Raw genomic sequence first — 54,325 nt, forward strand, 5'->3', positions numbered from 1 at the left:
CCGCATCCACGAGCGTGAGACCGCCGACGACGACGGCGACGGCGTGCCGGACATCTATCAGCCTTGACCGGTTCCACCCGGTACGCGTGCGTAGACTGTCGGAATGCTTGAACAGGTCCGCGGCCCAGCTGATCTGGCGCACCTGTCGCAGCCTCAGCTGACCGAACTTGCCGCCGAGATCAGGGAATTCCTGGTGCACAAGGTGGCCGCCACCGGCGGGCATCTCGGGCCCAACCTGGGCGTCGTCGAGCTGACGCTTGCCCTGCACCGCGTCTTCGACTCGCCGCACGATCCGATCATCTTCGACACCGGCCATCAGGCCTATGTGCACAAGATGCTGACCGGCCGGTGCCCCGACTTCGACACCCTGCGAATGAAAGGCGGCCTGTCCGGCTATCCGTCGCGCGCCGAGAGCGAACACGACTGGGTCGAGTCCAGCCACGCCAGCACCGCGTTGTCCTACGCCGACGGCTTGGCCAAGGCCTTCGAACTCTCCGGCTACCGCAACCGGCACGTCGTCGCCGTCGTCGGTGACGGTGCGCTCACCGGCGGCATGTGCTGGGAGGCGCTCAACAACATCGCCGCCGCCAACCGGCCCATCGTCATCGTCGTGAACGACAACGGCCGCAGCTACGCGCCGACCATCGGCGGCCTGGCCGACCACTTCGCCGCCCTGCGCCTACAGCCCGGCTACGAGAAGGCGCTCGAGCGCGGCAAGCACGCCCTGCGCGGGGTACCCGTCGTCGGCGAGTTCTGTTACCAGTGCGTGCACAGCATCAAGGCCGGCATCAAGGACGCGCTGGCACCGCAGGCGCTGTTCACCGATCTGGGCCTCAAGTACGTCGGGCCCATCGACGGCCATGACGAGCACGCTGTCGAGGCGGCGCTGCGGCATGCCCGCGGGTTCAACGCCCCGGTGATCGTCCACGTCGTCACCCGCAAGGGCATGGGTTATTCGCATGCGGAGAACGACGAAGCCGAGCAGATGCACTCGACCGGCATCATCGACCCGCACACCGGGCGGTCCACCGCTGAGTCGGTGCTCGGTTGGACGTCGGTGTTCTCCGAAGAGCTCATCAAGCAGGCCACGAAGCGGCGCGACATCGTCGCGATCACCGCTGCCATGCCGGGCCCGACGGGTCTGTCCGCGTTCCGACAGCGCTTCCCAGATCGGTTCTTCGACGTCGGTATCGCTGAGCAGCACGCGATGACGTCGGCTGCGGGTCTGGCCATGGGCGGCACGCACCCCGTGGTTGCCATCTACTCGACGTTCCTGAACCGGGCGTTCGACCAGATCATGATGGACGTGGCGCTGCACAAGCTGCCCGTCACCGTGGTGCTCGACCGTGCCGGCGTCACCGGCAACGACGGCGCCAGCCACAACGGTGTCTGGGACATGTCGATGCTCGGCATCGTGCCCGGCATCAAGGTCGCGGCACCGCGCGATGCTGCCCGGCTACGCGAGGAACTCGGTGAGGCGCTGGCCGTCACCGACGGGCCGACGGCCGTCCGGTTCCCGAAAGGCGCTGTCGGCGACGACATCCCGGCGGTCCGCCGCCAGCACGGCGTCGACATCCTGACCGAGCCCGCCGACGGCCTGTCCGACGACGTGCTGGTGGTCGCGGTCGGCGCATTCGCGCGGATGGCGCTCGTGGTGGCCGACCGGCTGCGGAAGCAGGGCATCGGTGTGACAGTTGTCGATCCCCGCTGGGTGCTGCCGGTCCCGGCGACCATCGCCGACCTGGCCCGAGCGCATAAACTCGTTGTCACGCTTGAGGACAACGGTGTTGCCGGTGGCATCGGATCCGCGGTGTCGGCGTCGCTGCGCCGCGCCGAGATCGACGTCCCGTGCCGCGATGTCGGTGTGCCGCAGGAGTTCCAGGAGCACGCCACCCGCAGTGAGGTGTTGATGTCGCTCGGGCTGACTGATCAGGACATCGCCCGCCAGGTCACCGGCTGGGTCGCCGCACTCGGCAGCTCGGTCGAGATCACTTCCCAATAGCCAAACCTCCCGCGAGCGTGCGTGTCTGCACCGCAATTGCGGTGTGTCGCGGGCATTTTCGTCGCGCTCGCGGGCGGTGAGTGATGCGTATTCGCCCGGCAGTCCCAATACCGCGTTGTGGATTCCGGTCGACGACGTGGCGGCCTTCCGGGCCGAGCCGATCGCCAAGCAGCACGGCTACTCGCGCCCTGGTATCGAGCAAGACGGGCCGGGTGGTCCGACGATGACGATCATCGACCCGTCGGGGAACCACCTGCGGTTCGCGCAGCCGGGGGATGGCTGAGGTAGCGCTACTCCTTGCCGTCTCTCGTCGGCGAGTCGTTGCCATGCGGCGGTGCGCCCGGTTCAGCGGCCTTGTCCTTGATCTCCGCATAGGCCGCGGCGAGAGCGGTGATCTGGTCCACCGACGACGAAGCGGACGACGGCGTCGCATCGACTCCGTACAGCTTGGCAGCCAGGCGAGCACGGACGTCGTCACGCTTCCTGGCGAGCGCCTCCCGCGCGCGGTCATCGCGCAGCGACTGGTCGATCTGCTCGGCCTTCACGGCACACGTCTGTAGGGTGTTGACCCGCTCTCGAGACCGAGACTCGAGGTCCCGAACCTTCGTCCGGGCATCGTCCAGCATCGCCAGATCGTCCGAGTCGGGAGCGGCTAGGTCGCTGAGCTCCTTGATCAGTTCGTCGAGTTCTCGTGTGGCTCGGCAGTTTTCGCGGATGGTTGCCAGCTCGCCGGTGAAATCCAGGTCCTGCGGATCGCCGAGCCAGCCTCCTGTCGCGGCTTCCGAGCGCGTGATCCGATCGATGGCGGCCTGCGCGCCGTCGAGCATGGCGACGCCGTCGGCTCCAAATTCCTCGAAGAGCCGGGCGCGTTCGATTTCTTGGGGTGACAGTCCGCGTATCGGCGTGGAGTTGGTGCGGCTGCTGATGACGACGTGAGTGATCAGCAGCCCGATGGCACAGATGCCCAGAGCAGGCACCAGGGCGATGCCCTCCGTCGCGATCCCGACCGAGATCACCACAACAGCTGACACCAGCCAGGCCTTGGTCATCACGGAGATGGGGCTGCGGTGAGAGGGGCGGCCCGCTTTCCGATCCGCCTCGGACGTGAAGGCCGCCCCGAATGCGGCGCCTCCGACCACCATGACGACGGCGAGGATGACCGTCACGACCACGAGCGGTAGGAGGAGCCGAATCATCCCGATGTCCTTCACTGGTTTGTGCGTCAATGGTAGTTCGGCGGGCTGACATGCCTGGTCGGCGCTGCGGAGAGCATCACGACGTCGGCGCGCATAGGCTCACCCCATGCACGACGAACTCGAGGCCTGGAAGTCCGCCGGCCAGTATTTCGACTACCTCGGATTCGATATCTTCTATCGTCTCGGCGGCCTGGAGCTCGGCAGCGGTCCGGTACTGCTGCTCATCCACGGCTACCCGTTCAATTCCTGGGACTGGTCGCTGATCTGGCCGACGCTCGCCGAGAAGTTCACCCTGATCGCGCCGGACATGATCGGCATGGGGTTCTCCGCCAAACCGTCGGCATACCAGTACTCGGTGCACGACCACGCTGACATGCACGAGGCGCTGCTGGCGCATCTCGGGGTCGGTTCCATCCACATCCTGGCCCACGACCTGGGGGACTCGGTCGGGCAGGAGCTCTTGGCCCGCAACCAGTTCGGGGATCAGGCGTATGGCACGCAGAACATCGAGTCGATCACCTGGCTCAATGGCGGGCTGTTCAACGAGGCCTACACGCCGCGGCTGCTGCAGAAGGCGATGTCGCGAACCCCTCTGGGCGACATCATGAGTCAGTTTCAGGGCACCCCGTTGTCGAGGCGGCTGGCCGACCCGACCATCAATGAGATGTTCGGGGTCAACACCAAGCCGTCGAAGGAGCTGATGGACAAGTTCCACCAAATCCTGGACTACAACGACGGCAAGAAGGTGATGCACCAGGTCGGCCGCTTCATCAACGACCGCTACACGCACCGCAACCGGTGGGTGCGCGCGATGCGGGAGACGACGATCCCGATGCGGCTCATCGACGGCCCGTCCGACCCGAATTCCGGAGCCCACATGGCGGCCAGGTACCGCGAGGTCATCCCGAATCCGGATGTGGTGATGCTGGCCGACGACATCGCGCACTGGCCGCAGATCGAGGCGCCCGACGCGGTGCTCGAGCATTTCCTGGAGTTCGTCACGCCCTACCTGTGGCGACCGTTCGGGGCTCGCTGATCCCGTACCCCGGGCGCTGACCACTCGGCCTTTTGCGCCCACAACGCAGAATCAGCTGGTTCACTTGCCGTCATGCGATGCAGCAGGCTGGCAGTGGTGCTCGGCACCATACTCGTCGCCGGCTGCGATGCGGGCGTGCCGACCGTCACCTCGATCGTGTTCGACGGGGAGCCGCACCCCATCACCGGCGAGGTTGTCTGTACCACGCAGCCCACCAGGGCAGGCCTCGTCATCCTGGCGCAGGGCAAGTCTGGTCAGCTCGTGCGGATCCACCTGACGCAGGTCGGCCGCATCGTCGTGCAGAAGGTGGGACTGCGGTACGACGACCACGTGACAGGCTTCGTCGCCGACCCGCAAGAGATCACCGGAATCAAAGTCGACGACGCCTACACCGTCAGCGGGCGGATGCCGCCGAATCCGGGTGAGTCCCAATGGCATACGTTCAAGATTCAGACCACGTGCCCCGGCTATCGGGACGCGCTGCCGCACGACACGGTGCCGGAGATCGGCAGCCCGTGAACGCTCGCCAGCCGCGAGCGTGCGCAAAGTGCACGCGACACACCGCGAAACCCCGCGCAGACACGCACGCTCGCGGTGGTTAGGACAAGGCGGCGGTCAGCACCGGGCCGCAGAGCTCCCGCTGCCAGGGCCGGGCGCCGGCCGCGGCCAGGAATTCGTCGACCGCAGCAGCGACATCAGGAACGGGTTGCCAGTCCCAACACAGCCGGCGCACGGTCTCCGGCGTCAGCAGGTTCTCCGTTGGTACCGAAACCTGTTCCGACAGTTCGGAAAGGCCGGCGCGGCACTTTTCCAGTCGCTCGAACGCCTCGGGCTTGCGGCGCGCCCACCGGGCGGGCGGCGGCAACCCGTTGTTCGGCTCGGATGCCGGCGGGTCGGCCTCCCGGGCCCGGGCCAGCGCGTCGAGCCAGACCTGCGCACTGCGCTTCTGCCGCGAACCGCCGAAAATCGGGAGCGCCGTGAGCTTTTCGATGGTGTCGGGATTGGCGACGGCAGCGGAGACGATCGCCGAGTCGGGCAGGATGCGGCCGGGCGCGATGTCTCGCCGCTGCGCGATCAGATCGCGCGTCTGCCACAGTTCCCGCACGGCGGCCAGCGCCTGGCCGTTGCGCACCTTGTGGATGCCCGACGTCCGGCGCCAGCGGTCACGCCGGGTCGGGCTGGGCTCGACGGTCCGCATGTACTCGAATTCCTGTGCGGCCCAATCAGTTTTGCCTTGCGACTCCAGCTCGGCGGCCACTGCGGCGCGCAACTCCAGCAGCACCTCGACGTCCAGCGCCGCGTAGTTCAGCCAGTCCGCGGGAAGCGGGCGCTTGGACCAGTCGGCGGCGCCGTGTCCCTTCTTCAGGCCAAGGCCCAGGAGACGCTGCACCATGGCCGCCAGGTTCACCCGGTCATAACCGGCCAGTCGACCGCCCAACTCGGTGTCGTACAACGACGGCGGCGTCATCCCGAGTTCGGCCAGGCACGGCAGGTCCTGGTCGGCCGCGTGCAGGATCCACTCGTCGGTGTTCACGACCTCGGCCACCGGAGCCAGCGCCGTCAGCGGGTCGATGCCGTGGCTGACGGGGTCGATCAGCACCGTGCCCGCACCCGCGCGGCGAATCTGGATCAGGTAGGCCCGGTTGGAGTAGCGGAAGCCGGATGCCCGCTCGGCGTCGATCGCGAACGCGCCGTGGCCGGACGCCAAGAGCGCACCGGCACGGGCGATGTCGCTCGCGTAGATGGCGACGGCGGGGACGCCATCGGCGGGCGCCAGCAGGGGAGTGACGTCGGGATCATCGTCAGACGTCCCGACCGAATCAGTGTCAGTCATGCGGTCACGCGCGAGTGCGCGAACCCAGATCGGTAACGCCGGCAGGCGGCAGTCCGGCAGCGTGTTCGAGCACCTCGCAGAAGGCCTGCACGTGCGGCCCCAGCTCGAGCGACGTCGCGGTCCACGACGCCCGCAGCTCCAGCTGGTGGGCCCGGGGCGGGCCGGAGATGTCGCCGTAGCGCACCGACGTCGTCGCGGTGACGGTGCCGCCCAACGCGGTGACGCCGTCGGCGTGCGACTCGAGCGCATCGACCAGCCAGCTCCACGCCACCTCGGGCAGCAGTGGGTCGACGGCCTCGGTCGAGTCCAGGTCGGCCTGGATGTAGGCGACGAGACGCATGGTGCCGTCCCAGGCTTCAGCACCTTCGGGATCGTGCAGCAGGATCAGACGTCCGAAGGCGTCGCCCTCCGAGCTCTCCGGGACAACGGAGGGGTCAGGGTGACGCACCTCTGCGCCCAGCGCATAGCTGAAGGGGGCCAGTCGCTGCGGCGGACGGATCGGGCCGAGTTCGATCTCCTGGCGCACGGTGGCGGCGTTCATTGCCGCAACAGCAGTGCGGAACTGGGCCGGCTCGGCGGAGGTCACATTCTGGGACGCTAGCCCGATCCGGCCGGTCGCGTAAGCAGGCGCGCCGATAGCCCGACATTTGGGAGCCCGGCAGGGTATAAGCGACCGCTGGAGGACATGGCAGCATTAGCGGTGATGAGCACCCGTCGTGAACTGCCGCAATCGCCCTATCTGGCTGCCGCCAACGGCCGCACTCCGGACCGGACCCCGGTGTGGATGATGCGGCAGGCCGGCCGGTCCCTGCCCGAGTACCGCGCGCTGCGCGCCACCCACACCATGCTCTCGGCGTGTTTCAACCCGGAGCTGGTCTGCGAGATCACCATGCAGCCGGTGCGCCGTCACGGCGTCGACGCCGCCATCTTGTTTTCGGACATCGTGGTGCCGCTGAAGGCTGCGGGCATCGATCTGGACATCGTGCCCGACGTCGGGCCGGTGATCGCCCACCGGATCCGTACCCCGGATGACGTCGAGGGCATCAAGCCGCTCGAGCCCCATCAGGTGGCGCCGGTGGCAGAGGCGATCGGCCTGCTGACCAAGGAGTTGGGTGATGTGCCGCTGATCGGTTTCGCCGGCGCGCCGTTCACGCTGGCCTCCTATCTGGTGGAGGGCGGTCCGAGCCGCAACCACGAGAAGACCAAGGCCATGATGCTCGGCGAATCGGCGACGTGGCATGACCTCATGGAGAAGCTGACCGACCTCACCATCGTGTTCCTGCGCGCGCAGCTGGCAGCCGGAGTTGACGCGATCCAGCTGTTCGACTCCTGGGCCGGCACCCTGTCGCTCGCCGACTACCGCGATTACGTGCTGCCGCACAGCTCCCGCATCTTCGCCTCGCTGAAGGACGAAGGCGTCCCGATGACGCACTTCGGCGTCGGCACCGCCGAGCTGCTCGGTGCCATGGGCGAGGCCGGCGCGACGGTCGTCGGCGTCGACTGGCGCACCAACCTCGTCGACGCCGCGGGCCGGGTCGGTCCGGGTAAGGCGCTGCAGGGCAATCTCGATCCGGTCGTGCTGCTGGCCGGCTGGCGGGTGGTCGACGACGCCGTCCGCCAGGTCGTCGCCGACGGGCGCCGGGCCGTCGCCGCCGGTGCGGCCGGGCACATCTTCAACTTGGGTCACGGTGTGCTGCCGGCCACCGATCCCGGTGTGGTCACCGAAGCGGTGGCACTGGCCCACTCGCTGTGAGTCGGTCGATGGGTAAGACGTATTGCGTTGTCGGCGGCGGCATTTCGGGTCTCGTCGCGGCGTACCGGCTGCGCCAGGCCGACCCGTCGGCACGCATCACCGTCTTCGATCCGGCGGACCGACTGGGCGGTGTGCTCCGCACCGAACGGCTCGCCGGACAGAGCCTGGACGTGGGCGCCGAAGCCTTTGTGGCTCGCCGGCCCGAGGTCACGGCACTGCTGAAAGAACTGGGGCTGCGGCAGATCGGCACCACCGGGGTGCGGCCGCTGATCTGTAGCGGTGGGCGACTTCATCCGATGCCCGACGGCACGGTGCAGGGCATTCCGGGGCCGGGCGCCAACCTGCGTGGCCTGGTCGACGATGCGACGCTGGCTCAGATCGCGAGCGAGCCGACGCGACCGCTGCACTGGCAGCTCGACGCCGACCCGACCGTCGCGCAACTGGTCGGTGACCGCTTCGGCACCCAAGTGGTGACGCGGTCGGTCGACCCCCTGCTGGCCGGCGTCTACGCCGGTTCGGCCAAGACCATCGGGATCCGCTCAGCCATCCCGGCACTGGCCGCCGCGCTGGATCGCGGCGCCCCGAGCCTGACTGCCGCGGTCGCCTCGGTGCTGGCTGCGGCGCCACAGACAGGCACGCCGAGCCCGTCGGTGTTCGGCGCCGTTGACGGCGGTTACGCAGTCCTGGTCGACGAACTGGTCCGGCGTAGCGGAGCGCAGTGGGTGCAGGTCGGCATCGAGGCCCTGGCCCCGGAGCGGGGTGAGCGGAGCGACGGGAGAAACCTGGGTCGGGCATGGCAGTTGCGTGACGACGAGGGCAAGCTCTGGTCGGCCGACGCGGTGGTGCTGGCCCTTCCGGCGCCACGGGTGGCCACGCTGCTCGCCGACATCGCACCGGGCAGCGCTGCCATGGCCCGGCTGATCCCGGTGGCGTCTGCGGCCGTGGTGGCCCTGGCGCTGCCGGGCGGGACTCCGCTGCCGCAGCAGTCCGGGGTCCTGATGGCGGCGGGAGAAGCCTTGCACGCCAAGGCGATCACCCTGACTTCCAGGAAATGGGGACGCGGCGGCAACGTGGAGCTGCTGCGGCTGTCCTTCGGCCGGTTCGGTGACGACCTGGCCCGCAACGTCGGCGACGACCGCTTGCTGGCCTGGTCTCTGGAGGACCTACGGACGCTGTTCGGCATCACCGCCGAGCCGGTGGACTATCTGGTCCAGCGCTGGATCGACGCCATGCCCCAGTACGGTCCGGGCCACCTCGAACTGGTCGAGGAGCTGCGGGCCGGCCTGCCCTCGGGGCTGGCTGTCGCCGGCGGCTATCTGGACGGCATCGGGGTGCCGGCATGCGTTGCGGCGGCAACCCGGGCGGCCGAGGACGTGGTGCGTGCTGGTCGTAGCCGATAGGGCACGATAGGGGTACAGCGCACGCGAGGAGCAGAAGAAAACAATGGCCAAGCTCGACTACGACGCCCTCAATGCGATGACCAGGTACATGATGATCTCGGTCTTCGCCGTCCAGCCGGATGAGCTGCCTGCGGACGAGAAGTCGCGGGCCGCCATCGCCGCCGATACCGCCGCCTACCTCAAGAAGCGCGAGGACGCGGGCGTCGTGGTCCGCGGGCTCTATGACGTCGCCGGCTTCCGGGCCGACGCCGACTTCATGATGTGGACCCACGCCGAACGCATCGAGGACCTGCAGGCCACCTACACCGGTTTCCGCCGCACCGCCCTCGGCGCTGCCACCGAACCGGTGTGGAGCGTCGTCGCGCTGCACCGCCCGGCCGAGTTCAACAAGAGCCACCTGCCGGCGTTCATCGCGGGCGAGGACCCCGGTGACTACATCTGCGTCTACCCCTTCGTGCGGTCGCTGGACTGGTACCTGCTGCCCGACGAGGACCGCCGCCGGATGCTCGTCGAGCATGGCATGGCTGGGCGTGAATACCCCGATGTGCGCGCCAACACCGTGCCGGCCTTCGCACTGGGCGACTACGAGTGGATCCTGGCCTTCGAAGGTCCGGATCTGGCCCGCATCGTCGAACTGATGTGGAAGCTGCGCTACACCGACGCCCGCCGGCATGTCCGCGAGGAGACGCCGTTCTTCACCGGCCCGCGCGTCGGCATCGAGCAGCTGGTCGCCAACCTGCCGTAAACCCCTTCGGCCATTGACTCATACGGTGTCGGGGGCCTTGCCGTCGACGGCTCCGGTCATGATTCGCTTGTGTAATTCCGTTGTGAGTACGTGGATCTGACGGGTCAGATCGGTGTTGGTCTTGAGCTCGAGTTCCTGCGTGGTGAAGTCGTGATCAGCCTTGTTCTGTTGGAACTCGGCCTGACGGTTCTGCCCGATCATCACGAATGTCGACAAGAAGATCGCCTCCAGCGAGACCACCAGGGTCAGCGTGGGCCACGGGCTGCGTTCGAGGACCAACATCCACACCGCGAACAGCGCGGCGTGGATGTAGACGAAGCTCATCGACCCCGCGAAGGCCGTGATGCGATCGGCTACCCGCAGCTGGAGGCTCTGGTTGCGCTTGATCGCCTGCTGGATCACGACCGGGTGATGAGTGGTGTTGCCATTCTTGAGCCGACGCGGGATCAGCCGGGCGAGTTCGTCGTTCATATGCGCTCCCGAGATCGGTTGTGGCTTCATTGTGGCGCCGGAACGGGTGCGGCGCATCATCGCCACCTTCCAGCACACTGGCCCTGACTAACCGACCGCGGTGCCGAACAACAGGCCCAGTACGTAGGTCACGGCGGCGGCGCCGTAGCCGATCATCAACTGGCGCAGCGCACGTCGCAGCGGCGGTCCGCCGGAGAGCAGGCCGACGACCATGCCCGTCGACAGCAACGCCAAGCCGACCAGGACCGCCGAGACCACCACAGCCGTGATGCCCGTGAGCCCGAACAGGTAGGGCAGCACCGGGATCAGCGCGCCGGACGCGAAGAACAGGAAGCTGGACACCGCGGCCCGCAGTCCGGTGCCAACGGCTTCGTGCTTCTCGGTCGACACCTCGCCGAGCGGTGAGTCGGCCAGTGCACCCGCCCGCAGGTTCGCGAACACTCCCGCGGCCCGGGCTGCGGCCTCCTGCGGGCTCATCCCGCGGGCCCGGTACACCAGTTCCAGTTCGTTGGCGTCGACATCGAGGGCTTGCACCGCGGTACCTGCCGTGGCGCTGGGCAACGAGGCCTCCAGCAGTTCGAGCTGGGAGTTGACCGACACGTACTCGCCGGCGCCCATGGACAATGCTCCCGCGATCAACCCCGCCAGCCCGGTGGCCAGGATCGTCGCGCTCGAAACCCCGGTCGCGCCGACGCCCAGCACCAGCGCCAGGTTGCTGACCAATCCGTCGTTGGCGCCGAACACCGCAGCGCGGAAACTGCCGGACAGTTGGTCGCGGCCGCGGCTGGCGAGGGCGCGCACGACCTCCATGTGGATGCGTTCGTCGGCTGCCATCGTGGCGGTCGCATCGGCGTCGTTGTCATACTCCGAGCGCGCTTCGGCTCGCTGCGCCAGGGCCAGCGTGAACACCGATCCGAGGTGACGGGCGAGAAAGCCCAGCAGCCGAGTCCGGACATCGGGGCGGCGTGGCTTGCCGACCTGGTCGCCGAGCAGCGTCAACCAGTGCTTCTCGTGGCGACCCTCGGCGGTTGCCAGTTCCAGCAGGATGTCGCGTTCGGCGCCCTCACGGCGCTGCGCCAGATCCCGGTAGACGGCGGCCTCGGCGCGTTCGTTGGCCAGATGCTGTCGCCACCGCCGCAATTGCGCATCGGTGGGGTCTGCAACCACGTCTCAGCTCTCGGCCGGAACCAGGCGAAGCGAGATCGAGTTGATGCAGTAGCGCTGGTCGGTCGGGGTGGGGTAGCCCTCGCCCTCGAAGACGTGTCCGAGGTGGCTGTGGCAGTTGGCGCACAGCACCTCGACACGCCGCATCCCGAGGCTGGTGTCGGCCCGCAGGATCACCGCGTCCGAGTCGGCCGGGTCGAAGAACGACGGCCAGCCGCAATGGGATTCGAATTTCTCGGTGCTCCGGAACAGCTCGGCGCCGCAGGCCCGGCATTGGTAGATGCCCTCGGTCTTGGTGTCGGTGTACTCGCCGACGAAGGGCCGTTCCGTCCCGGCCTCACGCAGCACGTGGAACTCCTCCGCCGAGAGCTTCTCGCGCCACTGGGCGTCGGTGAGTTGAACCTTGGGCTTGGCTTCATCCGAAGGGATGCTCATGCGCTCACGCTACCCGCGGTCGGCGCCGAGGGCTCGGACTTGGGCTCGTCCTTGGCCAACCACAACGGGTCGATGCCCTGATCCAGCCGGCCGTCCTTCTTGGCATCGAGGTAGCGGAAGTACAGCACGGAGAACACCACGATGAGCATCAGCGACCAGCCGTAGGTGATCTTGATGTACTCGAGGAACCGGCCGGTCGTCGGCCAGCGCCACATCAGGTAGCGGTCCATGGTGAGGAAGCCGTACACCGCGAGCCAGGCCGGCCAGCTCCGGATGGTCGAGCGCGGCAGCACCACCGTCATGAGGAACGGGAACAGCATCATCGAGTAGTAGCCCTGCGCCAGGGACAACACCAGCCACGAGGTGATCAGCAACACGCCCGCGGACGTCAGCATCCAGAACAGCTGATCGCGTTCGCGGTAGTACCGGTACAGCAGCCACAGGCTGCCGGCGGCCAGCAGCACGAAGGCGACGCGCAGCGCCATGATCAGCCACATCGGCAGGCCGTAGTAGATGCCGTTGCCCAGGAGCGAGCTGTTGAAGTAGTCGCGGGTCTGGAAGATGTACGGCACCGTGTTGCGGACAAAGCCCATCGGATCGGCCGACAGCGGCCAGGCCACCGCGTTGAAGATGAGCGGCACCGCGAAGGCGGCCACCAGGGCTCGCCACTGGCGGTTCAGCAGCGGCAGGAGCAGCAGCGGCAGGAGCAGCGGCTTGAGCACCAGGGTCAGGCCGATGGCGGCGCCGGCCAGCCATTCGTGGTTCTTCTTGCCGTCTAGCAGCCAGGTGAAGAACAACACCTCGGCCAGCAGGATGCAGCCGTTCACGTTGGTGAAAACCAAAGTGTTGGTGACCGATTCGGTGCAGTACATGGCCAGCAGGAGGGCCGGCAACGCCACCGACGTGAGCGAGAACTTGAACAGCCGTACCAGAAGACAGGCGGCGACGATGATCGCGACCGAGTTGAACGCGACGAACCACATCCGGGACGCGAACTCCGGCAGGAAGCCGAACGGCGACAGCAGCAGCGTGCCGCCGGGCGGGTACAGGTAGTGCGGATCGACGTAGTTGAAGTGCTCGTTGTAGATCGCCCAGTGCCGCCGGAAGTTGGACACCGCGCGGTACACCGGACCGAAGTCGTCGGTGATGTAGCCGTTCGTCGTCAGCACGTAGCTGCGGTGGATGATCGACACGATCGCGATGGGCCACAGTGCATTGCGAACGACGTCCGCGGTGCGCGGTGGGCCGCTGCGGGGACCGAAGACGCTCAGAAGCGATAGAGGGCGCGTCACCACCGAACCCTATAACGGGGTGCCCGACGGCTTAGCCAAGGGCGCGCGCCGATCAAGCGGCGAGGGACGAGCTGCGCTGAGAAGCGCGCCAAATCGGGTAAGGGCGCGCGCTGAGAAGCGCGCCAAATCGGACTCAGGCCGGGCAGAACGTGTCGGTGTCCGGCAGCTTGCCGGTGTTCACGTACGCCTGCACCGGCGGCAGGGCGCACGCCGTGTAGATGACGGTGCCGTGGCCGGTGCCCTGCCACATGACGCGGCGGCTGTTGGTGCCCGCGTTGATCGCCATGGCTGCCACCGCGGCAATGCCGTCGCCGCCGATGATCGCGTCGTTGTGGGTGCCCAGCAACAGGATCGGCACCTTCAGCTCCTTGGGCGGTGCGGGTGCGGGGCTGCTGGGCCAGCTCAGACATGGCGCCAGGCTGAGCGCGCCGACGGCGCCGAACTGCGGGTATTTCTTGGGCCAGGCCACGAGCAGCTCGCGGACGCGGTCCGGAGTGGGGCGGTTGACCGAGTCGTCGCACCGGTTGACGAACTGGCCGTCGGTCTGGCGCGTCGCCTCGGCGGTCGCACTCAGCGCGTTGAGTGCGGTCGGGTCGCCGCCGCGGGCCGCGGCCAGCGCACCGGCGAGGAACTGGGTGTTGGCCAGCCCGTCGCCGCGCGGATAGCCGAGTGCGGTGGTGATCGCCTCGACCAGGCCGGCCGTCGAGGCGCCGCCGGCGCCGCGCCCGGCACGCGCCTCGGCGAGCATGCCGTCGATGGCGCCCTTGGGATCCGGGCCCAGCGGGCAGTTGTTGGCCACGCATTGCGCGGCGAACGCATCGAGCGCAGCCTGCTGGCCCTTGATCCGCTGCTCGGCCGCGGCTTCGGCGGAGACGCCCAGCGGCAAGGGGGAGTCCAGCACCAGCCGGGCGATCTTGGTCGGGTGCGACGCCGCGTACGCCAGCGCGACCTGGGCGCCGTTGCCGATGCCGAGCACGGCCAGCGCGGGCACGTCCCAGGTGCTGCGCAGTCGTTCCAGGTCCTCCGCCGAGTGCGCGTTGTCGTAGGCCGACTCACCTGGCGCGATGCTGTCGGTGCAGTCGGTGGTGGCCGAGGTGGCGACCTTCGCCAGGTTGGCGACCTGGTCGTCGCCGGCGAGGAACTGGGCCTGGTCCAACAAATCTTGGCGGTCATTGCTCGACACACAGCTCAGCGGGCCGGACAGGCCCATGCCGCGGCGGTCGACGGCGACGACCGGGCGCGTCTTCAGCAGGTCGACGCCGCCGCGCTGCAACCACACCGGCAGCTGACGCGAGGTCGGGATGTCCGATCCGGTGGTCATGACGATCGGACCGGCGTCGGCCGGTGTGGTGGCCAGGCGGGCACGTACGACACCGATGCTGACGGTCCCGGCCGAGCCGCCCAGGGAATCGAGGTCGGCATCGTAATCGGAACAGTCCAGGACGACGCCGGGCACGGCGGGCACCGTCGCGTCGCCGAACACCCGGGACGTGCAGTCGTGCCACGTCAGGTCCTTCTTGGGCACGGCGATCGGCGGCGGGCCCTCAGGCGCCTTGGAGGCGGTGGCTGCGCCCTGCGGGCGGGCACCGGAGTCGGTGACGTACCGGGGGTTGGCGGCCAGCAGCGGAGCACATCCGGCGACGACCGTCGACAGCACCACGGTCGACAGGCTCAGGGCCGGGAGCAGGTGGCGACGCATGGCCACCACAGTAGCGATGCCGGTGGTCCGGACCCGTCAGCGGACGTAGCGCGTGTACAGGTAGCCCGCGGTGTCGGTGAGCACGTGGCTGCGGCGCAGCCGGGTGTGGGCCTCACCGGGGCCGGAGGCGATTCGCCGGGCGAATCCACCGACCAGGATGGGGGCGATGGTCACGCACATCTCGTCGATCAGGTCTTCCTCGATCAGCATGTTCAGCACTGACGGCCCGCCCTCGGTCAGCACCCGCCGCAGCCCGCGCTCGCCGAGGATGCGGAGCACGACGTGCGCGTCGACCCGGTCGGGTGCGGTGCCGGAGGCGTCGATGACCTCCGCGAGCCCGGTGAACCGGCGGCAGGTGTCGTCGATGCTGTCGCGGCTGGTGAGGATCAGCGGCGGCACCTCGGTGCGGGTGAAGAACTTGGCGTCGTGCGGGATGTCCGCGCTGTGCGTGATCACCGCGATCGGCGGCACCTCGGCCTGGCCCCGGAGCTGACGGGCCTGCCGCTGCGCCGCGGACATCTGGGCGCCGGAGTAGTTCTCGATGCGGACGGTCGCCGCGCCGACCAGGATGACGTCGGCCTGCTGGCGCATGAAGCCGAACAGTGCCCGGTCACCCGGACCGGCCAGGCCGCCGGCGCGACCGTCATCGGTGGCGCCGCCGTCCAGGCTGGAGATCATGTTCGCCCGCACCCAGGGCCGGTCGAGTTCGGCAGGGTAGCTGTAGAACGGCGTCAGCACCGTGTCGTCGCCGGTCTCGGCGCCGGCCGGGAAGGCAGCGCCAACCGCGCTGAGCTCTGTGAGCTGCGTCGCAGCGTCGGGATCGGACACGTGAATCATTGCAACACGCCGCTATGGTGCTGTGATGCCTGGGGCCAGCCAAGTCGCGCACCTGACCGACCGTCACCCGACCGTCACGCCGGAAAGACTGGTAGCCGAGCTGGTTCCGCCGCCTACCTTCGCCGAGGTCAGCTTCGACACCTACCGGCCGGATCCGGGCGAGCCGTCGCAGGCTGCCGCGGTCGTGTCGGCCCGCAAATTCTGCGAGGACGCGACGCGCCAGCGGGCCGGTAAGAAGAAGTTGTTCGGCAAGCGCGAAGCGCTGCCCGGTGTCGGCATGTACCTCGACGGCGGCTTCGGTGTCGGCAAGACCCACCTCTTGGCGTCGACCTACTACACGCTGGCCGGAGCCGGCGCGGGTCCGGCCGCATTCGCCACGTTCGGTGAGCTGACCCAGCTGGCCGGCGTTTTCGGCTTCACCGAGTGCATCGACCTGCTGTCCGATTATGTGGTCGTCTGCATCGACGAGTTCGAGCTCGACGATCCCGGCAACACCACACTGATCTCGCGGCTGCTCTCGGCGCTGGTGGAGCGCGGCGTGTCCATCGCGGCGACGTCGAACACGCTGCCCGAGCAGCTCGGTGAAGGGCGCTTCGCCGCGCAGGACTTCCTGCGGGAAATCAACACGCTGTCAAGCATTTTCACCACCGTCCGGGTCGAGGGCCCTGACTACCGGCAGCGTGCACTGCCGTCGGCTCCGGTGCCGCCGTCGGACGACGAGGTGCGGTCCTGGGCCGTCGGCGTGGAAGGCGCCACGCTCGACGAGTTCGACGCCTTGTGCGCGCACCTGGCGACCATGCACCCGTCGCGCTATCACGCGTTGATCGAAGGCGTGCAACGGGTTTTCATCACCGGCGTGCACATGGTCTACGACCAGGCCGTCGCGCTGCGCCTGGTGTCGCTGATCGACCGCCTCTACGACGCCGGCATTCCCGTGGTGGCGTCGGGGGAGAAGATGAACACCGTTTTCAGCGAGGAGATGCTGGCCGGCGGCTTCCGCAAGAAGTACCTGCGTGCCACGTCGCGCCTGCTCGCGCTGACCCATGAGGGTACGCAGCTCCACGCCTAGCGCTGGAGCGGCCGCACCAGCACGTAGTCGCTCTCGGTCCGCTCACCGAGCCGAAAGGTCTTGGTGCCGCTGACCTCGAATCCGTGCTTGCGGTAAAACCGTTGGGCGCGCCCGTTTTCCTGGTTGACGCCCAGCCACACACATCGGGCGCCGAGGTCCCGGGCGAATCCGACCGACGCATCCATGAGTGTCGCGGCGACCTTGCCGCCGTGGACGTCGGGCAGCACGTAGCACTTGGACAGTTCGACGGCCGGTCGCTCCGGCACCGCGCGTTGCACGTCGGCGTCGTCGATCACGCCGCGAATCAGCATGGTGTAGCCCAGGAGTCGGGTGTCGTCGTGGGCGACGAACACGGCGCGCTCGGGATCACGCAGGTACTCGTCGAAACGATGCGCGGACAGATTGGCGGCGATGAAGGCGGCGATGTTCTCCGGCGTCGACGACGGCGGGCACGCCAGCGGGAAGGTCGCGGCGGCCACGTCAGCGAGTTCGGCGACATCGCCGGCGTGCGCCGCCCGCACCTGAACTGTCATCGGAATCTCCTTGTCCCCGGCCACAAAACTGCCCCTGTCCGCACGGGGCAGGGGCAGTTTATGTCGGATCGACAGCGGCTCAGGGGATCGGTGTGCCCGGCTGCCAGAGATTCCACTGTGCGAGGTGGGTGCCGGTCGCCGGGTTCAGCATGACCACGTTGCTGACCAGACCGCGGTACACGTCCCAGTAGACGACACCGTCGACGGTGGCGCCCGCCGGTGCGTTCAGCAGCTTCAGTTCCAGTGCGTTGGGGTCGTCGGTGTGCTTGGACACGTAGGCATCGGCGAAGGGGGTGACACCGGTGAAGGTGGCGCCGGAGGCCATCCAGTAGGGGTTCGGTGTCGAGATGACGTGGACCGTGACGTCGGACTTCCACGGTCCACCCTGATTGCGCCACCGCGGGGTGCCGTTCCAGGTCCAGCCCGGCGGTTCGTCGGACGGGAGCACGTTGTGCACGGTGACGTCGGCGACCAGGCCCTTGTAGTCCACCCGCAAGGTGTCCCCGACGTTGCCGATGCTCGTCTCGGCAGCCGCCGACGGCGCCAGCGTGGCGGCCAGCAGGGTCAACGCACTGAGCAAACCCGCCAGCCAGCGGTAGGTCCTGTTGCCGTTCACGCCCGTGCTCATCGCGTCCTCTCAGTTATGACTGCATCGCATGATGGCACACCGTCATCACGGCCTCGCCCGAATGGACTAGATCTGGCCACCTCAGCGAGGTCGGTGGACCGGTTTGTCCCTGTCAGCGGACGCTCACGCCTGCCCGGGCTGGCCTCCGGCCGACTGCTGGGCGGCGACGATGTCGCGGAGCATCTTTTCCAGCTCGGTTTCGAGGCGGCCCTTGTCGACCCCGAGGTGGTGCAAGGGTCCGTCGGTGTCCTCGGATTCGAGGAGTGCCAGCAGGATGTGTTCGGTCCCGATGTAGTTGTGCCCCAGCCGAAGTGCCTCGCGGAAGGTCAGCTCCAGCACCTTCTTGGCGGCGCTGTCGAAGGGGATCAGGGCCTTGGGTTCGGCGGTGCCGACGGAGACGGCGGTGGCCGTGCGGATCTGCTCGGCGGTGACGCCCTGGTTGGTCAGCAGGACCATGGCCAGTGAGCCCGGATCGGTGAGCAGTCCGAGCAACAGATGGTCGGGGGTGATCTCGGCGCTGCGCGACGTGTGTGCGGCTTGCTGGGCTTCGACGACGGCGGTCCGGGCACGCGGGGTGAACCGGCTGAATCCGTCCTTCGGATCCATGGTGTCGAACCGGGGTTCCTTGGGGACGAAGCGTTTCTGGGCGGCCTGTTTGGTGACACCCATGCTGCTGCCGATGTCGGTCCAGGACGCGCCCGAGCGGCGGGCCTGGTCGACGAAGTGGCCGATGAGATGGTCGGCGATGTCACCGAGGTGTTCGGCGGCGAGCATCGCGTCGGTGAGTTGGTCGAGCGGTTCGGTGTGCACCTTCTTGATCGCCTCGATCAGGTCATCGAGGCGGATGGTGCCGGCGATCGGATTGGGGGTCGACGTATGTGCGGATTCGGACATGCGTCAACCGTAGGTTGACGATAGGGAATCGTCAACCGCAAGTTGACGAAATCTACGAGTGGCGCAGGGTGTCCCAGTCGTGCTCGGTTTCCAGCTGCTCGATCGCCTTGGCCGTGCGTTCCTTCAGCACCAAGGTCACGGTCAAGGCGAGCAGGGCGCCGACCAGCAAGGCGACCCAGGAGAACCGGGCCAGCCACTTCTCGGCGGCGACGCCCAGGTAATAGACGACGGCGGTGGTGCCACAGGCCCACACCACGCCGCCGGCCGCGTTCGCCGCCAGGAAGTGGGGGTATCGCATCTTGAGAGCTCCGGCCAGCGGTCCGGCGAAGATGCGCAGCAGTGCGACGAAGCGGCCGAAGAAGACGGCCCAGACGCCCCAGCGGCTGAAGAGCCGGCGCGCCAGCGCGACGTGGCCCGGCCCGAAGTGTTTGGGAAACCGGCGGCCGAGTCGTTCGAACAGTGACATGCCGAAACGTCGGCCGATGCTGTATCCGATCGAGTCGCCGATGATGGCGCCGGCGGCGGCCGAGAGGCCGACGCCGGCCGGGTCGATGTCGAGGGTGTGCCGTGTCGACATGACGGCCGCCGCGACCAGAATGATCTCGCCCGGCAACGGGATTCCCAGGCTTTCCAGCCCGATCACGAGCCCGACCACGAGATACACCGCCAGCGGCGGGATCGATTGCAGCAGCGCGTCGACGTCCATGCCGCTAAGGATGCACTACTACGGTGCGGGCGGCGCCGGGGCGGGCGCGGGTGCCGGGGCGGGCGCACCGCCACCGCCGCCGAGGGTGCCGAGAATCGCGATCGCGGCACGCGCCTGCGGGGAGATGTTCGGTCCGGGTCCAGGGGAGTCCGGCGCGGCATCGGTGACGTGCCAGGGCTGGCAGCCGCTGGTCTTGAATGCCTTGTCGGTCGGATCGATGAGTACGACCTGGGGCTTGGCGCTCATGGCGCTGTCGATGACGTTGTTCTTGGCGTGCGGGTCGACGTCGTTCATTCGGCGCCAGTAGCAGCGGTGATCACCGACGGGGCCGGCCGTGGCGTACGTGCCGGGCGCGATGTCCTTGCCGACGATGAACAGCCCGTCACCGTCGATGCTGGTCTTCGGGCCTGCGGCGCCGGGCGCTGCGGGGCCCGGAGGGGCGGGCGTGGGGTCGGCCACGGCGACGGCCATTGATGCGCCCCAGCTCACCACAGCCAGTGCCGCGGCAGCGGCGATCGACGTCTTTGAGCTCATGACGACAAAGTTTAGCTCTTCTAGCAATGTGCGTGGGGTGCGCAGTGGTGCAGAAAACACCGCAGGGCGTGGGCCGTCGTGGCCCACGCCCTGCGGTGTTGGTGTGCGAGATCAGTGCGGCAGCAAGCTGCCGAGCACGCCGACGGTCTGCTGTCCGAGGAACGTGCCCAGCTGGCCGGTGTTCTGCTCGTAGTAGCTGCCGGCCACACCGGTGTTGTGGTTGTAGTAATTGCCCGCCTGGCCGAGGGCCTGCTCGTTGGCGGTGCCGAACGAACCGATCGCGTGGTTGAGCTGGGTGCCGAACTGGCCGATCGCCTGGATCGGGTTCGGCGGCGGCGGGGTTGGGGCGGCCGAAGCGGCGCCGGCTCCGGCGAGCGCGACGATTGCGGCGCCTCCGGCCAGCGCGATCGATCCTGCGATGCGAGTGGTGATGTTAGCCATGATTGGGTTCCCTCCTGGAGCGAAACTCGCTTACAGCAAATATTTGTAGTCCAGATTCGGGCGCTTCGCAACCATATGAGCGAACTTTTCGGGAGTGTCTATTTTGAAGATTGGTATTTGCTGGGTAAATCGAGGGCGACCGCTGGTCTGATGCCGGGTGGGACGCGTGTGACATCACGCCGGCGTCGCCCGCCAAACCGGCGCCACCCTGTCGATAATATATTTGAACTGCAGCGATACCTGTCTCGTGACACCTCTGAGTGGGTTGCTGGCCTGCGAGGTTCGACGCTGTGGAGGTTACGCCGATTGAATTAGCTACAGCGTGGGTCAATATCGCCCGATAGCTATTGAATGAGACGGCTCGGTCTAGTTCATCGGTGCGTGGCAGTAAAGCGTTACGCGCCGCGCGAAGGGCGGCCGAGCGTGTTCACTGTCGCCCTGGCTTCGTGGCCTACGGACGGTGTTGGGATGCCCTGGTGACGAGGCGCCGAAACGACTGCTCTATGACTGAATGACCAAAGGAGTCATAGGTATGGCAGTCGCTTTCGCGTCCGGCGAAAAGGACGACATCGCACGCGTGCTGGTCGATACGGCCGAGCGGCTGTTCGCCACGCCCTGCTGAGTGTCATGCGGTCGGTCGGCCTGCTCGTGATGAACAAGGACCGGTTCGGCGCCGACTACGACGCCGTGCTCGAGGCCACCATCCGGACCCTGGCAAGAGGGATGCTCCGATGAAGCTTCTGGACAAGTGCGCCCGCGCCGCCGGCATGAGCGACGAGGCGTGGCGCCGCCACGCCAACCCATGGAGTGTGTGGACGCGATTCGCGGCTATCCCGCTGATGATGCTGGCGATCTGGAGCCGCGTCTGGATCGGTTGGTGGGCGCTGGCGCCCGTCGGCGTCGTCGTCCTGTGGCTCTGGTGGAATCCGCGCGCGTTCGCGCCCGTCGACGAACCGGTTGCCTGGTCGTCTCGCGGCATCTACGGCGAACGGCTCTGGCTGCAGGATCGTTCGAGCATGCCGGCGGGTTTCGCTGTGGTGCAACGAATTTGGATCGTCGGCGCGGTGGTCGGTGCAGCGTTGCTGACATGGGGGCTCGCCGCGCTGCTCATCTGGCCGGCGGTGTTCGGCGCCGTACTCGTCGGGTACGGGCAGCTGTGGCGCATCGACCGGCTGGGCATCTTCTATGACGAGGTGGCCGTTGGTCGGTGACCGGACTCATTTCGCACTTTGGCCGCGCCCGGGGGAGCGCTGCGCGAGAATAGGTCGATGCCCGAGTCCAGCGAAGCACGAGCGATCGGTGAAGTCGTGACACGTCTGGCGGCTCGATACCCGTCACTCGACCCCGCGCGGATTGCCACCGCGGTCCGGCAGACGCACGAAGGTTTCGCGTCGTGCAGAGTGCGGGATTTCGTGCCACTCCTGGTGGAGCGACACGTGCGCGCGGAGCTCGATGAAGGCCTCCGGGCCACCGCGGTCTGAGTCGTTCGCTTACGGCCTCTGATCAGCCTTCGCAAGCGATCCCGTCGCCATCACGGTCCTGGGACGCCTTGTAGTCCGGATCGCCCTGCGGGATGTTGTAGCGACCATCGGCGTGGGCTGCCGAACAGTTCTTGTAGCCGGATGCCAGTGCGGCAGGGGCGATGGCCACCCCGGCAGACGTGATCAGGGCAGCAACGATGAACGCACGCAACATTTTCGACCTCGGAGAGTTAGCTCGGAACGGCAATATGCCGATATTGCGAACTGGACGCTACCGGGCTTGTGCTGGTCTGTACGCGGAATGGGGAAATTCCTGCAGATTGGCTGTGAATGTATGTCTGGTTGCTGGTTGCAGGCTGAAAGTAAGAAAAGGCCCGGTTCGAAAACCGGGCCTGTCCTGAAGATCGTGGTGCGCGATACTGGGATTGAACTTGTACTAGTCGACCGTTTCGAGCGACAGTCTGAACTGCAATGACAGGTATTTGAACTGCTAATACACGAAACAGTATCACGTGACATGAATTGACGCTAGGGACTTGGTCAGACTTGCCAGTTGCATGTTTGTTGCATGAAACTAGGGTCATGCAACAGCGTCGGAAGTTCGGCCGTATCCGTAAATGCCAGCCGTCTGGGCGGTACCAGGCCAGCTACACCGGACCAGACGGGCGCCTGTACAAGGCGCCCAAGACGTTCGCGGCCCGAGAAGACGCCGAGGGTTGGTTGCATGACCGCCGCAAGGAAATCGACCGGGACCTCTGGAGCCCGCCAGCAACCACCGAGCAGAAAGCGACAGCGACACAGCGCAAGGCCGAGGGCGAGAAGTTTGAGGATTACGCGAAGCGTTGGGTGCAGACACGCACCGTCGGGGGCCGACCGCTGAAGCCGAGGACTGTCGAGCATTACAACGCGATGCTGGCGGACCACCTCAACCCGACCTTCGGGGGCAAGGCCGTCCGCGACATCACGATGGGGTCGGTCGACAAGTGGTACGCGACCACGCTGAAGAACAAGCCGACGATGCGGGCACACGCCTACAGCTTGTTGCGCACCATCTTGGAGACGGCGCGGACCCGTGACCGTCTGATCGATACCAACCCTTGCCTGATCCGCGGTGCGGGTACGGCCAAGCGCACGATCAAGCCAGAACCGGCGACTCTCGAACAACTTGCGACGGTCGTTGAGGCGATGCCGGCGCGCTTCCAAGCGATGACGCTGTTGGCGTCGTGGACAGCCCTGCGGTTTGGCGAACTAGTCGAGCTGCGCCGCAGGGACGTCGAGCTGACGGAGAAGAAGGATCAGGATGACGTCGTAACTCACGACGGCGTCCTGCGAATTCGCCGCGCTGCCGTCCGGATCGACGGCGGCTGGGAGGTGGGCGATCCGAAGTCAGAGGCTGGCGTTCGTGACGTTGCGATCCCGCCGCATATCGTGCCCGCTCTCAAAGATCATTTAGCGAAACACGTTGAGCCGCCGAGTGATGCGCTGCTATTTCCCGCCCAATCTGGCGGGCATCTTCAGCCATCGTCGTTGTATAGACACTTCTACAAAGCTCGTACGGCGGCCAACCGTGAAGACCTCAGGTTCCACGACCTGCGTGGCACTGGGGCGACGATGGCGGCCTATACCGGCGCAACGTTGGCCGAATTGCAAGCGCGCCTTGGGCATTCCACGCCGCAGGCGGCGATGCGCTATCAGCATGCGGCGCAGGGCAGGGACAAGCAGATCGCTGCGGCGCTGAGCAAGCTCGTGCAGTAGCTAGGAACCTGTCGATTTCCTGTGAAAAGCGCAAAGCTTACAGAACGTGGATCCGTGCGCTCGGGGCGCGTTCACGCAGTTCAGGGCAGGTTTTTCGGCCCCAACGACGAAAATCTGCGATTTCTAATCTGAATGTCAAGCGTGATCACGGTGATCGCCATGCTGACATGAAGGCTCATTGAATGAAAAGACTTGCCCGAAGGCTAATTTCGATTGAACAAGCCGCGGAGGAACTGCAAGTGTCGACGCGCACGGTCCGTCGGTACGTCGCTAATGGGACCGTCCAGGGTGTGCGTATTGGCCCACGGCTGATCCGCGTTGACCTGGACTCGCTGGACCGGCTGATCGGTGCAATGTGAGCCCATGTGCGTGTCGACACACACTGAAATAAGTTGCGGGACAGAAGGTCCAGGAAACTGGACTGTTGACGCGGTCCGCTCTGCCGCGTACTACGAAGCGATGAACGATACGCCAGCTGAACCTGAAGAGTCCGTCCCGAGTTCCGAGCAGTGGATCCTCGACGGCGGTGACAGGACGACGAACCGGATGGCGCCAATGACGCCTGAAGAACGCTCACTCCGGAGCTCCCTCGCGTCTTACGTGTTGTGGGGCAACACCGTGGACCGCAGCGCCAGAACGGCACCCGCACGCCGCGGTCTAGAGGAGAAGTTCCTGCGCGAGGCTGACGGCGACCCAGTTCGTGCAGAAGCGTTGCGCAAGGCGCACTTTGCGCGGATGTCATACAACTCGGCACGCGCGAGGCGGCGTCGGTCGGGTCGAGATGGGATGACCTCATGACCGGCCCGGAGGAATACGTCCCGAGTCGCGAGCAGTGGAACGCGATGCGGTGGCTGTTTGAAGAACCAGTTACGGAGGAAGAGCAGCGCAATGAATGACAATCGTAAGAACCCAAGGAACATGCATCGGGACGATCCGGCCGGAATCCACTTCTTCTCGTTCTGGGCCGCTCGCGCCAAGGACGGGAAGAATCCTCGGTGGCTGCGCATCACGTCGCTCGCTTATTCGTCGCACCGCAAGAATGGGCACGCCACGTTCTGTCTCAAGGGCGAGTCAACGCTGTGCGAGGCACTGGGGTTGGAGAACACCCGCAACAACACACTGAGTCTCCAGAAGGAGATTCGGAGCTCGATCGCTCGCGGCTTTCTGGCCCCAGGCTCTAACATCCGATGCCTCGTGCTGCCCGACGAGATTTGTGGTGGCGCTGAAGGCCATCTATTCGCCGATTGTCAGCTTCATCGAAAAACCAAATCTGACGTCTGTGTTGCGGCGTGACCAGCGAAAACAATGAGTTTTGAAACCGGATCTGACGTCAACTGACATCAATATCGGTTTCGCCCACCCGGTCTGAACAGCACGTTTGTGAGGGTGCTTTATGACTCTCTCTCAACAGCGGGCCATCCAGTAGCAGTCATAGTTGCAACAGCCTGCCGAGAAGTATTGGGAACGAGCCCGGTAGGGCCCGTAAGCGGGCACTCCATGCAAGGTAGCGAATTTCGTGCTCCCCGCCCCTTCGGGGGCGGGAGCGGTTTAGGCCGTTGTTAGCCTGAGCGGCGTGGCGGTCGGTTGCGAAGATGGTCAGCTCGGAGAACAACATTCCGTGCTGGAAATTCCGACAATTACCTGTCCTCGTTGCTGAAGTACTCAGACCAGTACACATCGTCATCAGTGTCGCGACTCCTGGCCACGATGATCGCTCCGACCAGCAGCGCGACGACCCACATCATGCGATTGACGCTACTCGTGACCGGCGACAACTTCGTCCATCAATGGTGCTGCCGCACCCGTCCTTCGTCTTCTGGCTGACGGCTGTCGATCGGCGCGGGGCGGCGATCCTCGTATGCGCCCTTGATCTGCGGATTTGCGGCCGAAACGAATCGGGGAGAAATCCGCGACGACGGTCGCGAGTGCCAAACAGCCGTCCAGACTTTTCAACCCGCCCGGGGGGCAGTCTCCAAGGGGCTGCCGACCTGACCGACAGAGAAGTACCTGCCTTCCACCATTCGAAATGCTCTGTACCTTCGGCAATTGAAGGATGGAGAGCCTAGGCGCAGGGGAGTGTGCAGATGTCAGTTGGCCGCGACCATGACGGGCGAGACCTGAGGGTGGGCGACCCAGTGAGCCTCCGCTACGGAGGTATTGCGAACAGGGGTCGTGTCGGCGCAAACTCGCGTGGCGAGGTCACCGGGTTCGGGCGGGTTAACGTACAGGTCCATATCAGCGACAGCAGCAGTGACGACCTGATCGGTACAACCGTGGCTGTGCCGGGGGCTCACCTCAAATACGGCCACGTCGGGTTTGTGCGGGCACTTGATAGGTTGGCCGATATCCGCGAGAACGGCCGGACGGATGCCGTTCTTGCGCTGATCACGCTCGCTGCCGAACGGGAGATCATCACGCGAGAGCAGGCGCAGGCGCTGTGGTCGTTGAAGGACGACATCGCGCAGCCGTGCCCATGATGGCGGCAGCGGACTCTTCCGGGAGGTGTGTTCGCTTCGTCGCCGCGTGGGTCGCCATCAAGGCCCGCCACTTTGTCGGGCGGTAGAGTTGCCGGGAATTGAAGACACATATAATAGGGTTGAGCTGCGGAGACGCGAAATGGGTCAGCACGCCGTGACGTGGGCAATCATGAGTTGACATGCGAGATGTGCTAACCACCGTCAGCACAGGACGTCAATGGGAAGCCGCCTGTCCCCGCAGACCGTACGCCGCAGTCAGTTCGGGCCTGCGAGCCAACATCGCCTCAAGATGCGCCTCGGACCATGGCTCGATCCTGGGATCTGATCCACGTTCGTTGTGTGTCTCGATGAACCTGATGGCGTCCGCCGTGAATCGACCACTCGCTGCCACGACAAGACAATGGATATGCGGTGGCTCCCAGGCAGAAAGACGCGAGACCACGTCCATAACAGACACGGGGTCGACCGATTTCGATCGCCAATGCTTTGCCTGCACAATGACGCGTTCACGCCTTGAATAGCCCGACGCATCGGGGAGTGTCCGATAGCAGGTCAAATCACGTCCATGATCAGTCGCGTTCGTTTTCATCAACCAGTCAACGCTGTCGTATCCCTCTAGCCCTCGAAGCAGGTCATAGAGAAGCCGCTCAAATCCTTCGTCGGTGATCAAGTCCCAGCGAAGAGCCGTAGTCACGCCTCCGCTCGGCTCATTGGCTGCGGCAACGCCTAGATCAAGGTCAGGAACCGGCAGGGGGTCTGTCTCTGTGATGACAGCTGAGAGGATCTCTGGCTTCACCGAGGGCCAGTCCAGTTCAAAGATGTCCCACCAGTCGTGGCCTTCGCCAAATGACATATGGCGCCGCAGGTCAGACCAACGTCCTGCGCGCGGAGTCGCATCCCCGAGCAAGCGATCAATCTCGGCAATGCGGTCCCGAATGACCTCAGTTTCGGCTGTCTGTATCTTCGCACTTGCCTCGCGCGGGACGCTGCGCACACAAATAGGAAGAAGTCGGTCGATCTCGGCAACGACAACCTCGGCCCGGGTGCGAACTGCGCGTCTGCGGGCGCGCTTCAGGCGATACCGATACTCCTGAATGTCCTTAGTGGGCTGCTCAATTGCGTCGTACACCGGCCAGGGGGGCTCGCCAAGCTCCATCCAGTCCAGGAACGAAGGGTCTGCTGCACGATCAGGTGACAGTTTCGGTCACGCGGCCTGACTGGCCGGTGTGGTCATGATTGCTTCGAATTCGATCGGGGTCAACCGCCCGAGGCCGGACTGGCGGCGGCGCCGGTGGTAGGTGCGCTCGATCCAGGTGACGATCGCGATACGGAGTTGTTCTCGGGTGTCCCAGCGGCGGCGGTCGAGCACGTTCTTCTGCAGCAGGCTAAAGAAGCTCTCCATGGCGGCGTTGTCGCCGGCGGCTCCGACACGGCCCATAGAGCCGACCATCTCGTGTTGATTCAAGGCGTGTACGAATTTCCTTGACCGGAACTGAGATCCGCGATCCGAGTGCAGAATGCACCCCGCGACATCTCCGCGTCGGGCTACCGCGCTGTGTAGTGCCCGGATGGCCAGTTGTGACTTCATTCGGGAGTCGATGCTGTAGCCGACGATCCGGTTGGAGAACACGTCCTTAATCGCACAGAGGTAGAGCTTGCCCTCACCGGTGCGGTGCTCAGTGATGTCACTGAGCCACAACTGATTGGCCCTTCAGCGGTGAAGTCACGCTCGACAAGATCGTCGTGCACCGGCGGCCCGACTTTGCCGTTCTTGCCGCGTTTCTTACCAAACACGCTCCACAGTCGATTCTGCGAGCAGATCCGCCATGCGGTGCGCTCGGCCATCGGCTCGCCGGCATCGCGCGCCTCCTCCACGAGGTAGCGGTAGCCGAACTCCGGATCGTCTGCGTGCGCGTCGAACAGCGCATTGGCGCGGTAGGCCTCGATGAGTTCGGCCTCGGTGATGGGGTCGGCCAGCCAGCGGTAATACGGTTGGCGGGAGAGCTTGAGTACCCGGCACGTCACCGCGACGGGGATCCCGTCGGCGGCGAGCTCTTTCACGAGCGGGTAGACCCTTTTCCCGGCAGATTGGCCTGCGATAAATACGCTGCGGCCCGACGCAGCACCTCGTTCTCTTGCTCTAGCAGTTTGATCCGCCGTCGGGCTTCGCGCAGCTCACCGGACTCGCTGGCGCTCTTGCCGGGCTTGGTGCCTTCGTCGATGTCGGCCTGACGGAGCCATTTCTGCAGCGTCATCGGGTGCACTCCGAAATCGGTGGCGATCTGCTCGATCGTTACACCGTCATCGCGGTTGCGAGCGACCCGGACGACGTCGTCGCGGAACTCGCGGGGGTAGGGCCTTGCCATGGGGACATCCTTCCAGCCCGCCCATGCTGGGCAAGCCAACTCAGATGTCACCTATTCGTGCAGCAGACCCGAACGACCGATGTCGTCGGGCGTGGGTATCGATTCCGTGATTGTCCATCCGTCGACAGGTGGCAGTCCCCTGATCAGGTCCATCCATGCTCGCGCGAGGTCGTCAAAGCCCAGCGGATTGCCCAAACTGGCCGACCGAGGAATCATGGCCTCCGCCTGGTCCCAAATGGCCTCCGACTTAGCCAGGTTCGCCGCAGCCGCGTCAAAGATCGCCAGCAGTTGCTCTAACTCCATTCGTTGGACCTGCAACGCACCAGACCCGGTTTTCTAGAGGCGGCCACAACCGCAAATGCCCACCCAGACATGTCATCGCGCATAGGCTTTGTTTACCTCCGGCGTAGCGAATTTTCGGCTTTCAAGCATGTCAAGTGTGACCCGGTTATCGTCGTCGTGCGCGAGCCACTTACGTACCGTTGTTCGACGCTCATCGGCGGCGAGACAAGCCAACGCAACGATCCTTCGACTCTGCGGGTGATCGGTGCGTACGGCTACTTGACGAAGCGCCGCCCGAGCCGCTTGTGGGTCCCAGGCGCATAATCGTTGCGCTGCCACCGCTAACAGCGAGATAGAAGTATCTGAGTCAGCGATAAGTGTCGTCACGTAATCGCGCAGTGCTTTGCGCGGACGAGATTCGCTGGGAAACAGGTGTAGATACTGCGCCACCGACCATTGCAGCGACCCCCAGCCGCTCTTGGCATAGTCCAGGAACCAGTCTTGCAGGCTGCTCTGCGTGAACGTCAGCTTAAACAGCGGAGTCAACGCGTCTGCTGCGTGCGGCATCTGGTGCGCGAGCTGCGCGAACTCCTGAATTCGATAGTGGCTGTTGTGTTTTCGCATTCGCAGGGCCGCGAACTTCAGGCTCGTCCTAGGAGCACGGGCGGGGTCATCGAGCAGCCGGTCGACCAGCTCTTCCAATGGCTTCGCGTCCTTGTCGGTTAACAGGGCGTCGTCTACGGCGCTGTGCTCGATTTGCAGAGCAGCTTCATAGAGATCTTCGCCATCCAGAACCTCTGTCTTCGCCGAGTTGATGTTCATCCCGATCGAGCGTGCGACGCTCTGCAGTTCAAGTTGGGCACGGCGTAGGTCTGACGCATCGCCGCCGAAGAGCCAAACATCGTCCATCCACCTTGTCCAACTTCGACGCGGAGACTTTCGTTTGGATCCAAGTAGATCAAGGCTGGGAACGTCGTGCGAATACTGCTCAAGGACGTCATCGAGAGGCTGAAGGTACATGTTCGCCACTACCGCTGAGGCAAGCGACCTTTGTGGGAGTCCCGACCTTCCAGGCATCTTGGACATGCCATCGATGAGAGAGAGGAGTCGTCGACTGACAGCGCCCTGGGCTACTCGTTCATCGATCGCAGAGAGCACCAGATCGACGGGCATGCTCGCGAAGCAGGAGACCAAATCGGTGCGTAGGCCGACTTCGAAGAAGCCGGCCGCGCCGCTGAGGTGGTCGCGGTAGGCGTCCCATTGCAGGCTGTTCTGTGAGTAACCGCCACGCTCCGTCGAACCTGGCGGCAGACGCCAACCATAAACGCTCGGCGAGAGGTCCCCGATCAAATCGACGCTTACCCGGTCCACCAACGCCTGATAGACCAACCGATCCACGATATTCAGCACCACCGCTGGCCGGACTCCCCAGTTCTCTTTCGGAACATCGATGAGAGCTGCGCGGCCTATGCGATTCGACTTCAGATGCTCGACTAGCAACTCCTGGGCCGTCGATGCGATGTAGTCAATCTCTGGCCAACCCCACGGATCGCGGTGCCAGTCGCCAACGAACTCTGAGCGAACGTTGGAGACAGCTTTTTCGAAGTCGAGTGCCTTCGACCAATCGATTCCTGCCACGGGACCGACATTGCCATGGATCAGCTGAGGCGCGTGACTATCTAGGAGTGTGTCGTCGCTGCAGCAGAACTACGGCGGTAAGGGCAGGCTGTTGCAGAACTAAAGAATTGAGACGCGGGTAGCGAGAATGCTTGGGCTCAAGAAACTGCCAGCTCGCGTCGTCTCAGAAGATGTATCAAAACATATGTCGCATATTGACATATTATGAGACTTTTGCGACACTACTCTCATGTCCGTCGCCATCACGCCGATGCCAACCGGAACTGTGCTCGGGTACGCCCGCGTCAGCACTGGGCATCAGTCGCTCGATCAACAAGTCGATGCGTTGACCGCTGCGGGCGTCGATACAACCCGCGTCTACTCGGACAGGCTGTCGGGCAGTTCGACCCGCGAGCAACGTCCCGGCCTGGCCGCTCTGCTGGACTACGCACGCGAGGGCGATGCAATCGTGGTTATTGGTATCGACCGGCTTGGCCGTAATGCTGCGGAGGTAATGGCAACGATCCGCGAGCTTGGTGAGCGTGGAATCGTGCTGCGATCCCTGCGCGAGGGTATCGACACGTCGAACGCCACTGGCCGCATGGTAGCCGGTGTCCTGGCGAGCCTGGCTGAGCTTGAGCTAGAACTGGGCCGGGAACGTCGCTCGGCAGCCCGGGAGGCGAGACGAGCGCGAGGCCAAGCAATCGGTCGCCCAAAGGCATTGGACGCATCGAAAGCGGCTCTGGCGCAGCGTATGCACGCCTCGGGTGAGTCGGCGAGCACTATCGCATCGACCTTGGGCGTCAGCCGTGCCACCGTTTATCGCGTCCTCGGCGCAGAAGCGGGCACACAGTAGCTACAGGCCAGATAGCGAGCGGCCCCACTATGGAATTGCTTCCACGGTGGGACCGCCGAACCCTCTAACCTTCGAAACGTCAGCTGGGTTAGGGGCTCAACGCACGTAGCCGCAGTTGTTCACCCGCTGTCCGCAGTGCCTGCCGCTCTTACAGTCGGGGCACACACAACGACATGTACCGAGCGCTTGCGGCTCCGTGCTCGGTTTGACGCGTGCTGGACTCTCGATGGTTGGTGCGGACATATCTTCTCCTCAACATATGTGTGGACGGCAATAGGATATGGCTTGCCGCTCTCCTGTAGAGCGATTTCGCAACACCCCCTGGGGGGTATCCGCTAAACCAATTTCCAATTCGCCTCGTACGGCAGCGTGCGCTCTCTCTCCGTGGCATTCGTCCGCAGTTCGTCCGCAGTAGCTTCGTCTGCCGCAATCGGTAGCCAACGCGGCCAACCCTCTGACCTGCCGATTCTTAACGCTCCCAACGCTCGCAATGACAACAAACGCCCAGCAAGGAGTTCCGCTTCAACTTCTGGGGTGATGGCTGTGGAGTGTTATCGCTGGGTGCTGTGCAAAGTTGGATCTGGTGCCGGCTCGTGATCACCGAAGTCGTCCCACGGCTTGCAGTAGGGGCACCATGGCCGCAACCGGTGATGGACCCACTCGGCGTAGATCAGGCCGAATACCCACAAATCGCTCGGGATGAATGCTGGTTTGGCGATGTTCGGCAAGAAAGCCACGGCCAGCAGCGGAGAAACGAAAGCCGCCAGCGTGCAGATCATTCCGACTGGTGTTGCGATGAAGTGGTCAAGTCCAGGGACGTGGTGTATGACGTCGTCGTGTGATTCTTCGAGGTAGTTGGGTCAGGCGGGCAGTGCCGCGGGGGTAGCCTCCTGTTCGGTTGGGGTGTCGTTGACGGTGCGTGATTTGCTCAGAACGTCGAGGCCGAGGTAGCGCCGCGACTCGGCCCATTCGTCGTGTTGTTCGGCCAGCACTGCTCCGACGAGACGGATCAGGGCCGCGCGGTCGGGGAAGATGCCCACGACGTCGGTGCGCCGGCGGATCTCCTTGTTGAGTCGTTCCTGGGGATTGTTGCTCCAGATCTGGCGCCAGATCTGCTTGGGGAACGCGGTGAACGCCAGCAGATCCGGCCGCGCCGCTTCGAGGTGATCGGCGACATTGGGCAGCTTGTCGGACAATGCGTCGATGATCCGATCATATTGAGCAGCAACGGATTCAGCGTCAGGTTGGTCGAACACCGAGTGCAGCAGGGTGCGCACCCAGGGCCACGAACTCTTGGGAGTGACGGACATCAGGTTGGTCGTGTAGTGGGTTCTGCAGCGCTGCCACGCCGCTCCGGGCAGGGTGGCCCCGATGGCGGCGACCAGCCCGGCGTGGGCGTCGCTGGTGACCAGTTTGACCCCGGACAGGCCGCGGGCGGTCAACGACCGCCAGAACGTCAACCAGCCCGCCCGTCCTCAGCGGTCGTGACATCGATTCCCAGGATCTCGCGGTAGCCCTCGGCGTTGACCCCGACGGCGATCAGGGCGTGCACGTTGACCACCCGGCCGGCTTCACGCACCTTGAGCACCAGAGCGTCCGCAGCGACGAACGTATACGGGCCGGCATCGAGCGGCCGGGTCCGGAACGCCTCCACGGCGGCGTCGAGTTCCTTGGCCATCACCGACACCTGCGACTTCGACAACGACGTGATGCCCAGGGTCTCGACCAGCTTGTCCATCCGCCGCGTCGAGACACCAAGCAGGTAACACGTCGCCACCACCGTGGTCAGGGCCCGCTCGGCGCGTTTACGGCGCTCCAGCAGCCAGTCCGGGAAGTAGGATCCTTGCCGCAGCTTCGGGATCGCAAGATCCAAAGTCCCTGCACGGGTGTCGAATTGACGGTGTCGGTAGCCGTTGCGGGAATTGGTGCGCTCAGCCGAGCGTTCGCCGTAGCCGGCACCGCATAGGGCGTCGGCTTCGGCGCCCATCAGGGTGTGGATGAACGTGGCCAGCAGCTCGCGCAGCACGTCGGGATGGGCAGTGGTGAGTCGTTCGGCCAGCACAGTGGGCAGATCGATATTGTGGGCAGTGGTCATCGCGTCGATTCCTTTGCTCGAGTGACTTTGGACGGTCTCTCGAAGAATCACGCGATGACCTTCAATCACTCGGCTACGACACGCCGGTACCGCTGATCAGGTCCGACTCGTACACCACCTTGATGGACGCAACCGATGAAGTGTGTGAATCTCAGTGGCAGTCTGCGACGTTCGACGAGGAGTGGCGCATCAGCGGGAACGTCGTCCATGCACCGAACGCAGAGGTGATTCTTGCGGCGGTGGAACAGGCTTGCGTACCAGCACGCCATCAGGGCGACAACGCCCACAAAGTTGATGTCGGTCAGCAGCCCGAACCAAGACGCGATTCTTAGTGCAACTGCGACTGGCAGGACATAGATGACTGCATGCGCTAGTAAGGATGCCACCAGTGATAGGCGCGAGTCGTCTCCGAAGTGCGCTGTTGACGCCATACCGTCAGCCCCCTCCGTTGCGACGCCGGTGATCGCTCCAAGTCCGGTGAAGTTACCGCGTGCGACTGACAATTAGGGCAAGGTGGCCCGACCAAGGTCGGGACCACCTTGCCACCAGCTGCCCGCACCTGCTACGGCCGGGGGAGCCGTACAAGGTGACGGTTGATGATTAAGCGGGTTGCTGGGTGACGGTGTCCTCGGGATGCACCGTGTCGGCAATCTTGGCGGCGACGTCCGCCAGCGACTGATCCTCATCGGTGGTCAATCCGGAACGCGAAGCCAGCATGGGGGAGACATCCCGGAGCTCATCGAAGGTCACGCCGTGGCATACCGGGATGAGGCGGTTGGTAGCGAGCAACGCGCTCAGTTCCTTGTCGGCGACGCCTTGTGCGTTCAGGCTCTTGAACATCGACGGAGTCACCAGCACGATGCCCATCCGGCACTTGCTCAGTCCCCGGTCGATTTCGCGCATCAGCGGGGTGCCCAGGACGACATCCTTCTCGGAGAACCAGACGCTCAGGCGAACGGCCTCCAGCCCATCGTGGAACTCCTTCGCGGCGCCCGCACGATCGTCCCACGCGTGGCATAGGAACACGTCGCGACGATCGGGGTAGATCTGCGCAATCCGCTCGACCGCCTCGCGAACCGGAGCGAGGGTGCGAAGCTCGTTCGCGGTGAACGTCACGGACCGGCCGCGTACCGATCGGGTCGTCCCGCCGCTGGTCGACCCGCTGCCACCACTCGCGTACACCGGAGTGGGCGTGCGGTAGTAAGACGGCGGCGAGTAGGACGAGTAAGACGACCGCCCGTACCGGGACCGGCCTCGGCATGCTGGGCAGTTCGCGGCGCCTGAGGCCGTGCGATGACCTTCTACTGGAGCGGTACAACCTGCCATTTTGGTGACTCCTAACGTCCGCGCACCTACGACTCGTTGTCGTACATCGGTGCGTCTCGGGTTGAGGAGTGCCTGTTTTGGTTTACAGTTGCAGTGTCTAAGTGCTTTACCGCGCCCCGTTACCGGCACTCCAACACCCCGCCGGTGGCGAGGTGCGCTTTGCTTTCCGCCGCAGCGGATCGCATGTCCAGTATGGCCGTATGGGCCGATCTATGCGGACGGCGCGCCGTAGCTGTTTTGTGACTATCTTGTGGGTGTGTAGATGTATCACCCCAAGATCTAGTGGTCTGTTACCGCGAAATGTTGTGGCGCCCCTCAGGAATCTATGAGTGTGCTGTGAGAAACGCGGCGCGAGGCTCGCGTTAGATGACTTCAGTGAGCGCGGGGATGCCCACGTGGTTGGGGCAACGCGGATTGTCGCAGCGGAAGTGTCTGCGGCCGCTTCCCGCGCGCGCTCCGTAAACCTCGGACGCCTGCAGTAGTTCGCCGTCCATATCGCAACGCCTGTCGGTCAGATGCCAGTCACTCACAGTGTCCTCCTCGTTGCTCACTTCGCACGGTAGCCCGTGTGGTCGGGGTTGCGGGGGAGGGTGAACTGATGCGATTGCAGCCACAGCTGCAGCGTGACGGTATTCGCGCCGTCCGCAGTCTTGACGTCGACCTCGATCAGGGCCAGCCATTGGCCGTTGTCCCGGCGCACCCATGCGCGCTGCCGGCCGGGGTGGGGGTAGCGGAATCTCAATCCGTGTTCCCGGGCGACCCGGGGCGGCAGGCCCATCGAGTAGGGACCTGCGTCGACCCACAGCGTGGTGGTTTGGACGAGGACGGCACGGTCCACCGGGCGGTAAACCTCCGCGCGCCAACCTTCGAACATGTGTGCGATTCTATGCCTATAGCGAACAGGGTGAATCGGTCCCTGTAAACGGGGGTGTGGAGCCGTTAGATTTCACAGGCAACCTACAGAAAGAGAATGATGGACCCGTACGAATGGAAGCGCGAAGCGTCGGTCACCTACCCTGATTGGGTCGGCGATGTGGCGCTGGAGAAGACGATGGCCGGCAACACGGCGATCTACGACCTTGCGGGCTTGGATGCCGAAGAGTGGCAGATCATCGGGCTTGACCTAGGGGCTACAAGGAGCGGCGCGTCGCACCCTCACGTCATCGCGGTGCGCAAGTCGACGCTAGGCGGCAAGCACATTGCGGAACTCGACAGCATCGAAGCGGTAGACATTCAGCTGCACAACGTCGACCCGTGGGATCTCCTGCTGGCCATCGCAAACATGCTTGACATCCGCCTCCGTCTACGCGCAGTCGAGAACGCGACCATCGCGATCACCGAGTTGCTGGACTCGCCTCCGCAGGACGATGGCGAAGATTAGCAAAACCGCCCCCGGCAATTAAGCCAGGGGCGGTTTCGTAGTTGCTTGGCTTGGCCCTGATCTGAGGCGGTTTCGGTGTGCCGCGCCGCAGGGCGCGGCATGTGCAGATGTGGGTATCGCCGTCGCGGTCGGCGTGGCTAGGGCGCGCCTGTCGGCGATTCCTTCGACGATGTCCCGACGGGTAGTCGCGGAGACGTTGGACGCATTTGTGGATTGTCTGCTGCGAACTGCCCCGATGGGGGTCGCCCGCGGAGCGCTGTTGCATGATAGTTACATGCGAACTATTCAGAAGCTCTAATTAGTAGCCCTGACCTGCAAAGAATGTGGTGCGCGATACTGGGATTGAACCAGTGACCTCTTCCGTGTCAGGGAAGCGCTCTCCCGCTGAGCTAATCGCGCCGGGTTGAAAACTTGTGGAGGTGGAGACGGGAATCGAACCCGTGTGCACGGCTTTGCAGGCCGTTGCCTCACCACTCGGCCACTCCACCACTGGGGCTGATGCCATTCGCACCTTCGAGCGGATGACGGGATTCGAACCCGCGACCCTCACCTTGGCAAGGTGATGCGCTACCAACTGCGCTACATCCGCGTTTCGCTTCGGTTGAACTTTGTTCGTCCGTTGCGATGCAAGACATTAGTGCACGAATGCGAGCAGACACAAATCGCGTGAAAACCCCTGGTAAACGGGCTGGTTCGCGGAGCTGACCGGGTGATGGCGGGTGTTTCAGGCGTTGCGTCCCGTGACTCCTGAGGCGATGCGGTGGTCGGGTCGGGTGGCCCGGACTCGGGCGGCCGAGTGTCTGCGGGGCGCGATTCCCGTTCGGGTCACGGGACGTGTTAGTGTCTGTCGTCGCACCGATCCGGTCGGTGAGATTCCCCGGTCTCGTAGCTCAGGGGGAGAGCGTCCGCCTCACACGCGGAAGGTCACTGGTTCGATCCCAGTCGGGACCACCACACAAACCCGCAGCTAGCTGCGGGTTTTTCTGTTTCTGGGGTGCGTTCTGAGCCGCTCGATGACCCACGTTGACCCATAAGACTTTTATCGGGTCACCGATGACCCCGCGATGACCCACTCTCGGCTGGCCCCATGATGCGGAATCGTGTGTTCAATGAAAAATGCCGTCGCACAAAGTAATTCATGCGACGACATTTGTTCGGTGTTTCAGTTGTGCTTGGACGACGGCCTTTGGGGCCGCCTCATCCGGGGTTTCCGGATGACCCGGTTCCCGTGGAAAGCATCGAATTGATTTTGACCGCAGCGGCGGCCAGTGCGTCGTTGTTGGAGTGGGTGTAGACGCTGAGGGTAAAGCGCGCATCCGTGTGCCCCAGCCACGCGGCAATCACTGTTTCAGGGACGCCGTTGAGGTGCATCAGGGTGGCGCACGAGTGCCGCGCGTCGTGCAGGCGGACGTGAGGAAGCTTCGCGGCACTCAGCGCATCCGCCCATGCGTGCGTGATGGTGTCGGGGTGCGGGGGTTTGCCGAACGCGTCCACCACGACAAGTCCGGTGTCCTTCCACAGGGTGCCCAGGCGCAGCTTCGCCTCTGCCTGGCGCTTGCGTTCGCGCCGCAGGGCGGCACTGAGGTCGAGCGGCATCGGGAGGTCGCGCACGCTGCTGTCCGTCTTGGGTGCGCCAGTGGCGCTCCCGCCTGCGATCGCCAGCCTCGACAAGCTGATCGACACGATCCCCGTCTCGAAGTTCACATCGCTCCACCGGAGCGCAAGCAGCTCGCCGCGGCGCATGCCATTGAGTGCCAGCCGGAAGCCGATGCCGAACTGATGATCGGCAACCGAGGTCAGAAGAGTGGAAATTTGCATGGCATTTAGCGTCATCAATTTTGCCCTCGTGGTGGGCATGGGCTTGACCAAAGCTGCAACATTTCGGGGCAAGATTCCTTGATCGACAAGATCGGCGAACACGTTCCGTGTGTGGGCGAGCATCGGGTTGATCGACGTCGCGGCCCACGGTGATCGCACCCTTTTGCCCTTGATCTTCTGGGGAGCGTTCCACGTTCCCATCGCGCTCGTTCCGTCGCGCAACGCACGAACGACTGCCTCGATGTCGTCTTTGGTGATCGTCTGCACACGCCGGTCTCCGAGGTGATCCACCAGCGGCCGCAGCGCCGTGACATACGCACTCATGGTCTTTGGTCGTATCCGCTGTCCGAGGAGCCAGCTGTCCACCGCCTGCATCACTGTGAGCTCCGTCGGTGACACGTGTGTGCCGCGAGCCACTTCCGAGATGACAGTCGAGCGCCATTCAACCGCCTCGTCGACCGTTTTGAAGCGCTTCTTGTTCTGGAAGCGTGTGCCGTCAGGTCGATGGGCGTGGACGCGGACCTCGTACCGGCGACCAGCGCTGGTCTCAACCTTCTTTACCCAATCCGGAATTCTTCCCATATCTAGGAGCATGACAGGTAGATTCATTGCGTACGCAACGGACGTGACAAAACATGCAAATTTTCCGCGTGTCGTCGAACTTCACTGGTCTGCATCGGTCACCGCGGCCATGCTGTATTGCATGGATAACGCAGACCAGATTGCCGCCGCGGCAGCCGCGATCGCTGCGCTACTTGCCGCCACGCAGCCTGCCCAGACCGCGCACGTCGCCCCGACACTGCTCACTGTGCCGGAGACGGCGAAGATGCTGCGGTGCGGCCAGACGCTGGTCTACGCGATGTTGAAGGACGGTCGCCTGGCGTCGGTGAAGATTGGACGCCGCAGACTGGTGAAGGCTGCGGATGTGGAGCGGTTCATTGCTCGAGGTGGCGCTGCTGCATAGCTGAAGCCGGCGGCTGGCCTGTCCGGGAGTAGTCCGGTGAGCGGCGCGATCTCGTGCGCCTTTCCCATTGCCGGACGAGTCGTCCGTCGCGCGCCTTATCCGGCGTGGCTTGCAGTGCCAACCGCGTCCGCCGTATGCGCTGTCGACGACAATCTCGCCGCGGTGACTGTGCGAACTATCGCATCGCTGACAACACCCGGAGCCTGCTGGGGGAGCATGTGCCCGGCATGGGGAACGTGCACATGCACGGCGTTCGGGATCGCTGCGGCCATCTCGTACGCATGCGCCGGTGGGGTGAGCACATCCATACCACCGCTCAAGATCGTGGTGTGTGCGGTGATTTTCGTCAAGCTGTGGTGCTGGTCAAAGTCGCGGAGGCTGGGCAAGAAACCCACAGCGGTACTTAGCGGTGTGTTCGCAAGCGCGCTGGCCGCCACCCCGGTCAAGGAGCGTTGCACAGGACCGCCATGATTGCGCATCCGATCCAGCGCCATGCGCATGGGGATCGTCACGGCGGTGGTCACGCAGTCGGGAACGTGCTCGACCGCACCGGCAAGGCCGCCGACCATGGGAGCGGTCAACAGCCTTCCGACGCCTCGCTCGGGTAGTCGTCCCGCCGCGGTGGTGCACAAGACCAACCCGCGAACCGTGGCGGCGCAACGATGCTTCCGGCGGGAAAGGAAATTCAGTGCGACCATCGCACCCAGGGAATGTCCGATGAGCGTTACAGGGCCCGTCACCTTGAGTGCTGTCAACACCTGGTCCAGGTCGTCGGCGAGCTGCTCGATCCGGTAGGTGCGCACGCCCGCCCCGCTCGAATCACCGTGCCCGCGATGGTCATAACCGATGATCCGGGTGCTGCCACATCGGCGCTGCAGGTGGCCAATCTGGGTCTTCCACGACAGCAAGCTCAAACACAGTCCGTGCAGAAAAACAGCGGTGTCGCCGGAGCCGGGAACCGCCCAGTCGGTAACCGCCAGAGACGCTCCGTCGTCGGCGAGGATGCGATGGTCCCGGCGCACGCGCAGATCGTCGGACGGTGGCGTAATCGTGCTGCGGGACATGAGGTTACCTTTCGGTGGGCCCAGGTTTGCCAACGTCGCCGATCCTGTAGTGGGCGGCGAACGAACGGATGGTGTCCAGTGATCTCCGGCAGTCGCCGATGGTGCGATGGCTGGAGGCGCCGATCGCGGATGTCACGGCGTCACACCCGGCAGGGTCGATGAACCGCGACAGCTCTATCAACGCCGAAGCGTCGATGGTGCGGTGGCTGAATCGGGAAAGCAACGCCGGCATGTGCGCTTCCAGGAACGGGGCGTCGAGTGATCGCACAGAGCTGCCGACCATCGGCACCGGGTCGATGATCAAGTGCCGGTCCAAGAACATGCACAGCTGTTGGGCGGCAACCGAATAGTCCGATGCGACCATCTGGCTTTGCAGATCTAGTCCGACCGCGTTGGGCTTGAGCGGCCGGGGAAACAACAGGTCTTCGACCAATCCGTTGTCGAGATGCATTTTCTGTGCCGGGTTCAGCTCTGCTGTGGCTTTCCCGCCGGCGCGCGCCTGTTTACGTGTCCGGCGGGCCCAGGCCACCGCGTCCCGGGTGGTGATCAAGACGCTGCGATGTGCAACCTCGTGCAGCTGGGGATCGACGATGACTACGCCGACCTCGAGGATCAGGTCTGCGTCGGCGTCTAAGCCGGTGGTCTCGATGTCGATGACGGCGAGATGGTCGAATCCGTTGCTACCCATGCGGTCTCCTGATGTTCTCATGCGTTGTAGCGCAGCGCCTGCACCATGGCAGTCGCGATGTGCCACCGGCGGTGGGCCACGGCCCGGTAGAACTGTGCGGCCAATGGGTCGGGTTCGGCGTCGGCGACACGGAACAGCAACCGTGCCGCGCGGCGCGGTACTTTCCGGTTGCGGCGCGCGTGGACGCACGCGTCGTCGAGATAGAACAGCGCCTTGTCCAGATCCTGGATCGCATTGCCTTTGTCGCCGCGCCTCCAGACGTATTTGGTCGCGTTGCCGATGTCGAAGCCGAGCAGTCGCGTCACGGTGATGCATTCGATCCCGCTGGGGTGGTTGGTGTAGTGCGACGGGTGGTTGACCGGATCGTGCTCGACCGCCGCTGGGACGGCGGATGTTTCGCGGATCGCTGTGTTAGGACTTTCCATGTTCGCCTCTCGTATCTCTAAAATAGAGAATAGCATCACTCGGGGTGAGTTGAAGTGCGAAAGGCGCTGAAAGGATTAAGCATGTGGAAGACGTACATCCTGTAGCTGTTTCGGTGCCTGTTGTCGCTGCCTGTCACTGCGTCGCAGACTGACTCGGCCGGCACCGTAAGCGCATGTGAGCCGTGACCTGGGGTCGACCGTCTAAGTCTGGCTTCCCGTGTCCGGCGCCAGGATCGACTCGGGCTCTCCGGCGATGCGTTCGACGGTGGCGCGCTGATCAGGTGTGAGCATGTCGGCGGTGAACCCGTCCACCGTGACCGCCCACCACACCGTCCGATTGTTCGGACACCGAGGGCAGTTACGCGGACTGATGACGCCGAACATGCCCATCTTCGGCGGATAGTCCCAGCCCGCCTCAAAAGCGGCTTCCGGCGTGAGTATCTCTTCGACGCCGCATACCTCGCAGATGTGCCTCAGCTGCATGCCATCACCGGCCTCTGCCTAGGTACTTGGCGCATGGCGGGCGCGGAACGTAACGGGTCAGGGCACATGTCGCGGACAGTACGTCCATCCACCGCACCGATGTGTGGCAGGCGCAGGAACGGCAGGCGCATCCAGGGGCGGTGCAAGGGGGATCGGGTTACAGCCGCGCGATACTGGTTCCTTCTTCGCGGCGGGCGGGATGGTCTGGGTCATCAGATTTCTTGCCGCCGGGCGGGGATGTGCGCACGCAACGCAGTCGAATGTTGGTCCCGTCAGGCCCCTCGAACTCGAGGTCTTCCAGATCGGGGTCGACCCGGTATCGGCGGACCGCGACTGAACGCTGCTGAAGCTGGCTCTGCAACCAGTCCTTGAACTCGTCGACCTTCATCGCGCGAGCTCCGCGCTGATATGCATGGCGGAGCCGTCCACGAAGACGATCTTGACGCGGGTCCACGCGTCCGGGCGATCGGACGGGTCCGTCTGCACAGACACGATTTCGGGGTGGTCGGACTCGGCGATCACAGAGGCGAGAAAGTCGTCGGCGCGGTCGGTGGGTGGAGGCACGATCAGGAACCGTATCGCGCCCGACGACGCGGTAACCACGCGGCGATACCGGGTCGGCTCTTTGCAAACCGTGGTAGGAGCTGAGCGCACAGCTACCTGGGCAGCCGAGAACCTGTGGGGCGATGCGTTAATTCGTTGCGGCATTCCAGCACCACCCTGGCAGCGACTCGAGGCGGTCGATGCGTGCGCGAGATAGTTCGCCGCGGTGATACAGCCGGCGTTGCTTGGTGATCCACTTCCTCAGAAAGAAGCCGTCTTCGCGGTAGTTGAACGGAACATTGAGGTGCCCTTCCCTCTCAAGGAATCGAGCGGCTGCACGCGCCGCTGCGATCCACTGGGTTTCATGCCGCTGCAAACGGCGTGGTTTCGATCGCGACGCGCTCGCCCGCCAGGTCCACCCCGGAAGTGCTTGAAGGCGATCGACCTGATCGCTGGTTAGTCGACCCCGGTGGCGGGATTCGCGCTGACGCCCGACCCACGTGCCCAGACGGACATCGCCTTCCACATGGCTTCGAGGAACGCGAGAGTGGCCTTCTCTGTTGACAAAGGCTAGCAACGTTGCGTAGCGCTCCTCCCAATGATCAGTCGCTACGTCCCAGCTCCAGCCCACTAAGCCTTGCAGCTTCAGCGTCTGGTCTGGAGGAAGTATGTTGCGACGGTGGTGGTTTCGCTGGTAGCTGACCCAGCTGCCTAGATCGATACCGTTTTCTACGTGCAGCGCGGGAACGCGTGCGTGTCCTTCGCGCTCGACGAAATCGCGTAGAGCGTTGAAGCATGTCTCCCAGCGGGTGGCGCGCGGCTCCCAGCACCACCCGGGCAATCCTTTGAGCTGAGACACCTGGGTGTCCGTGAGTGCACCGCGGCGGTAGGCCATCCGCTGCCCCCGTACCCAAGAGCCGAGGTCGACACCATCCTCGACGTGGCCCTTGGGGATTCGCACGTGACCGTTGCGTTCGGCGAACTTCGATAGCGCCGTAATTGCCTTCTCCCAAAGGTCTTCGTCAGGGCCCCACGTCCAGCCGGGGACAGATTGCAGTCGCACAATCCGCTCCTGGTGCAGCTTCCTAGCGCGGTATAGCCTGCGCTGCAACGATGCCCACTGCGAGATGTTGATGCCGGCTTCGACGTGGTCGGTCGGAATCCGGGTTCGACCTTCCCTCCGCGCGAACTGAGTCCATGCCAAGAGTCCCGCATCCCATTGGTCCTGCAGCGGGTCCCATGTCCATCCAGGAACAGCTTCGAGTCGGGCGGTGCGTTCAAGAGTGAGCTGTCCGCGGCGATGCCTCACTCGCTGAACGGCCACCCACGTGCCCAAATCGATCGAGAAACCGGAGGCGTTCCGCGGCACCAAAGTGTGTCCTTCGCGAGCCGTGAACTCGGTGAGCGCGGACAACGCGGCCTCCCATCGCCTGTCGAAGGCGTGGGTACCTCTGGCCGAGGCGGGCGGCACTATGACAACAGCAGCGACGGACATGCGCGGGGAATCCTTTCGACGTAGTCGACGACTCCGAATCCTCGACGGACTTGGACCGCTCTGCGTGTGTGGGCGTTTCGACACGCCGAGTACGTTGCGCCGGAGGAGTGTTGTTCCGGCGCAACGAATCTTGCTTAGTCGCCGGCGTCGAACGTCAGCCGATCTTCGCCGACGGCGTCGAATAGTTCGGCGAGGCTGATTTCGCCGTCCTGATACTGCTTGATGTCGTAGCGTGCCGCGTGTACCTGTGTCGTGACGTGGTCTGGATATTTCGAGATGTCAGCGTTGTACTTCAGCAGGAGCTTGATCGTGGCCATGGTCTCGTTTCCCCGGTGTCAACGCCCGCTGCGGATCGCTCACGCGGCTTTGACTCGGACGGTGATCATCGGATTTGTCGTGCTCAGATCGATTGTGCGGAAACCGCGTTCGATGTCTTCGGTCAGCTCGTCGATGCTCACCGAGTGTCGCGCCGACGACGCTGCGCGACTAACCGCATCAGATGCAAGGGAGCGCGCGTCCGGGAACGTGCCGGTGAACGTCTCGGCTTTGTCGACGAGAAGGGTGTAGGTAAGTGCCATGCCGGGCAGAGTGGCGACGATGGGCAACGGATCTCGCACGCGGCGCGGTTCCTGCGATGGACGGTTTTCCTGAAACAGTGACCGCCCCCGGAACTTTCGCGGTTCCGGGCGCGGTGTCACGTCTTGCGCTACGTCGGCTGGGTTACTTCTTGGTTCGCAGCGTGCCCAGGCCCTTGCCCGCCAACACTTTCGGCGTGGCGAAGCCGGTCTCCACCAGCTCGGAGGCGGCGTCGTTGAACGAGATCGCCGCCTCGTTGACGATGTCGGCCAGCTTGGCGTTATCGGCGTCGACCTCGGCTTGCAATTCGGCGACCCGCCGGCGTCCGGCCTCGCGACCGGCCTCCAGGTCGTTGGTGGACTGGTCGTAGAAGCTCCGGAGCTCGCGCAGGCGGCGCAGGCCTTCAGCAAGTCGCTGTGCGTCGGCCTGGTCCTGGTCGTTGTCGACGTGGGTGTCGTTGGGTGCCTCGGTGGCAAGGTCGGTCATGGGATGGTCCCTCCTGTCGTTCTGGGGTGGAAGCCCGTGTGGGCGGGTACTGCGTCAGATCGGTGCGGCATGCCGCGGTCGGAAGTCGGGCTCAGGCGCTGGGCAGTCGGCTCATCACCTCCGCTGCCAGCCACACGTACGGCAGCCGGGTGTTTTCATCGAGCAGGTCCAGGCTCATCGGCCCGCCTTCGCTGATGTGCTCGTCCCACGGAATGGTGATCACGGGGGTGCCGTAGCTGTTGACGATGCGTGTGCGCTCGGCGTCGACGTCGATGTGGCTCTTGCCCGGCCGGGTCTGGCAGAACACCACGACCGCGCCGGCGAGAAGCTCGACATACTTGCCACCGAAGCGCTTGAGCGTGCTGATCAGTGTGTGCAGCTCGTCAATCGAATCGGCCGTGGTCGATGCGGCCAGGATCAGCTGATCCGACGCGGACAGGCCGGTGTGGTAGGCCGGCGAGTCGATGTTCAGGCCGAAGTCCAAGATGCTCAAGTCGTAGACGTCCGACAGCACTCCCAACGCTTTTTCGAGGGCCTCGGGGGTTAGAAAGGCAGCACCGTCGCAGGTGCTCGCGCCGAGCACCCGCAACCCGGTCTTGTCGGTCTGCAGGTAGCTGCTCACGTCGGAGGCGCGCTCAAGTTTGTCGTCGGCCGCCAGTGACATGACCGAGGCGGGGGCCTGGGAGTTGACTGGCCGCACACGGTCGGTGATGTTGCCCAGGGGATCGATCGACAAGGCGACCACTTTCATCCCGCGGTGTAGCGAGGCGATGGTGGCGCCCATGTTCAGGCTGATCGAGGTCTTGCCCGCCGCACCTTTTCCGGAGACCACTGCGATGCGTTTTGGCGCCCGCAACGTGCGCTGAATCTGTGCTACCCGCTGGTCGTACTCGATCTCGTCCGCGCTCTTGCTCAGCTTCAGACCGAGCATCCGGTTGACGCTGGCACGCCATCCACGCTGGGCACCTTCAGTGCGCACACCGATCCGTGCGCTGCGTGCGTTGTGTGCGTCGGCGGCCTGCGCCGAAGCCCCGTGACGGCCGCCGGTTCCGACGGAGTTGTCGGTCAGAGCCGTCTGGACGGGCTGTCCGGACGGTGCAACCAGCGGCGGCCGGCCAGGAGCCAGCGGCTGCTGGGGGACCGGCTGATGCTGTGCGGCAGGCTGCTGGGGGTAGGTGACGTCGCTGAACGCAGGAGCTGGGGGAGCTGGTGGGCGGTCGACGAAATCGCTTGGGGCGTTTCGGTACTTGTCCCGGATGTTCTGACGTCCGGCGTCGCCGTGTGGGGCGGTCATCGCGGGTCTCCTCGAATGGTTTCGGGCGGTGGTGGCCGCCATGGTGGCAGTAGAACTGGGGGCGGCGTCGAGCCCGGCGCGGTCGTTTAGACCGGGTCGCCGAACCCTTCGCCGTCGACGCGGGTGACCCGTTGGGCGGGGTCACTGCTCAACCGCACGGCAACGCGCCGGTCATCGGGATCCAGTCCGATGCTGATTCGCCGGCCAGCTGCAGCCATGGCCGTCACCATGTCTTCCATCTCGGCCTCCAGCGCATCGGTGGCGAGGAAGTCGGGTAGGGGAGCGCTGAAGGAACCGGGGTGTGTGTTGTCGCCCTGGCCGATTCCAGATGGCGGCAGTTCTTCGACTGCGGGCGAGGACGTGACAGGCTTGCGTTGCATCATGTTTCGCAGCCGCGACAGTTGATTCCACCGCTGTTGGTCGTTGACCGGTTCGCCGTCGCGGACACCGGTGTCGGTGCCGTCGGCGGACGAAGGTGCTTGCGGAGCCACGGGTGTGAGCGGCGCAAAATGCTGGATGTTGGCAGCCGCGAATGGTGCAGGCGCGGCGATCGGCCCTGGCGTGAAACTGCGCATCCAGGAACGCACGCGCCGACCGAACGGGAGTGGCTCAGCAGTGGTGAATGTCGCTCCGGCGTTGCGGCCGACCGCGTCGATTGCAGGGTCGGCGTAAACGTTCCCGGCCACTGGCGCTGCTGGCGCGTCATCCATCGCGCCTGCCGCAGTGCGCGCAGGGTCGGCCAACACCGAGCCGTGCTGTGACGGTTCGATCTGGCCTGGTGGGACGGTAGGGGATGGCGAATCCGCAGCGGCCGAAGAGGTTCCGGCTGGCCGGTCAGCAGCGTCGCCCTTGTCGTCAGTGACGCCTGACAGAGCTGTACTCGTGCCGCCGTTGCTGTAGACGAGGTATCCGAACATGTCCGCACCGGTGAAGTCGGGTTCAGCCACCGGAGACTGCCACGTGCGATTGGCCGGCGGGGCTGTCGGGTCAGGCCGGGTGGTGGCACTTGCCGTCGGCGACGGCGATTCCTTGGCGGCGTCGGCAACCGATGCCGCCGCTGCTGACAGCGCCTCGACTGCATCAGCATCCGCCGCGCTGGCTGAAATGTTCACGCCGTCAGTTCCTTTCGACCTGCTCACGGATACCGCGGCGGCGGCTGTGGCGGCCACCGGATCGTTGGCCAGCACGGTGGGTTTCGATCCCGCCGCTGCGCTACGCGCCGAATCGACCGGCGGTGCAGCGAAAGGATTGAATTTGTGGGCGGTGTATTTGAGCCTGCTTGCAGGAGATGAGACTCCGAGCACCTTCTCCAGCGTCATGTTCGCGTCGGCGTGCAGCATCCGCACCAGTGCGCTCTTGTTCGACGTTATGCGAAAGATCACCCACGTCGAGGCCGCGAACCCGACGCCCAACGACACCATGAGCGCATAGGCCTGCGTCTGTGGCGTAGTAGCCAGACCGAGCAGATCGGTGGCCAAACCAGCGCAGGCCGTCGGCAGCGCCACAGCCACCATCGAGGTGATCACAGTCATCGCGAGATGGGCCGCCGCGTGTGCGAACACTGTTGCGAGTCCGTCGAATCCGCGACGGCGATGCACATTGGCCGCCGCAACCCACCCCGTGGCCAGTACACACAGGGCTGTCATCGTCAGGTGTACGACGTACTTCCACCCGGCGATGAAACCGAACACAAGCATGGGCAGTGCGGGCAGCACCAGCATGATCAGAGAGGTCGCCAGAGTATCGGGCCCGGCTTCGTTCTGACCTTTGACGAAGCACCCGCTGTCCTCGGTCAAGGCGGTGCCTGTGGTCATCGAATCCGACCACAGCTGGTTGCAATGCTCGGAGAATGTGTTGCTGTAGTTCAGTGCGATGGTCGGGGTGCGAATAGAGCTGTCCACCAGAGCCTGACCCGCGGTAAGGGTGGTGTCAGCGCTACTTCCACTGAGTTTGGCGAACAAGCCGACAGAAAATTCGTTGGCGTGTTCGAGCACGGTCCGCATCAGCGCGAACGGATCGTGGGTGAACACCAGCACCGCTACCACCATGGCTATCGCCAGGCCGATTCGGTTGAGCGTTTCGCTGTTGAACATCCCCGACGTCGTGGCACGCGGGCGGGACCGCCACACCGAGATGGCGACGACGCCGAGGCCTAGGCATGCGATGGCCAGGGGCGGGAACACGGCGAACAACGGAGCCGTGAGTGACTGGTACGCATCCGAGAGCGGCGAGAGCCAAGACCCGGACGAGAACACCAGACCCAGCAGTGCGTTGGCTGGAACGACGGCCATCTTGAACAGGACGTAGAAGCCTTCGGTGCCCATGCCCCAGAGCCACGATTCCTGGTCGTGGAATTGGCTGCCCAGAAAGTGCAAGCGGTATCGGGCGGCGCTGGCGCCATCGGAATCGGTTGCGCTGAACAGGTCGAGGAACGATGACATGGTCTAAGCCACCTGCTCGCCATTTGCAGCGTGCCGGCCGGACGTTGACGGCACGGGGGCGCTGACTCGGTCGAGGTCGGACTCGCGGATCATCTTCGAACTGGTCGTGTCGGCGAAACGCTCCAGAGCGGTCAACAGGATCGGGAGGAATTGCACGCGCACGATGTTGTTGTTGCCGTCGTTCCACCAGCCTTCACCGTGCCGTCCGGCGCGGGGCAGGTTGTTGTTGTCGGGGTCCGGCGGTGAGGTCTGCGAGACCATCATGTTCACGAGAGAGTCCAGGACGGGCATGTCCATGTAGGTCAACGAAGCTTTGGCGTTGCCGGCGACGTTCTGCTTCAGCGCTGCTTTCTTTTCGATCATCGCGTAGTTCGAATCGAAGTCGTCTGCATGCTGACTGGCGGCAACGATGAAGTTTCCGTCTTTGCGACCGGTGCGGTCGGGGGACCGCACCAGCAGTTCGACGACGTCCTCGTTTCCTTTGAGGAAGCTGATCTCGTCAGCGAAGAAGACACACGTGCCGCGAATCTGCCCAAACCGGTGTGCGGTCATTCGGGCGATCGATCCGTATACCGCGGCTGCCCACTTGTTGAGGTCTGTGGCGTTCGCGGGGTTGTCTCCCCGATAGACCGGGAGCTCATGGGTTCGGTAGATCGTCGAGTAGGGAGTCACGCCCGACTCCATGCGCTGTGCCAGCTCCCCGAGGTTGTCGAAGGGCGGCAATCCCTGGTCGTCCTGGCGGCGCGCCGGCGGATCGATGAATGCCCTGGTGTAGGGCAACGCTGCCCAGTGCTCGAAGTTGCGCAGCATCGGTTTGGCCTCTGGGTCGCCTGACGATTTCAGGAACTCCATCAGCCTCCGCGTGCTGGTGATGCTGCGCGGCTGGCGGAACTGCGGGCGCAGGATCTTGGCGAAGTAGGCCGCCTCAGCTGATTTGGTGTCGATCTCGAACAGCGGCAGGTAGTGCGCCATCATCGCCGTCTCAGCCAGTGGTGAGGGCAGGCACTTGAGGAAATCCATCGACACATCGCCGGCTGGCGAAGCCCCTGTCGCTGCGTTGATTACCTGCGTGCGAGCGATCTGGCGCGCGTACACCGCCCATTCGCCGTGCTTAGAGTGATCGACAACGGTGGAGTAGCGGTTCAATGCAGTGACGAACAGGAATATCAACTTCATCAGGTTCGATTTGCCGCTGTTCTGCGCGCCGTTCGCCGCGATCGACGCGTTGCCGCGGTCGGTGGCGTTGAGCAGATCCAGCAGAACGATCTGCCCATTGGCGTTCTCTTTGTTGATCGCAATGGGCATGCCGACCGAATCTCCGGCGAAACTGCGCCGGATGGGCATGGCGCCCGAGAACCAGTGCGCGGTCGTGGTCTGCAACAGGTCATCGCCCAGCCGCGTGCGGCATGATCCGGGCATCATCATCGTCCACAGCTCTCGCTGCCCGCCCACGGGCAGCAGTGGCGTGAATCCGTTGGCCCGGAACCGCTGCCGCAGCGCGGCCACTCGACCATTCAAGTAGTCCAGGTCGTTGGAACCGAACGCGAAGATCGCGGAGACCTGCATGCCACGCGGGCCTGACTCGGATTGGATCGCGCCGTGGAATCGACGGAGTTCTGCGCGGCGGTTGTCGTAGTCGAAGGCCTCGAATTCGTCGGTGGCGTTCGCGTTTCCTTCCGACACCAGGTCTCGCTCGGTGTCGGATACCGAGCTGGTGTCGATCAAATCCTGGGAGAATCGCAGCCGCAAGGTGAAGTCGGCGTCGACGCCAATGGCCTGATCGACGAGGTAGGTGAAGCTCGACACCTGCTCGTTGAACCGTGCGGGGTACCGGGCGATGCCGATCATCGACTGATAAGAGACTGGTCCATCGGGCATTTCGGCGGTACGGCGTTCCGGATGGGAGATCGACATGATCTTCCCCGCCGACAATGTGCGGAACCGGTTGAACAAGGAGCGTTTGCGCTCGGCTTTGCCGAGCGTCTTGGTGTAGTTGCGGCCGGCGTCAAGGTCCTGCAGGAATGTCGAGTACAGCGCGGTGGCCTCGGCGGCTTCGTCGATGACAATCTCGGGGTAGGCGCGTTCCGTGGGAGTGGTCGCACCCCGCTGCGGCGTAGGCAGCATCGGCACTGACAAACCGCGGGTTGTGGCGCGGTCGAACGCCCAGTCAACGAGCTCCGGAACCGTTCGCACTGGGCGGAATTCGGGCGGAATCCCGTCGAAGCATCTGCGCTCGAAGTCACCGAGGTCGGCCCAGTCCAGATCCTCATGCGGGTCGGTCTCGATCACCGTGGAGACCATTCGGTCGGCGATCCTGCGCTGGGACGGCTGGCTGATCGCCAGCCAGTACACGCGGTCGAACTCCACGTATTCACCGCGCTTCATGCGCTTGTAGAACTCGTTGATCAACCTGTCGAGGTATCCGTACCGCGCAGGGTCCCAGTCAGGGATGCCACCGGTGATCCGTCGGCACGTTGTCATCGGGTCGACGCGAATTTTGAAGCCCGACAGCATGATGTCGTCGGTCGGGATGTCCGACAGCGCAGTCAGCAACAGCTCGTGGGAGTCCTGGGCCGCCGTTGCGGTATCCGGGCGATAGCTGTTGACGTTCAGCCCAGTCAACAGGTAGTTGCACCAGATGCTCCCGTCCTGGGAGAAGACCAAATTATTGCGCCGGCTGCGCAGCGGTGGGTAGTGGGTTCCCATCGGTTCAGGTGTCCTTTCGTGACTTGCCGGACACGCCGGGAAGATCGAAGTTGGCGCTGACGCGGTGGCGCAGGCCTCGGCGCAAAAGCCGCAGCGCTGTGATTTCAGAGAGAGTTCCGGTCTCGTCGATGCGCGACAGCACTGTGGCGTATATGGCGATGGTCAAGAAGCTCACTGTGAACACAGCAGCTGCGACGACCGGGCCGGCCGGCAGCACTAGCGCGGCGCTGATCGCCATCGTCGAGAGCATGGCGATCTGAGCGAATGCGCCCAATCGAATGCCGCCGAGCTTCCAGACGGTGCGCACTCCAGTGACGTCGTTGAAGACGCGGAAGGAGCGCATCAGGCGATGTCTCTGAATGCGCCAACGCCGTTGAAACGCCCGTCCTCAACAATGATCGCGACAAACCCAGAACGTCTCGCAGCTGCGAGTGCGTCAAGTGCCTGCTCAGTTTTTCCTGTGCGGCTTGGCAAACTGCAGGCGTGCGCCGGCGGCACATAGACGCGGTTGACGACGGCCCCGCCGCGCGTGCGCCAGGGCGGTCGGAATTGCGGCGTGCAGTACCGCCCGAAGGAGTGCGTCTTCATCACACAAAGCCGTTGCCGAGGCCGCTGCCGTAGTTGGCGATCGCAATCACAGCGCCCAGGAACGCTTCGACTACGATCACTCCGAGGGCGATGTGTCGGATCTCTACGATCGCCTCCTTCTTGCCCTTCTTCTCGAGCCAGACGCTGAAGGCGAACCATCCGCCGAAGATGGCGACCAGCACCATCAAAGCCCCCAGGCCGTAGTTCACGATCTTGGTGAGCATTCCGTCGCTGGTGGGGTCGGTGAGGTCGGCCAGATAGATGGCGGACCGAGTAACGGGCGCGAACATCGAGTGCCTTTCGGTGCTGGGCCGGTGTCAGCGGCCGGGGTGCGTTTCCGATCGGTGCACAGGGTTGTCCGGCGCAATCCATGACGGCGAGCGCGACACGGTTCACTGCACCGGCGTGAGCGAGTGGCCATGTGTGCGCCTACGTGCGCGCATGCGTGAACATGGTGATGGCAGCCAGCACCTACAAATTGCGCTACGTTCTGCGCTACAGCTCGCGATACGAGACGCCCTACAATCGCCGCTACAGACCTCGGTAAATTGCGAAATACGGCCGTTTCCAACTCGCGGCGCGCAGGGTGTCTGCGTGTCGGTACGACTACGGTGCACGCCATGACCAACGGGGAGAACACCGTCACCGTGCACGCGTTCATTCGTCCCGGAACGCCGGCGTCGGCCGGACCAGCAGTGGTGACACAGATCGTCGACCTCTACGAGTTCGGGGTGATCGGACCTGGCAGCCGAGTGTGGTGCAACCTCGATGTGCCCAACGCGTTGTGGGTTCTGTCGGACACCTCGACGTTCCTGCGTTTCGTCGACGTACCGACAGCGGGATGGGTGCGCCTGACCCACGACTCAGTGGTGTGGGGACGCGTTGCGATCGACACCACCCGCGGTCCGAGCCATGGGTTTGCGGTTGGCGATATGCCGATGCCAGTGCAAGCGCATGACACCGTGACCGTCGCGTTCCGCAACACCGACACCGCGCTGATGCGTGCTCAGTTCAGCGGTGCGCACCACCCGATACACGACTTCGAAATCGGACACGGAATGATGCGCGCGATCGATTTGAAAGCCGGCGGCGTGCAGCGAAAAACGCCACCGGGTCCTCCCGGCCAGTTCGCGTCCAACCACGCCGGCGTCCGGGGGCTCGACCTCATGGCCGCCACCACTGGCCCGCACATGCATCGGGTGATCAGAGAGAACCTGGAATCATTCACCACCACGATCGACGCCGCTGAATTCGGTCGCATCAAAGCCGCACAGCAGCGCATCTCGCAGATCGCCGAAGTCATCACCGATCCGATCGTGCAGCGCATTGCCGCGCTCCGCGACATCGGCCCATTCGCCGGCTACGACAACGATGAGCGATCCGAGCATGCCCCGTTGGCGGGCTGAACTTCCGCCGGAGCGTGACTGAGCCCCGTGCCGCAATGCATCGCAACACAGGGCTCAGTCGGTGGTTGGAACTATGCGCGGCCGGCGGTGTTCGGCGGTTCGCACGCTTCAACGGCAGTCATGGCGTTCCACGCGATGTCGCGAATAATCTCGCGCGTATCGGGGGCGTACACCGTGATCCGTCCGCGTTCCGCTGTGCCGGTCAGGGAGAAAGTGCCACCCAACGTCTGGGCCTGCAACGCCAAAGCGTCACGGATGCGACCCGTGTACTGGTCCATCCACTCGCCGACGGTGAAGCTGATCTGTTTACCTGTCGCGAGGTCGTGCAGGTAAACACGCAGCTCGTTGTTCTGGTTCATCTACGCCACCTCCTTTTCGATAAACGTAGCTACAAGAACTATATCTAAGTTTCGATTCCTTGCCCGGTTTCGATGTGTCACGTCCCCGAGATCGACCCCCAGCCAATCGGCGCGTCGATGCCGTCCACCAGCCAGACCTTGTTGGAGCCCAATGAGACGCGCAGCGTGAGATCCATGACCGACCAGGTCTTGTCCGAAGCCGCTGCTTTCACCCGCACGAGAACACTCACCTGGGATCCCGGACTGGCGTTGTTTGTCGCTGGTGAATCCGCGGCGGCCTTGATCTCTTCGATCGTGGCCGTGGAATACGGGCTGTTGACGATCGCCGATCCTGTGAATTTTGCAGATACGTACTGACCGAGCGACGTCGCCGTTCCTGTCGAAGTGAGGTAGGCCGTGACGAATCGATTCATTGACTGGCCGAGTGGCCCGCTCTTGTCGACGGGGGTTGTGTATTTGCTGGCCACCTTGAACGTCGTGGTGTCGGCATTGACGATCGAGGGCCATGTCAGCAGCTGGTAGTTGCCGCCGTGGTCGAGCACCGTCACTGCGTAGCGATTGATCTGTGCCGAATCCGCTCCGGGCACCACCAGCGTTACCGCGGACGTTGCGCGCCACTCCACGGCGTCCTTGCCCTGCCAGCGCTCGATATCTGTCGGGTCGATCGACCGAACCTCAAATGGG

The 54,325-nt window shown here is 64.5% G+C and carries 60 protein-coding genes, 4 tRNA genes and 2 pseudogenes (2 of these 66 running past the window's edge); 22 read left to right on the forward strand and 44 right to left on the reverse strand.

What is annotated here, in order from left to right; genetic code table 11:
* From nhaA to G6N59_RS28120, 3 genes are all read left to right on the forward strand, one after another.
* Positions 1-67: the 3' end of a Na+/H+ antiporter NhaA gene (nhaA, locus tag G6N59_RS28110; protein ID WP_138230193.1), read on the forward strand. Its footprint begins 1,217 nt before the window's first position; 67 of the gene's 1,284 nt are visible here — the last part of the coding sequence; the start codon falls outside the window, past its left edge; it ends in the stop codon at positions 65-67.
* Positions 68-103: 36 nt separating this feature from the next.
* Positions 104-2,002 carry a 1-deoxy-D-xylulose-5-phosphate synthase gene (dxs, locus tag G6N59_RS28115; RefSeq protein ID WP_138230194.1) on the forward strand — a complete coding sequence of 633 codons (1,899 nt, stop codon included), beginning with the start codon at positions 104-106 and terminating at the stop codon, positions 2,000-2,002.
* Between the two features lie 76 nt (positions 2,003-2,078).
* Positions 2,079-2,285 carry a glyoxalase superfamily protein gene (locus G6N59_RS28120; protein ID WP_138230195.1) on the forward strand — a complete coding sequence of 69 codons (207 nt, stop codon included), beginning with the start codon at positions 2,079-2,081 and terminating at the stop codon, positions 2,283-2,285.
* A gap of 7 nt (positions 2,286-2,292) precedes the next feature.
* Here the strand turns inward: G6N59_RS28120 and G6N59_RS28125 are convergent, their stop codons facing one another.
* Positions 2,293-3,198 (reverse strand): hypothetical protein, encoded by a 906-nt coding sequence (locus G6N59_RS28125; protein WP_138230196.1) that lies wholly within the window; start codon positions 3,196-3,198, stop codon positions 2,293-2,295.
* Between the two features lie 106 nt (positions 3,199-3,304).
* Here G6N59_RS28125 and G6N59_RS28130 point away from each other — a divergent pair, with 106 nt between their 5' ends.
* Together G6N59_RS28130 and G6N59_RS28135 are read left to right on the forward strand one after the other, a co-directional pair.
* Positions 3,305-4,234, forward strand: a complete 930-nt coding sequence (locus G6N59_RS28130) for an alpha/beta fold hydrolase (RefSeq protein ID WP_138230197.1) — start codon at positions 3,305-3,307, stop codon at positions 4,232-4,234.
* A gap of 72 nt (positions 4,235-4,306) precedes the next feature.
* On the forward strand, positions 4,307-4,753 hold the full coding sequence (locus tag G6N59_RS28135) for a lipoprotein LpqH (RefSeq protein WP_138230198.1): 447 nt from the start codon (positions 4,307-4,309) through the stop codon (positions 4,751-4,753).
* A 79-nt stretch (positions 4,754-4,832) separates the two neighbouring features.
* Here G6N59_RS28135 and G6N59_RS28140 read toward each other — a convergent pair whose 3' ends face one another.
* Both G6N59_RS28140 and G6N59_RS28145 read right to left on the reverse strand, forming a co-directional pair.
* Positions 4,833-6,068, reverse strand: a complete 1,236-nt coding sequence (locus tag G6N59_RS28140; RefSeq protein WP_138230199.1) for an HRDC domain-containing protein — start codon at positions 6,066-6,068, stop codon at positions 4,833-4,835.
* Between the two features lie 4 nt (positions 6,069-6,072).
* Positions 6,073-6,609 (reverse strand): DUF3000 domain-containing protein, encoded by a 537-nt coding sequence (locus G6N59_RS28145; RefSeq protein WP_234884193.1) that lies wholly within the window; start codon positions 6,607-6,609, stop codon positions 6,073-6,075.
* 162 nt (positions 6,610-6,771) lie between these two features.
* On the opposite strand from G6N59_RS28145, the gene hemE reads away from it, so the two are divergent.
* Genes hemE through hemQ form a run of 3 tightly spaced genes read left to right on the forward strand, consistent with a single transcriptional unit; the run spans position 6,772 to position 9,966 of the window.
* Complete coding sequence (gene hemE / locus G6N59_RS28150; RefSeq protein ID WP_138230201.1) at positions 6,772-7,821, forward strand: uroporphyrinogen decarboxylase; 1,050 nt, start codon at positions 6,772-6,774, stop codon at positions 7,819-7,821.
* Between the two features lie 8 nt (positions 7,822-7,829).
* Complete coding sequence (locus G6N59_RS28155; protein WP_138230202.1) at positions 7,830-9,221, forward strand: protoporphyrinogen oxidase; 1,392 nt, start codon at positions 7,830-7,832, stop codon at positions 9,219-9,221.
* 43 nt (positions 9,222-9,264) lie between these two features.
* Entirely contained in the window at positions 9,265-9,966 is a 702-nt protein-coding gene (hemQ, locus tag G6N59_RS28160; RefSeq protein WP_138230203.1) for a hydrogen peroxide-dependent heme synthase, read from the forward strand.
* Positions 9,967-9,984: 18 nt separating this feature from the next.
* On the opposite strand, the gene G6N59_RS28165 is transcribed toward hemQ, so the two are convergent.
* The 6 genes from G6N59_RS28165 to G6N59_RS28190 form a co-directional block, all read right to left on the reverse strand.
* Positions 9,985-10,437, reverse strand: coding sequence for a DUF1003 domain-containing protein (locus G6N59_RS28165; RefSeq protein WP_138230204.1), 453 nt, complete (start codon positions 10,435-10,437; stop codon positions 9,985-9,987).
* 87 nt (positions 10,438-10,524) lie between these two features.
* The gene (locus G6N59_RS28170; RefSeq protein WP_138230205.1) at positions 10,525-11,604 is read right to left on the reverse strand and encodes a VIT1/CCC1 transporter family protein; all 1,080 of its coding nucleotides are present in this window, start codon (positions 11,602-11,604) and stop codon (positions 10,525-10,527) included.
* A gap of 3 nt (positions 11,605-11,607) precedes the next feature.
* On the reverse strand, positions 11,608-12,036 hold the full coding sequence (gene msrB, locus G6N59_RS28175; RefSeq protein WP_138230206.1) for a peptide-methionine (R)-S-oxide reductase MsrB: 429 nt from the start codon (positions 12,034-12,036) through the stop codon (positions 11,608-11,610).
* Complete coding sequence (gene aftC / locus G6N59_RS28180) at positions 12,033-13,328, reverse strand: arabinofuranan 3-O-arabinosyltransferase (RefSeq protein WP_138230207.1); 1,296 nt, start codon at positions 13,326-13,328, stop codon at positions 12,033-12,035. Before aftC ends, msrB begins: the two co-directional genes overlap by 4 nt.
* A gap of 133 nt (positions 13,329-13,461) precedes the next feature.
* A complete protein-coding gene (locus G6N59_RS28185) occupies positions 13,462-15,027 on the reverse strand; it encodes an alpha/beta fold hydrolase (RefSeq protein ID WP_179970250.1) in 1,566 nt (521 codons plus the stop codon).
* A gap of 36 nt (positions 15,028-15,063) precedes the next feature.
* Positions 15,064-15,855: a pyrimidine reductase family protein gene (locus G6N59_RS28190; protein ID WP_407665790.1), complete on the reverse strand. Its 792-nt coding sequence runs from the start codon at positions 15,853-15,855 to the stop codon at positions 15,064-15,066.
* Positions 15,856-15,889: 34 nt separating this feature from the next.
* On the opposite strand from G6N59_RS28190, the gene zapE reads away from it, so the two are divergent.
* Complete coding sequence (gene zapE, locus G6N59_RS28195; RefSeq protein ID WP_138230210.1) at positions 15,890-16,933, forward strand: cell division protein ZapE; 1,044 nt, start codon at positions 15,890-15,892, stop codon at positions 16,931-16,933.
* Here the strand turns inward: zapE and G6N59_RS28200 are convergent.
* From G6N59_RS28200 to G6N59_RS28225, 6 genes are all read right to left on the reverse strand, one after another.
* The gene (locus tag G6N59_RS28200; RefSeq protein ID WP_138230211.1) at positions 16,930-17,466 is read right to left on the reverse strand and encodes a GNAT family N-acetyltransferase; all 537 of its coding nucleotides are present in this window, start codon (positions 17,464-17,466) and stop codon (positions 16,930-16,932) included. The two genes, zapE and G6N59_RS28200, sit on opposite strands and share 4 nt — an antisense overlap.
* A 79-nt stretch (positions 17,467-17,545) precedes the next feature.
* A complete protein-coding gene (locus G6N59_RS28205; protein WP_138230212.1) occupies positions 17,546-18,094 on the reverse strand; it encodes a hypothetical protein in 549 nt (182 codons plus the stop codon).
* Between the two features lie 123 nt (positions 18,095-18,217).
* Complete coding sequence (locus tag G6N59_RS28210) at positions 18,218-18,988, reverse strand: Clp protease N-terminal domain-containing protein (protein ID WP_138230213.1); 771 nt, start codon at positions 18,986-18,988, stop codon at positions 18,218-18,220.
* 52 nt (positions 18,989-19,040) lie between these two features.
* Positions 19,041-19,694, reverse strand: coding sequence for a DedA family protein (locus G6N59_RS28215; protein WP_138230214.1), 654 nt, complete (start codon positions 19,692-19,694; stop codon positions 19,041-19,043).
* Between the two features lie 18 nt (positions 19,695-19,712).
* Positions 19,713-20,228: an Rv1352/Rv1906c domain-containing protein gene (locus G6N59_RS28220; RefSeq protein ID WP_138230215.1), complete on the reverse strand. Its 516-nt coding sequence runs from the start codon at positions 20,226-20,228 to the stop codon at positions 19,713-19,715.
* Between the two features lie 111 nt (positions 20,229-20,339).
* On the reverse strand, positions 20,340-20,669 hold the full coding sequence (locus tag G6N59_RS28225; protein WP_138230216.1) for a hypothetical protein: 330 nt from the start codon (positions 20,667-20,669) through the stop codon (positions 20,340-20,342).
* Positions 20,670-21,400: 731 nt separating this feature from the next.
* Between G6N59_RS28225 and G6N59_RS28230 the strand changes: the two genes are divergently transcribed.
* Positions 21,401-21,880 carry a DUF6653 family protein gene (locus tag G6N59_RS28230; protein WP_138230217.1) on the forward strand — a complete coding sequence of 160 codons (480 nt, stop codon included), beginning with the start codon at positions 21,401-21,403 and terminating at the stop codon, positions 21,878-21,880.
* 57 nt (positions 21,881-21,937) lie between these two features.
* Positions 21,938-22,150, forward strand: a complete 213-nt coding sequence (locus G6N59_RS28235) for a three-helix bundle dimerization domain-containing protein (RefSeq protein WP_138230218.1) — start codon at positions 21,938-21,940, stop codon at positions 22,148-22,150.
* Positions 22,151-22,172: 22 nt separating this feature from the next.
* On the opposite strand, the gene G6N59_RS28240 is transcribed toward G6N59_RS28235, so the two are convergent.
* Positions 22,173-22,364 carry an excalibur calcium-binding domain-containing protein gene (locus tag G6N59_RS28240; protein WP_138230219.1) on the reverse strand — a complete coding sequence of 64 codons (192 nt, stop codon included), beginning with the start codon at positions 22,362-22,364 and terminating at the stop codon, positions 22,173-22,175.
* Positions 22,365-22,732: 368 nt separating this feature from the next.
* Here G6N59_RS28240 and G6N59_RS28245 point away from each other — a divergent pair, with 368 nt between their 5' ends.
* The 4 genes from G6N59_RS28245 to G6N59_RS28260 all read left to right on the forward strand — a co-directional run bounded on the left by G6N59_RS28245 (position 22,733) and on the right by G6N59_RS28260 (position 26,382).
* Positions 22,733-23,905: a tyrosine-type recombinase/integrase gene (locus tag G6N59_RS28245; RefSeq protein ID WP_138230220.1), complete on the forward strand. Its 1,173-nt coding sequence runs from the start codon at positions 22,733-22,735 to the stop codon at positions 23,903-23,905.
* A gap of 182 nt (positions 23,906-24,087) precedes the next feature.
* On the forward strand, positions 24,088-24,264 hold the full coding sequence (locus tag G6N59_RS28250) for a helix-turn-helix transcriptional regulator (RefSeq protein WP_138230221.1): 177 nt from the start codon (positions 24,088-24,090) through the stop codon (positions 24,262-24,264).
* A 529-nt stretch (positions 24,265-24,793) separates the two neighbouring features.
* Positions 24,794-25,198, forward strand: coding sequence for a hypothetical protein (locus G6N59_RS28255; RefSeq protein ID WP_138230222.1), 405 nt, complete (start codon positions 24,794-24,796; stop codon positions 25,196-25,198).
* 842 nt (positions 25,199-26,040) lie between these two features.
* Complete coding sequence (locus G6N59_RS28260) at positions 26,041-26,382, forward strand: hypothetical protein (RefSeq protein ID WP_138230223.1); 342 nt, start codon at positions 26,041-26,043, stop codon at positions 26,380-26,382.
* A 214-nt stretch (positions 26,383-26,596) separates the two neighbouring features.
* Here the strand turns inward: G6N59_RS28260 and G6N59_RS28265 are convergent, their stop codons facing one another.
* The 4 genes and pseudogenes from G6N59_RS28265 to G6N59_RS28280 all read right to left on the reverse strand — a co-directional run bounded on the left by G6N59_RS28265 (position 26,597) and on the right by G6N59_RS28280 (position 30,668).
* Complete coding sequence (locus G6N59_RS28265) at positions 26,597-27,538, reverse strand: restriction endonuclease (protein WP_138230224.1); 942 nt, start codon at positions 27,536-27,538, stop codon at positions 26,597-26,599.
* A gap of 48 nt (positions 27,539-27,586) precedes the next feature.
* Positions 27,587-28,748, reverse strand: a pseudogene (locus tag G6N59_RS28270) (IS3 family transposase).
* Positions 28,749-28,799: 51 nt separating this feature from the next.
* On the reverse strand, positions 28,800-29,051 hold the full coding sequence (locus G6N59_RS28275) for a hypothetical protein (RefSeq protein ID WP_138233554.1): 252 nt from the start codon (positions 29,049-29,051) through the stop codon (positions 28,800-28,802).
* Between the two features lie 72 nt (positions 29,052-29,123).
* Positions 29,124-30,668, reverse strand: coding sequence for a reverse transcriptase domain-containing protein (locus G6N59_RS28280; RefSeq protein WP_163911826.1), 1,545 nt, complete (start codon positions 30,666-30,668; stop codon positions 29,124-29,126).
* Between the two features lie 229 nt (positions 30,669-30,897).
* Between G6N59_RS28280 and G6N59_RS28285 the strand changes: the two genes are divergently transcribed.
* On the forward strand, positions 30,898-31,503 hold the full coding sequence (locus G6N59_RS28285) for a recombinase family protein (protein ID WP_235678702.1): 606 nt from the start codon (positions 30,898-30,900) through the stop codon (positions 31,501-31,503).
* 593 nt (positions 31,504-32,096) lie between these two features.
* Positions 32,097-32,345, forward strand: a complete 249-nt coding sequence (locus G6N59_RS28290) for a hypothetical protein (protein WP_163911829.1) — start codon at positions 32,097-32,099, stop codon at positions 32,343-32,345.
* Between the two features lie 18 nt (positions 32,346-32,363).
* On the opposite strand, the pseudogene G6N59_RS28295 reads toward G6N59_RS28290, so the two are convergent.
* A pseudogene (locus tag G6N59_RS28295) lies at positions 32,364-33,598 on the reverse strand (IS256 family transposase).
* A gap of 122 nt (positions 33,599-33,720) precedes the next feature.
* Here G6N59_RS28295 and G6N59_RS28300 point away from each other — a divergent pair.
* The gene (locus tag G6N59_RS28300; protein ID WP_163911832.1) at positions 33,721-33,930 is read left to right on the forward strand and encodes a hypothetical protein; all 210 of its coding nucleotides are present in this window, start codon (positions 33,721-33,723) and stop codon (positions 33,928-33,930) included.
* Positions 33,931-34,198: 268 nt separating this feature from the next.
* On the opposite strand, the gene G6N59_RS28305 is transcribed toward G6N59_RS28300, so the two are convergent.
* Both G6N59_RS28305 and G6N59_RS28310 read right to left on the reverse strand, forming a co-directional pair.
* Positions 34,199-34,714, reverse strand: coding sequence for a toll/interleukin-1 receptor domain-containing protein (locus tag G6N59_RS28305; RefSeq protein WP_234884202.1), 516 nt, complete (start codon positions 34,712-34,714; stop codon positions 34,199-34,201).
* 757 nt (positions 34,715-35,471) lie between these two features.
* Positions 35,472-35,798 (reverse strand): hypothetical protein, encoded by a 327-nt coding sequence (locus G6N59_RS28310; protein ID WP_138230303.1) that lies wholly within the window; start codon positions 35,796-35,798, stop codon positions 35,472-35,474.
* A gap of 96 nt (positions 35,799-35,894) precedes the next feature.
* Between G6N59_RS28310 and G6N59_RS28315 the strand changes: the two genes are divergently transcribed.
* On the forward strand, positions 35,895-36,305 hold the full coding sequence (locus G6N59_RS28315) for a hypothetical protein (protein WP_138230304.1): 411 nt from the start codon (positions 35,895-35,897) through the stop codon (positions 36,303-36,305).
* 324 nt (positions 36,306-36,629) lie between these two features.
* Here G6N59_RS28315 and G6N59_RS28320 read toward each other — a convergent pair.
* The 3 genes from G6N59_RS28320 to G6N59_RS28330 all read right to left on the reverse strand — a co-directional run bounded on the left by G6N59_RS28320 (position 36,630) and on the right by G6N59_RS28330 (position 36,894).
* A tRNA-Val gene (locus G6N59_RS28320) sits at positions 36,630-36,704 on the reverse strand.
* Positions 36,705-36,719: 15 nt separating this feature from the next.
* Positions 36,720-36,793 (reverse strand) — tRNA-Cys (locus G6N59_RS28325).
* Positions 36,794-36,821: 28 nt separating this feature from the next.
* Positions 36,822-36,894, reverse strand: a tRNA-Gly gene (locus G6N59_RS28330).
* Positions 36,895-37,184: 290 nt separating this feature from the next.
* Between G6N59_RS28330 and G6N59_RS28335 the strand changes: the two genes are divergently transcribed.
* A tRNA-Val gene (locus G6N59_RS28335) sits at positions 37,185-37,259 on the forward strand.
* 243 nt (positions 37,260-37,502) lie between these two features.
* On the opposite strand, the gene G6N59_RS28340 is transcribed toward G6N59_RS28335, so the two are convergent.
* A complete protein-coding gene (locus G6N59_RS28340) occupies positions 37,503-38,705 on the reverse strand; it encodes a tyrosine-type recombinase/integrase (protein ID WP_234884203.1) in 1,203 nt (400 codons plus the stop codon).
* Positions 38,706-38,826: 121 nt separating this feature from the next.
* Here G6N59_RS28340 and G6N59_RS28345 point away from each other — a divergent pair, with 121 nt between their 5' ends.
* Entirely contained in the window at positions 38,827-39,087 is a 261-nt protein-coding gene (locus tag G6N59_RS28345; protein WP_138230306.1) for a helix-turn-helix domain-containing protein, read from the forward strand.
* Positions 39,088-39,182: 95 nt separating this feature from the next.
* Here G6N59_RS28345 and G6N59_RS28350 read toward each other — a convergent pair whose 3' ends face one another.
* The 15 genes from G6N59_RS28350 to G6N59_RS28420 all read right to left on the reverse strand — a co-directional run bounded on the left by G6N59_RS28350 (position 39,183) and on the right by G6N59_RS28420 (position 52,166).
* Positions 39,183-40,151 carry an alpha/beta fold hydrolase gene (locus G6N59_RS28350; RefSeq protein ID WP_138230307.1) on the reverse strand — a complete coding sequence of 323 codons (969 nt, stop codon included), beginning with the start codon at positions 40,149-40,151 and terminating at the stop codon, positions 39,183-39,185.
* A gap of 4 nt (positions 40,152-40,155) precedes the next feature.
* Positions 40,156-40,839 carry a 3'-5' exonuclease family protein gene (locus G6N59_RS28355; protein WP_234884204.1) on the reverse strand — a complete coding sequence of 228 codons (684 nt, stop codon included), beginning with the start codon at positions 40,837-40,839 and terminating at the stop codon, positions 40,156-40,158.
* Positions 40,840-40,856: 17 nt separating this feature from the next.
* Positions 40,857-41,264, reverse strand: a complete 408-nt coding sequence (locus G6N59_RS28360; RefSeq protein ID WP_138230309.1) for a DUF3310 domain-containing protein — start codon at positions 41,262-41,264, stop codon at positions 40,857-40,859.
* Between the two features lie 201 nt (positions 41,265-41,465).
* Positions 41,466-41,747 carry a hypothetical protein gene (locus G6N59_RS28365; protein ID WP_138230310.1) on the reverse strand — a complete coding sequence of 94 codons (282 nt, stop codon included), beginning with the start codon at positions 41,745-41,747 and terminating at the stop codon, positions 41,466-41,468.
* A gap of 157 nt (positions 41,748-41,904) precedes the next feature.
* Positions 41,905-42,135, reverse strand: coding sequence for a hypothetical protein (locus G6N59_RS28370; RefSeq protein ID WP_138230311.1), 231 nt, complete (start codon positions 42,133-42,135; stop codon positions 41,905-41,907).
* Positions 42,132-42,311: a hypothetical protein gene (locus tag G6N59_RS28375; protein WP_138230312.1), complete on the reverse strand. Its 180-nt coding sequence runs from the start codon at positions 42,309-42,311 to the stop codon at positions 42,132-42,134. Before G6N59_RS28375 ends, G6N59_RS28370 begins: the two co-directional genes overlap by 4 nt.
* Positions 42,312-42,438: 127 nt before the next feature.
* A complete protein-coding gene (locus tag G6N59_RS28380; protein ID WP_138230313.1) occupies positions 42,439-43,785 on the reverse strand; it encodes a helicase associated domain-containing protein in 1,347 nt (448 codons plus the stop codon).
* Positions 43,786-43,919: 134 nt separating this feature from the next.
* Positions 43,920-44,102 (reverse strand): hypothetical protein, encoded by a 183-nt coding sequence (locus G6N59_RS28385; RefSeq protein WP_138230314.1) that lies wholly within the window; start codon positions 44,100-44,102, stop codon positions 43,920-43,922.
* Positions 44,103-44,141: 39 nt separating this feature from the next.
* A complete protein-coding gene (locus G6N59_RS28390) occupies positions 44,142-44,402 on the reverse strand; it encodes a hypothetical protein (protein WP_234884205.1) in 261 nt (86 codons plus the stop codon).
* A 103-nt stretch (positions 44,403-44,505) separates the two neighbouring features.
* Complete coding sequence (locus tag G6N59_RS28395) at positions 44,506-44,847, reverse strand: hypothetical protein (protein WP_234884206.1); 342 nt, start codon at positions 44,845-44,847, stop codon at positions 44,506-44,508.
* Positions 44,848-44,938: 91 nt separating this feature from the next.
* On the reverse strand, positions 44,939-46,141 hold the full coding sequence (locus G6N59_RS28400; protein WP_138230315.1) for a ParA family protein: 1,203 nt from the start codon (positions 46,139-46,141) through the stop codon (positions 44,939-44,941).
* 86 nt (positions 46,142-46,227) lie between these two features.
* Entirely contained in the window at positions 46,228-48,582 is a 2,355-nt protein-coding gene (locus G6N59_RS28405) for a hypothetical protein (protein WP_138230316.1), read from the reverse strand.
* A gap of 3 nt (positions 48,583-48,585) precedes the next feature.
* Entirely contained in the window at positions 48,586-51,288 is a 2,703-nt protein-coding gene (locus tag G6N59_RS28410) for a putative type IV secretion/conjugal transfer ATPase (protein ID WP_138230317.1), read from the reverse strand.
* A gap of 4 nt (positions 51,289-51,292) precedes the next feature.
* Positions 51,293-51,631 (reverse strand): hypothetical protein, encoded by a 339-nt coding sequence (locus G6N59_RS28415; protein ID WP_138230318.1) that lies wholly within the window; start codon positions 51,629-51,631, stop codon positions 51,293-51,295.
* Between the two features lie 244 nt (positions 51,632-51,875).
* Positions 51,876-52,166 (reverse strand): hypothetical protein, encoded by a 291-nt coding sequence (locus tag G6N59_RS28420; protein WP_138230319.1) that lies wholly within the window; start codon positions 52,164-52,166, stop codon positions 51,876-51,878.
* A gap of 330 nt (positions 52,167-52,496) precedes the next feature.
* Between G6N59_RS28420 and G6N59_RS28425 the strand changes: the two genes are divergently transcribed.
* Positions 52,497-53,282: a hypothetical protein gene (locus G6N59_RS28425; RefSeq protein ID WP_138230320.1), complete on the forward strand. Its 786-nt coding sequence runs from the start codon at positions 52,497-52,499 to the stop codon at positions 53,280-53,282.
* A gap of 71 nt (positions 53,283-53,353) precedes the next feature.
* On the opposite strand, the gene G6N59_RS28430 is transcribed toward G6N59_RS28425, so the two are convergent.
* Both G6N59_RS28430 and G6N59_RS28435 read right to left on the reverse strand, forming a co-directional pair.
* A complete protein-coding gene (locus G6N59_RS28430; protein WP_138230321.1) occupies positions 53,354-53,641 on the reverse strand; it encodes a hypothetical protein in 288 nt (95 codons plus the stop codon).
* 77 nt (positions 53,642-53,718) lie between these two features.
* On the reverse strand, positions 53,719-54,325 hold the 3' portion of the coding sequence (locus G6N59_RS28435; protein WP_234884207.1) for a conjugal transfer protein. 320 nt of this gene lie beyond the right edge of the window; only the last 607 of its 927 coding nucleotides appear in the window; the start codon falls outside the window, past its right edge; the stop codon is at positions 53,719-53,721.

The sequence above is a fragment of the Mycolicibacterium aubagnense genome (assembly GCF_010730955.1).
Lineage (GTDB): Bacteria > Actinomycetota > Actinomycetes > Mycobacteriales > Mycobacteriaceae > Mycobacterium > Mycobacterium aubagnense.

What these genes read in the sequence shown, in the direction of transcription:
- G6N59_RS28220 (WP_138230215.1), bottom strand. Translation starts at nt 20,228, where the DNA reads ATGAGCTCAAAGACGTCGATCGCCGCTGCCGCGGCACTGGCTGTGGTG.
- G6N59_RS28340 (WP_234884203.1), bottom strand. Translation starts at nt 38,705, where the DNA reads ATGGGAAGAATTCCGGATTGGGTAAAGAAGGTTGAGACCAGCGCTGGT.
- G6N59_RS28250 (WP_138230221.1), top strand. Translation starts at nt 24,088, where the DNA reads ATGAAAAGACTTGCCCGAAGGCTAATTTCGATTGAACAAGCCGCGGAG.
- G6N59_RS28135 (WP_138230198.1), top strand. Translation starts at nt 4,307, where the DNA reads ATGCGATGCAGCAGGCTGGCAGTGGTGCTCGGCACCATACTCGTCGCC.
- G6N59_RS28155 (WP_138230202.1), top strand. Translation starts at nt 7,830, where the DNA reads ATGGGTAAGACGTATTGCGTTGTCGGCGGCGGCATTTCGGGTCTCGTC.
- G6N59_RS28275 (WP_138233554.1), bottom strand. Translation starts at nt 29,051, where the DNA reads ATGGAGTTAGAGCAACTGCTGGCGATCTTTGACGCGGCTGCGGCGAAC.
- G6N59_RS28300 (WP_163911832.1), top strand. Translation starts at nt 33,721, where the DNA reads ATGGACGCAACCGATGAAGTGTGTGAATCTCAGTGGCAGTCTGCGACG.
- hemQ (WP_138230203.1), top strand. Translation starts at nt 9,265, where the DNA reads ATGGCCAAGCTCGACTACGACGCCCTCAATGCGATGACCAGGTACATG.
- zapE (WP_138230210.1), top strand. Translation starts at nt 15,890, where the DNA reads ATGCCTGGGGCCAGCCAAGTCGCGCACCTGACCGACCGTCACCCGACC.
- G6N59_RS28395 (WP_234884206.1), bottom strand. Translation starts at nt 44,847, where the DNA reads ATGACCGACCTTGCCACCGAGGCACCCAACGACACCCACGTCGACAAC.
- G6N59_RS28165 (WP_138230204.1), bottom strand. Translation starts at nt 10,437, where the DNA reads ATGAACGACGAACTCGCCCGGCTGATCCCGCGTCGGCTCAAGAATGGC.
- G6N59_RS28410 (WP_138230317.1), bottom strand. Translation starts at nt 51,288, where the DNA reads ATGGGAACCCACTACCCACCGCTGCGCAGCCGGCGCAATAATTTGGTC.
- G6N59_RS28355 (WP_234884204.1), bottom strand. Translation starts at nt 40,839, where the DNA reads ATGGGTAGCAACGGATTCGACCATCTCGCCGTCATCGACATCGAGACC.
- G6N59_RS28350 (WP_138230307.1), bottom strand. Translation starts at nt 40,151, where the DNA reads ATGTCCCGCAGCACGATTACGCCACCGTCCGACGATCTGCGCGTGCGC.
- G6N59_RS28420 (WP_138230319.1), bottom strand. Translation starts at nt 52,166, where the DNA reads ATGTTCGCGCCCGTTACTCGGTCCGCCATCTATCTGGCCGACCTCACC.
- G6N59_RS28365 (WP_138230310.1), bottom strand. Translation starts at nt 41,747, where the DNA reads ATGCAGCTGAGGCACATCTGCGAGGTATGCGGCGTCGAAGAGATACTC.
- G6N59_RS28425 (WP_138230320.1), top strand. Translation starts at nt 52,497, where the DNA reads ATGACCAACGGGGAGAACACCGTCACCGTGCACGCGTTCATTCGTCCC.
- G6N59_RS28430 (WP_138230321.1), bottom strand. Translation starts at nt 53,641, where the DNA reads ATGAACCAGAACAACGAGCTGCGTGTTTACCTGCACGACCTCGCGACA.
- G6N59_RS28210 (WP_138230213.1), bottom strand. Translation starts at nt 18,988, where the DNA reads ATGTCCGAATCCGCACATACGTCGACCCCCAATCCGATCGCCGGCACC.
- G6N59_RS28140 (WP_138230199.1), bottom strand. Translation starts at nt 6,068, where the DNA reads ATGACTGACACTGATTCGGTCGGGACGTCTGACGATGATCCCGACGTC.
- G6N59_RS28205 (WP_138230212.1), bottom strand. Translation starts at nt 18,094, where the DNA reads ATGAGCACGGGCGTGAACGGCAACAGGACCTACCGCTGGCTGGCGGGT.
- dxs (WP_138230194.1), top strand. Translation starts at nt 104, where the DNA reads ATGCTTGAACAGGTCCGCGGCCCAGCTGATCTGGCGCACCTGTCGCAG.
- G6N59_RS28310 (WP_138230303.1), bottom strand. Translation starts at nt 35,798, where the DNA reads ATGTTCGAAGGTTGGCGCGCGGAGGTTTACCGCCCGGTGGACCGTGCC.
- G6N59_RS28235 (WP_138230218.1), top strand. Translation starts at nt 21,938, where the DNA reads ATGCCCGAGTCCAGCGAAGCACGAGCGATCGGTGAAGTCGTGACACGT.
- G6N59_RS28265 (WP_138230224.1), bottom strand. Translation starts at nt 27,538, where the DNA reads ATGGAGCTTGGCGAGCCCCCCTGGCCGGTGTACGACGCAATTGAGCAG.
- G6N59_RS28145 (WP_234884193.1), bottom strand. Translation starts at nt 6,609, where the DNA reads ATGAACGCCGCCACCGTGCGCCAGGAGATCGAACTCGGCCCGATCCGT.
- G6N59_RS28255 (WP_138230222.1), top strand. Translation starts at nt 24,794, where the DNA reads ATGAATGACAATCGTAAGAACCCAAGGAACATGCATCGGGACGATCCG.
- G6N59_RS28405 (WP_138230316.1), bottom strand. Translation starts at nt 48,582, where the DNA reads ATGTCATCGTTCCTCGACCTGTTCAGCGCAACCGATTCCGATGGCGCC.
- G6N59_RS28225 (WP_138230216.1), bottom strand. Translation starts at nt 20,669, where the DNA reads ATGGCTAACATCACCACTCGCATCGCAGGATCGATCGCGCTGGCCGGA.
- G6N59_RS28215 (WP_138230214.1), bottom strand. Translation starts at nt 19,694, where the DNA reads ATGGACGTCGACGCGCTGCTGCAATCGATCCCGCCGCTGGCGGTGTAT.
- G6N59_RS28200 (WP_138230211.1), bottom strand. Translation starts at nt 17,466, where the DNA reads ATGACAGTTCAGGTGCGGGCGGCGCACGCCGGCGATGTCGCCGAACTC.
- G6N59_RS28345 (WP_138230306.1), top strand. Translation starts at nt 38,827, where the DNA reads ATGGATAACGCAGACCAGATTGCCGCCGCGGCAGCCGCGATCGCTGCG.
- G6N59_RS28285 (WP_235678702.1), top strand. Translation starts at nt 30,898, where the DNA reads ATGTCCGTCGCCATCACGCCGATGCCAACCGGAACTGTGCTCGGGTAC.
- G6N59_RS28400 (WP_138230315.1), bottom strand. Translation starts at nt 46,141, where the DNA reads ATGACCGCCCCACACGGCGACGCCGGACGTCAGAACATCCGGGACAAG.
- G6N59_RS28415 (WP_138230318.1), bottom strand. Translation starts at nt 51,631, where the DNA reads ATGCGCTCCTTCCGCGTCTTCAACGACGTCACTGGAGTGCGCACCGTC.
- G6N59_RS28370 (WP_138230311.1), bottom strand. Translation starts at nt 42,135, where the DNA reads ATGAAGGTCGACGAGTTCAAGGACTGGTTGCAGAGCCAGCTTCAGCAG.
- G6N59_RS28125 (WP_138230196.1), bottom strand. Translation starts at nt 3,198, where the DNA reads ATGATTCGGCTCCTCCTACCGCTCGTGGTCGTGACGGTCATCCTCGCC.
- hemE (WP_138230201.1), top strand. Translation starts at nt 6,772, where the DNA reads ATGAGCACCCGTCGTGAACTGCCGCAATCGCCCTATCTGGCTGCCGCC.
- G6N59_RS28230 (WP_138230217.1), top strand. Translation starts at nt 21,401, where the DNA reads ATGAAGCTTCTGGACAAGTGCGCCCGCGCCGCCGGCATGAGCGACGAG.
- G6N59_RS28360 (WP_138230309.1), bottom strand. Translation starts at nt 41,264, where the DNA reads ATGGAAAGTCCTAACACAGCGATCCGCGAAACATCCGCCGTCCCAGCG.
- G6N59_RS28385 (WP_138230314.1), bottom strand. Translation starts at nt 44,102, where the DNA reads ATGGCCACGATCAAGCTCCTGCTGAAGTACAACGCTGACATCTCGAAA.
- G6N59_RS28185 (WP_179970250.1), bottom strand. Translation starts at nt 15,027, where the DNA reads ATGCGTCGCCACCTGCTCCCGGCCCTGAGCCTGTCGACCGTGGTGCTG.
- G6N59_RS28380 (WP_138230313.1), bottom strand. Translation starts at nt 43,785, where the DNA reads ATGTCCGTCGCTGCTGTTGTCATAGTGCCGCCCGCCTCGGCCAGAGGT.
- G6N59_RS28240 (WP_138230219.1), bottom strand. Translation starts at nt 22,364, where the DNA reads ATGTTGCGTGCGTTCATCGTTGCTGCCCTGATCACGTCTGCCGGGGTG.
- G6N59_RS28315 (WP_138230304.1), top strand. Translation starts at nt 35,895, where the DNA reads ATGATGGACCCGTACGAATGGAAGCGCGAAGCGTCGGTCACCTACCCT.
- msrB (WP_138230206.1), bottom strand. Translation starts at nt 12,036, where the DNA reads ATGAGCATCCCTTCGGATGAAGCCAAGCCCAAGGTTCAACTCACCGAC.
- G6N59_RS28130 (WP_138230197.1), top strand. Translation starts at nt 3,305, where the DNA reads ATGCACGACGAACTCGAGGCCTGGAAGTCCGCCGGCCAGTATTTCGAC.
- G6N59_RS28245 (WP_138230220.1), top strand. Translation starts at nt 22,733, where the DNA reads ATGCAACAGCGTCGGAAGTTCGGCCGTATCCGTAAATGCCAGCCGTCT.